The sequence below is a fragment of the Paenibacillus sp. CAA11 genome, assembly GCF_003060825.1.
Taxonomy (GTDB): domain Bacteria; phylum Bacillota; class Bacilli; order Paenibacillales; family Paenibacillaceae; genus Fontibacillus.
Genome location: NZ_CP028922.1, coordinates 2,790,076 through 2,847,746 on the forward strand (window position 1 = coordinate 2,790,076; position 57,671 = coordinate 2,847,746).

Consider the following 57,671-nt stretch of genomic DNA (forward strand, 5'->3'; position numbering starts at 1 on the left):
AAAAATGATGATGTGTTCAAGTGGGTTACCTCCTTTGTATGTTAAAATCATCAATATTGTTACCGCAGTTTCTTGGACTCATGCGAAATAAAAACAGGGAAAGCGAGGATAATCATTGCACATGAAAAAATGGCTCATTGTAGCAGCAACCAGCTTACTGCTGCTCAGCTCCTGCACCAAAGAAGAAGCAACTACCCCAGCGCCTGATCAAGCACAAACGGATCAAGCTGAACCTACAAAGACTGAGGGTGCTGAACCGCCGGCAAGCACAGGGACCCAGGCACAAGTACATACACCTGCTGAGCAAAGCGCGACCGGGGAGACCGCCAAACCTACTGAACCAAAGAATACAGCTGAGCTAAAATACAAAATGGATAAAGCCTATAATATTGTGCCCATCCAGGAAGGAAGCAGTAAAAAGGTCGTACTCTTAACCTTCGATGATGGCCCAAAGAAAAAGGAAATGATCAACGGTCTAATCGACGTGCTGGATAAGCACCATGCAAAGGCTATATTTTTTGTAAATGGCTACCGTGTTAAGGAGCATCCTGAGTTACTCAAGCTGATCCACGATCGGGGCCAAATTATCGGCAATCATAGCTGGGACCATATTGAGCTCAGAAAGCTTCCCGCTGCCAAGGTAAAAAAACAGATTGAGGATGTTCAGCAAATTGTTGAGGATACTATTGGAGAAGCGCCGGTGTTTTTCCGTCCTCCCTTCGGTACGGGGGGAGATATTGGACGCCAAGTCGCCAAGGAGAACGGTCTGTTATATATGACCTGGTCTAACGGTTCCCTTGACTGGACCATGAAATCAAAAGACCAGGACAATCCAACCAAGCTGATGAACAACGTGCTGGAGCAGCTCCATCCGGGAAGCAATATTCTCATGCATGAGCTTCCTTGGACCGTAGAGGGACTGGATTCGCTGCTATCTGCCTTAGAGAAAAAGGGCTACAGTTTTGTTGATCCGAATACGATTTCAATTAAAGATTCAGAATAAGCAAAGGGAGCAGCCGGGCTAATGCCCGGCTGCTCCCTCTCATCATGGTTTTATGATTTCAAATGCTTTAAGCCCCATGGCGATTCATGCATTCCCCACCATAGCAAAAGAACGGTTAATGCAATAAATAGGATTAACAGTGAATTAAAGAACCACTTCTGCACCCTATTCCTGCTGGATGGGAACAGTTCGGACCGCGATGGAAGGTCCTCTGTTAGTCCCGCCTCCAAATCCACCTCTTCCTCAAGTCGGCCTGACAGCTTCTTCTGCTGGCGTGATCGTGAACGGGAGGTACTGAGCCCGTTTCTCTGCTCCCTCAGGTTAACACCGTCCGTTTTCGACCTTCTGTTGACCTCTTTCTCTTTTGGTAATACCTCTATAGCCCCACTAGAGCCTGGCTCATTACCCGCTTTGCTGTCGGTATACGCCGCTCTTTTCTTAAGTTGTCTTCGACTCCCGGAGAGCCTTTCTACTCTGCTTAAGCGCTCGTTCATCTCTACCTCCGAAAACGGATCACTAGGCCCGAGACCAAATCAATCAGAAAATGACAAACAATCGGTGCCCATAGTGTGCCTGAATAAATGTAAATAAGTCCCAATCCGTAGCTACTGAGAAAAACCCATCCTGTCGGAATCCAGTGACGCAAGTACCTAATATGAATCACTGCGAACAAGATGCTTGTCCAGTATGGCCCGAAGGCATGCTGGATTGCTCCGCGAAACAACAGCTCCTCACACACCGCAACAACTGCGGCAATCGCTACAATGTGCCACACAGGCCTATTGCGAAAGAGCATTTCATTAATTCCACCGTCATCCATGCTTTTCTCGGAGATTACTTTAGAAACCAGCAGATCCGCCACAAACATGACCGCTGCCAGCCCGGCTCCCCATAGCAGAAAATTATAATTATCAGGGAAATAGAATAGCTTTAACGGGTTACGCCTTTGGAACAGAAAAATTATCATGCTGATAATAAATGTTAATCCTTGAGTCAGATACAGGTTGATTAACAACAGCTGATCATTTAATTGACCTGGCTCCACCCGTTGAATTTTAATTTTCATTTTCTTTTTCATGTATTGTCTGCCTGTCCTTTTTGTTTATATTTATTAAAGCACTCTAAAGTAAAATCATACCTCAAATAAGAGACCAGATTCAAGGCGCCTAAAGATGGGATCTTAGGCCTGAAACCTTGAAAATAATTGGCAGAAAATAAGCTTTTTACGCTATTGACACCTTTTACAGACCATGTTACATTATGAAAAATTACTTTTTGGATAAACACGTTGAAGGAGAAAAGTCGCCTTTGAGCTATCAGAGAGCCGGTGGTCGCTGTGAACCGGCAGCCTTAATTGCGAACTTTAGCACTCCGGAGTTGCTGTATTGAATGAAGTAGATACAGTCGGATGAATTCCGTTATCATTCTTGTCGAAAGACAGCTGAGGCCGCATCTGCAAGGATTCGGCGAAATAGGGTGGTACCACGAACAACTCTCGTCCCTTACTACGGCAGTAGTATGCGGACTAGAGTTTTTTTGTTATATCTGGGGATTTACTCATATATTGCCCTTGGATGCACACTTGTACTTTGACACATTAACCCAATGCATGAAAAAAGCATGACCTTAAAAATCGAGCCCATGCTTCCGATGTGTTTTGTCGTTGTTTCTCGGGAAGCTTATGCTATACAAACTTGAGCCCATGCTTCCGAAGTAGTTTTGTCGTTGCTGCTCAGGAAGCTTATGCTATACAAAACTTGAGGAGGATATATCATGTACAAAGTGTTAGTGTCGGATCCGATCAGTGATCTGGGAATTCAGCAGTTGGTAGACGCAGAGGATGTAGTTGTTGAGAAGAAGACCGGCCTTAGTGAGGCCGAGCTCATCGAGATCATCCCTCAGTATGATGCTCTGTTAGTTCGCAGCCAGACCAAGGTCACAGAGAACATTATGGCGGCCGGGGACCGGCTGAAGGTTATCGGCCGTGCAGGCGTTGGAGTCGATAATATTGACCTTGAGGCTGCGACCAAACGCGGCATCATCGTCATTAACGCCCCTGACGGCAATACGATTACAACTTGTGAGCACGCCTTTGCCATGATGATGGCCTTAGCTCGCCATATCCCTCAAGCTTATGCGAAGACCATTAATGGCACTTGGGATCGTAAATCCTTCCTAGGGGTAGAGCTTCGTAACAAGACGTTAGGCGTGCTTGGCATGGGCCGGATTGGCAGCGAAGTCGCCAAGCGCGCCAAAGCCTTCGGCATGAATATTTTGGGCTACGACCCTTTCCTTACGGCAGACCGTGCCGAGAAAATGGGAGTGACCCTGGCAACGGTTGATGAAATCGTGAGAAATGCGGATTTTATCACCGTTCATACGCCTCTGACGCCTGAAACCCGGCATATGATATCAGACCCCCAGTTTGCGGTGATGAAAAAGGGTATGCGGATTGTCAACTGTGCCCGCGGGGGAATTATTGACGAGAATGCCCTGATCACTGCGCTGGATGAAGGTATCGTGGCAGGCGCTGCATTTGACGTATTTGAGCAAGAGCCACCACAGCCGGACCATCCTTTCCTGCATCATCCTCAGATTATCGTTACGCCTCACTTAGGGGCTTCTACGATTGAAGCACAGGAGAATGTGGCGATCGACGTATCGGAGCAGGTGCTGCATATTTTGCGGGACGAACCGTTCAAGAATGCGGTAAATATGCCCCCAGTCGCCGTTAGCGTGATGAATAAACTGTCTCCCTATTTTACACTTGGCGAGAAGATTGGCTCATTGGCCGCGCAAATCAATCAGGAAACCGTTCAGGAAATCCTTGTGGAATATGCCGGCGATTTATCGGAAGTAGATACTCAGCCTCTAACCCGCTATATTTTAAAAGGAGTGCTGTCTCGTCACTTCGCAAATGACGTAAACATCGTCAACTCCCTCCACTTAGCCAAGGCTAGGGATGTAAAAGTGGTCGTCTCGCAAACCGCGGCAACCCATGGCTTCACAAATTCAATTACCGTGACTCTGAGAGCCTCTAATAAACACGAACACCGCATCGCGGGCACACTGCTCACCGGCTATGGCGAACGGATTGTCCAAATTGACCAATTCCCAATCGACATTGCACCTGAAGGCCACTTGCTCGTGATCTCCCATAATGACAAACCAGGAATCATTGGTCATGTGGGCACCCTGCTAGGTCAAAATGGTGTGAATATCGCTGCCATGCAGGTGGGTCGGAAGATCGTCGGAGGCGAAGCCATTATGGTGCTAACCGTAGACAAATCGGTTCCGGCAGAGGTTCTGACTCAACTCACACAGCTGCCTGAACTGAAAAGCGCTCAGGAAATAGCCATTTAATCATATGTGTAGATAAATGAAGCCCGGCAGAAATGCCGGGCTATTTAATATCCAAGATATAGAAATGTTCCACGATGAACAAGATTAATCTTGCGCATTCAACAAAAAAGCACCCTTTTGACAAAGGATGCTGTCAAGCTTCCTGGCTTTCGACAGGCAGCTCAATGATAAATACTGTGCCTACGCCCAGTTTACTCTCTGCCCGAATGGTTCCATGGTGGGCTTCCACAATATTCTTAACAATATATAGACCTAGCCCTGTTCCTACGGCTTCACCGCGCACTCTGGCTTTATCCGCCTTGTAAAATCTATCGAAAATGTAGGGCAAGTCCTCCGGAGGAATACCAACGCCGAGATCCCGTACAGCTATACGCGCCTTCTTTCCCTGAGAAGAGTCCACAAGAGAGCCTTCTATGCGAATTCCCCCTCCCTCATGGGTATGACGGAACGCATTATCCAGTAGATTTGTCAGCACTTGCTCCAGTCGATCTTCATTCGCCTGTTCCAGCACAAGTGAACCCTCTGCTATTTCCAGTCTCAATTCAATATTACGTTCTTTGGCGCGAACATTGAATTTCCGGTATACCCGCTCCATCAATTCTTTGACGTTAGTCAGGCGCATCTCCATCTTAGTATGGCCATCTTCCATGCGGGCCAGGTCAAGCAGGTCGTGCACCAATCTTCCCATACGAAGCGACTCATCGTAAATCACCTGCACCAGCTCGCGTGCTTCCTCTGGAGAAGAAGCCATGCCGTCGAGAATTGCTTCACTATAGCCCTGCATCATCGACAGCGGGGTTCGAATTTCATGGGATACATTAGCCACAAAATCTCTGCGCATCTTCTCCAGCTTGACTTCTTCAGTTACGTCCCGCAAGACCGCTACTGCCCCGCGGACATCCCCCTCAGACGATAACGGTGCCATGTGTACAGACCAGACTCCCTGCCTCACATGAACATTCATGCTCTGGTCCCCTTCTTGTTCCAATACTTTTGTAAACATCGGAACAAGAGGCTCAGGTATCGGGACATGATCACCCGATTTCTCTCTATCAGTCAAATCCCTGTCTTTTTTCCAAGAATGCAAAATACGGTCACCGGGCGGATTGGTCAGAATGACCGTACCGGAACGATCCAATGTAATCACCGCGTCATTCATGCTTCGCAGCACACTTGCCAAATGGTCCTTCTCATGATTCAAGCTGCGGATCGTGTCCTCCAATTCTTCAGCCATATGGTTGAAGCTGTTGGCCAGCACTCCAATCTCATCACTGGTTCTCAGTGACAGGCGCGTATCATAATTCCCTTTGCGGATAGAATCAGCAGCCTGTATTAATAGACGCATGGGCTGTGTAATTTTTGTAAACAGAAACAACGCAAAAAACGTAGTCAGGGCGAACCCCGCAACGGATACAAAGAAAAAGAACCTCGTGATGGCTTCAGAGTCAGTAAAGTTCGTATCAATATAAGGCAGGACCAAAAGCCCAAGTGTCAAGAGGACCGTGGCGACCAGTACGGTAATTGTCATCCAGAGCTTGCCGACGAGCGATCTCCAGAAGTTCACCTACTTGGCAACCTCCAGTTTATAGCCTACGCCCCATACCGTAGTGATCATGGCCGCAGACTCGGGCGATACCTTGTTCAATTTCTCCCGCAGCCGCTTTACATGCGTATCGACCGTGCGAAGATCACCGAAAAATTCATAATTCCAAACATCCTTGAGCAGCTCTTCTCTGGAAAACACCTTATCTGGTGAAACCGCCAAATAATGAAGCAATTCATATTCCTTCGGTGTCAGACTGACCTCCTGGCCCCCTGCAGTTACCCGGTGTGCATCATGCTCAATAATTAGGTGAGGGAACACGATATTATTGCTTGTCCCATTCTCCTTCGTTAAGTAAGCGGTAGCAGACGATCTACGGAGGATAGCTTTTACCCGGTAAATGACCTCACGCGGACTAAACGGCTTGACCACATAGTCATCCGCTCCCACTTCAAAGCCCTGAACACGATTGATTTCTTCTCCTTTAGCCGTCAGCATCAGCACCGGGGTAGATTTGACTTGTCTTAACCGATTGCAAACCTCTATGCCATCCATGCCAGGCAGCATGACGTCCAGGATCACCAGATCATATTCTCCGCCACCTGCCATTTTCAGTGCTGTCTCCCCGTCTTCTGCTTCATCAATCTCGAAGCCTTCCTTCTCCAAATACATCTTAAGCAGGCGGCGGATTCTTTCCTCATCGTCCACTACCAAAATTCGATTCACTTGCTCTGACATCTTAACAACCCCTTCATCATCTTCCCCGATTCCTGTTCTTTCCTCACCTGTCCTATTTTACTATTGCATAACACGGGAGTTCAAACGAAATCTGCAAAAAACAAGGCGGCTGCCCGGCCGCCCTATCTTAACTTCAACTACCAAGATCCTTTATCGCTTGCTGCGCTTCTCAGCAGTTTTGGCGCTTTGCTTCAAGCCTTCAATTTCAGCTTTGGTTAAATGACGGAATAAGCCGCGCTTCATAGTTCCAAGATACAAATCCCCGAAAGCAATGCGCTTCAAACGCTGAACAGGGTGGCCAATCGCTTCAAACATCCGACGGACCTGCCGATTTCTGCCTTCATGAATCGTAATCATAATCGTTGCTTCTTTATTGTCAGGATCAACGTCATGATACTCCACTTCAGCCGGGTGGGTCATCCCGTCATCAAGCATAATCCCTTTCTTCAGCTTATCCAAATCCGTGCCGTGAGGAACGCCTTTAACGGTAGCTAAATAAGTTTTGGGTACATGGTGCTTGGGATGAGTCAATAAATGGGCAAAATCTCCGTCATTCGTCAGGAGAAGCAGCCCTTCCGTGTCGTAATCAAGCCGTCCAACCGGATATACTCTTTCCCGAACTCCCTTCAAATAATCGGTGACAATCTTGCGGCCCTGTGGGTCCGTGGCGCTCGTGATCACGCCCTTCGGCTTATTCAGCAGAAGATAAACCTTCTTCTCTGCCCCGATATTTCGGCCCTCCACCGTAATGGAATCTACGGACGGATCCGCTTTGGTGCCTAGTACGGTAACCGTTTCACCGTTAACCTGGACTTTGCCGGCCAAAATAAGCTCCTCGCATTTGCGGCGCGAAGCTACTCCAGCTTGTGCCAGTATTTTCTGCAATCTCTCCATGAATTTAAGTCACCTCATCTTCATGATACCCATATGTCACATAAATCACAATACCATAACACGCAAAACGCCCTCGGAAGAGGGCGGAATTTGCTGTCGAAAGCTGCCTATCATTTCTTATTTTTGTTGGCTTTTAGGAATTAAACAAGAGCAGGCATACAGCGATAGCTGCAATGAAGCCTACAATATCTGAGAACAATCCAACCTTCAGTGCATATTTCCCATTTCGGATGCCCACGGCTCCAAAATAAACAGTTAGCACATACAGCGTAGTATCCGTGCTTCCTTGTATCGTAGAAGCGATACGCCCAATCATGGAGTCAGGGCCATAGGTCTTGATCAGATCAGTTGTAAATGCCAGTGAACCTGTCCCTGTCAAAGGTCTAAGAAATCCTAATGGAAGCACTTCTGCTGGAGCATGGAACCAATTCATAACAGGGGCAAGCAAGCCGACGAAGAAATCCATAGCTCCGGAAGCTCGAAAAACACTGATGGCAACCATCATCCCTACCAGATGAGGAATAATCCCGATGGCCGTAGAGAAGCCGTCCTTGGCCCCATCTACAAACGACTCATATACAGGAACTTTTCGCATCGACGCATAGAGTGGAATAAACGCAATCATGACGGGAACCGCCCAAGCGGAGATAAGATGAACCCAATTCAATTCAACTCACTCCCCATCTCCACAGTCTTATGACCTGTAGTTGGAGGTACAAACGGCTTTCTCCTGTCTCTAGATCTATACCATCTGTCGGCTAGAATGGCAGCCATTGTAGCAATGGCAGTGGCTAGCAAGGTGCTCCCAACAATCTCGGCAGGATTGGCGGAGTTGAAATTCAGCCTGATGGCAATTAAGGTGGTGGGAATTAAGGTGATGCTTGCGGTATTTAGAGCCAGCAGGGTGCACATGGCCGGAGATGCTGTGGTCTTATCTGGATTCAAGCGCTGCAGCTCCTGCATTGCCCGGATTCCCATAGGGGTCGCAGCATTGCCGAGTCCGAGCAAATTGGCACTCATATTTGACAGAATATAGCCCATGGCAGGGTCATTCTTCGGCACATCTGGGAACAGAAAAGAAACTACAGGACCAAGCAGCTTAGAGATTTTCCGAACAAGCCCGGCTTCCTCAGCAAGCCGCATAATGCCCATCCAGAATACAAGAACGCTAATAAGCCCGAAGCAAACGGTCACTCCAGTCTGCGCTCCCTCAAATGCTGCCTTTGTCACGACATTGATATCCCCTTTGAATGCGGCAAAACCAAAGCCGATCATCAGCATCCCCAGCCATATCTTGTTCACCATAGTTCCCGTTCTCCCCTCTACGGTCGTTCTATATATACACTTAGCCTGCCTGTTTCTTATCCGCGCCCGCTTCTGGCTTAAGCTTGATGGGAACATAGCCGATTGTTCTCCCTTGCAGCGTAAAGATCAATCTTGGCTTCGTTCCGAAGGAAGCGCCTCTCTGTCCTCCGCCCTCCACACGGCGGCTGACCTGATCAACCTCCGACTGTTTAAGCGGGAAGCGGTAAGCTTTGGCCGCCATATAACTTGTCCCCTCAATCTCCTGCTTGTCTTCCACCAATGTTCTTAACGGATAATGCTTAAAACCGTAATCCAAAAGCTGGCGGTGATCATTCCAGTCGTCTCCATCATTTAAAGTAACGGCGACCAGCTGCTGCTGATCACGGGTTGCCGAGCTGACAAGGCAGCGGCGGGCTATTTTTGTATAGCCTGTCTTTACGCCATCTGCCCCCTCATAAAACCGGAGCATTTTGTTTTTGTTCAGCCATTTATAGTCCCATGCATCGTTCGGATTGGGCACCGATTTGGAAGGAGTGCGAACAATCTCCCGAAATTTCGGATTATGCAGAGCATAAGCCGTTATGCGTGCGAGATCACTCGCTGTAGAATAATGATCCTTGGCATCCAAGCCGTGCGGATTCGCAAAATGGGTTCGCGTAAGCCCTAAGAACTTCGCCTTAGCATTCATCAAATGCACAAAGCCTTCCTCAGAACCCCCTACATGCTCGGCGATCGCAGTTGCCGCATCATTTCCTGAGCGCAGCATCAAGCCGTACAGCATATGTTCGAGCTTCATTTTTTCACCCAACTGTAAGTATATCGAGGATCCTTCTTTGGCATATGCGTTCTTTCCCACCTCGACAGACTCGTCCAGCTTACCGTGTTCGATGGCAACGATTGCCGTCATGATTTTGGTCAAACTGGCAATGGGCAGTATCCGATCTCCCTGATGCTCATACAGGAGCCGCCCTGATTCCACATCCATTAATGCGGCAGCCTGAGCATGTGTAGTTGGTTCAGTCTTATCAGCATCTGCCGGCTTCGCTTGAGCCGGACCAGATATCAGCAAAGCTGAGCATAAAGCGATGACCAGGATCCGGCAGGATAGCGTACGTGTGTTCATAACAATTCCTCCAAGCAGATCTAAGATGAATACTTGTCTTTAATTTATGCAAAAACCTTTAGAAGTATGTCCTACTTACAAGAGAGGTCAATCATTGGTCAACAACAAAACCCTTCCATAAAGCGGAAGGGTTCTGTCCTAGAAATGTTGTTAACCCTTAAGCAAAGGGTTGACCGCTGGATGATGAGTGGGAATGGGAAGAAGTGCTCGACTGTGCATTTTGGGAGTCTGAATTTGAGCCATTGTTACTCCCTTGTTGCCCCGGAAACATCGACTGCACTTTATCCACCATCGTAGGCACCGCATCGATCAGCTTCTCAAAAATATGCGTCTGGTTATCCAGAGGTACTATATTTACACCCTGCTGTCCCACAACGAGAAAAGCGATGGGATTGATGGATACACCGCCCCCGCTGCCGCCGCCAAACGGGCGGTATTTACCATCTACGCCGGTAATTGGCTCAGCATCAACATTAAAATCACTTCCGCCTGCTGCAAAACCAAAGCCTACACGGCTGATCGGAAGAATCGTGTTACCGCCCGCTGTCTCCACCGGTTCGCCCACGATGGTGTTCACATCAACCATGTCCTTGATGTTCTCCATTGCGGTCTGCATGAGCCCCTGTATCGGATGATCGTTCATGATTTCTTACCTCCTTTATACAGCAGTAATATCAAGCGTTATTACATTTCCCTGCTGTGTTCGATACTATTCACGAGCATGAAAGGGACTTTTATCTCCCAAACAGCACGGTCTTCCACTTCTTCATGCCGCCCTTGATCCGTACAATCCGAAGGGTAAGCCTGAGCAGTGTATACAGCATAAACCCGAGTCTCAATTGCCCAATGCATGTAAATTCCGTTCCAAATTGGGGCTCTACGCCAAAGCGCGGACGTATCATAAGCTTAGGTGGACGGGTCATATGAACCTTATAGGACAAATACCCTACCAGTACGGATTTCAATGCCCATAAGGATCCGCTAAGAATTGCCGTCTGATCAGCTTCTTTTAAAGCAAAAAAAGTAGCCCAATCCAGTCTTGTTACCTGCAGATGCTTGATGAAGTCACGATACCAGCCTTTAAAGTTAAATGTTGACTCTTTCATATCTTTATAAAGAGCAGCCCATGTCTGTAACCTCTCTACGCCGATGTGCTGCTCCGTCTCTTTACTTTGATCCTTAGCTATTCCTCCAGTCTGCTGGCTTTCTACTTGCAGTCCCTGTTTGAAATTATCGAATACGATCTTTGGCACTTCATAATGGTAATTGACCCAATTAAACAACAGGCCAATATCCAAAGTGATGGCTTCCTCTGCTCCATGCTTCCTAACCTGGACCTTTATCGTAATCCGCGACATTAGGAGAATCACGAACAGCAGCAGCAGCAATCCAACAATAATGCCGATCCCTATCCATACTCGCAAGACCCTACCCCCTTGATCCTTCAGTCCGTGTGCAGGCTCTGTTAGTATGGCTTCCTACATAGGAAAAAATCCACAAAAAAACATCCGTTCAAAATTGAACGGATGTTAGAATCAATCCACATCATCGATTGTTAGCTGCTGGCTTTGAAGCCGCTCAAACAGGTTCTGCGTCTCTTCTTCCAAAGCCTCGGCATCCTCAAACATCTCCGGATCAGGCAAATCCTTCAAGCTCGCAAGGCCAAAATAATCAAGAAAGGCTTTGGTTGTCCCATAAAGAATCGGCCTTCCGATCGCTTCAGCGCGACCCACCTCTTCAATCAAATCTTTATTCACCAGCGTATGGATAGCGCGCTCCGCTTTCACGCCTCGAATCTCCTCAATCTCCACACGCGTGATCGGCTGCCGGTAAGCAATAATCGATAGCGTCTCAAGCGCAGCCTGAGATAATGAGGATCTAGAAGGTGAATAGGCCAGCCGTTCAAAATAAGGAGCATGCTCCGGCAGCGTCGCCAACTGATAATTTCCCGCGATTTCTATAATTTGAAGCCCTCTTCCTTCCTTAGAGAATGACTGCTTCAAATCTTCAAGCGCATCCTTGATAACTTCAGGCCGCTGCTCAACAACCTCACTCAGCTGCTTTAAGCTCAGTCCTTCCTCTCCGGCCAGAAACAGCAGGCCTTCAATAATTGATTTCAATTTCTGAAAATCCATCCAGCTTTCCTTCCCCTCTCCATTCCATCACAATATCATCGAACAGCTTGTTCTGATAACAGACGATTCTCTTCATCTTCATCAGCTCCAAGATCGCCAGAAAGGTAACCACAATTTCATGCCGGTGCATCTCTTCATGGAGAAGCTTGGAGAACAGCATTCTTCCTCCTGGTCCCGTCATCTCAAGTGCAGAAACAACCTCCTGAATCCGATCCTTAACGGAAATTTCATCACGATGAATTCGGGCTACCGTGCTGCGCTTAGCCGCTTTACGTAAAGCCTTCTGAAATACGGCAATCAGATCAGCGGCATGCAGGCCTTCAACGGGATTCTGGTGAACCTCGGGCATATAGGGAGTCAGATCTTCAGGTTCCTTAGAGAATATAAGACTCCGTTCCCACTGCTTATCATGCAGCAGCTCGGCGATTCCTTTAAATTTCCGGTATTCGACCAGCTTGCGAATCAATTCATCCCGAGGATCTTCTTCTTCCTCCAAGGTATAATCAAATTCATCCTCCCACTCAATCACCGGTGGTTTAGGAAGAAGCTGCTTGCTCTTTATAGACAGCAGGGTCGCGGCCATGACCAGAAATTCACTAGTAATCTCAAGCTCGAGCTCCTGCATGCTGTTCAAGTAATCCAAGTATTGATCGGTAATTTCGCTGATGGAGATTTCATGGATATCTATTTCCGCCTTATCAATCAGATGCAGCAGAAGATCCAGCGGGCCTTCAAAGGTCTCCAGCTTATAAAGTACAGTCATGCTATTATGTGAACCTCCACCCGTAAAAAGAAAATGTAGCGCTCTTTGCAAAGAGCACTACATTAAATAAGCACTATTTTAACTGTTTCGTCAAGTTCGCCATCTCAATTGCCGCTGCAGCAGCATCCCAGCCTTTATTACCAGCTTTGGTTCCTGCCCGCTCGATCGCCTGTTCAATATTCTCTGTAGTCAGCACTCCAAAGATGGTTGGAACCCCAGTCTTGAGACCGATTGCTGCAACTCCTTTGGCAACCTCGTTGCATACGTAGTCATAATGCGAAGTTGATCCGCGAATAACGGTTCCTAAGGTAATCACTGCATCGTATTTCCCGCTCTCCGCAAGCTTCTGTGCCGCGAATGGAATTTCAAACGCTCCCGGTACCCAAGCAACATCAACTTCCTCATCTTGTACCCCGTGACGTTTTAAAGCATCTAGAGCCCCACCCAGCAGCTTGCTGGTAATAAATTCATTGAACCGCCCAACCACAATTGCATATTTTAAACCTTCTGATACTAAATTCCCTTCAAAAATGTTACCCATTCTCTCATCATCCCTTCATTAATATAATTACAGTTACTGGTTTGCTTCTTCGTTCTGTTCCATATCATCAAACTTCAGCAGATGTCCAAGCTTCGCCTGCTTGGTATGAAGATAACCCTTATTGTCAACGTTCTCTTTGATTTGAATCGGTACCCGTTCTACGACCTCAAGTCCGTAACCTTCAAGTCCCTTAATTTTACGGGGATTGTTCGTGAGCAGTCTGATCTGACGCACGCCTAAGTCCTTCAAAATCTGGGCTCCAATTCCGTACTCTCTTAAGTCGGCAGGAAAACCGAGCTTAAGGTTGGCTTCTACGGTATCGAGGCCTTCTTCCTGCAGCTTATAAGCCCGAAGCTTGTTGATCAGGCCAATTCCCCGACCCTCCTGACGCATATACAAGAGAACCCCGTTGCCGGCTTCCTCAATTTGACGAAGCGCCGCTTCAAACTGCGGACCGCAATCGCAGCGATGGGAGTGGAACACATCTCCGGTCAGACACTCGGAATGTACACGGACAAGAACCGGCTTCTGCGGGTCAATCTCTCCCTTCACCAGTGCAACATGCTCTTTCTGATCCACTTCATTGGTATAAGCAACTGCACGAAATTCGCCATAATCCGTAGGCATCCGAACTTCAACTTCCCGCTGAACCAGCTTTTCCTTGTCGTTGCGATAATGGATCAGATCCTTCACACTGATGATCTTGAGATCATGCTGCCTTGCAATCCCCATCAAATCAGGCAATCTTGCCATGGTTCCATCTTCCTTAATCACTTCACAGATGACACCGGCAGGGTACGCGCCGCACATGCGAGCAAGATCGACGGCCGCTTCCGTATGTCCTGCGCGGCGTAGAACTCCACCCTTTTTGGCGATCAGCGGGAACATATGGCCCGGGCGGCGGAAATCCTCAGGCTTGGCCTTAGGATCCATAATCCCCTTCACCGTAAGAGAACGCTCATAAGCAGATATGCCTGTGGTTGTATCTTTATAGTCAATGGATACGGTAAAGGCTGTTCCATGATAGTCCGTGTTATGAGCAACCATGGGCTTGAGATCCAGCTCTTCAGCACGCTCCTGCGTGATCGGCAAGCATACCAAACCCCGACCTTGCGTAATCATGAAATTGATGACCTCCGGAGTTGCCTTCTCGGCCAGGGCCACAAAGTCACCTTCATTCTCACGGTCTTCATCATCGACAACGATAATGACTTTTCCACGCATCAAATCGTAAATCGCTTCTTCAACACGGTCCAGTTGAATATCACTCATCATTCTCACTCCTTCATTATTGCTAGAACCGTTTCACAGCTTCATATCCATTCTTAGCCATTAAGCAAAGCCGTGCTCTGTAAGAAAGGACATATCCACTTTCGAGCTTCCCGGCTGTGATGTGCCTTGAGTCTGTCCAAACCGCATAAGGTGCTCAATGTATCTTCCCAGTACATCGCATTCCAGATTCACGGAATCTCCCTCCCGCTTATAAGCTAAGGCCGTTGCCTCAAGCGTATGGGGAATAATGGAGATGCTAAGCGAGGTCTCTGAGGTGTCCACCACGGTAAGACTAATCCCATCAACGGTTATGGAACCTTTGGGAATAATGTAGCGAAACATCTCCGGGTTATCTGGAGCAATGACGTGAACGACAGCATTTTGATCCCGACTTTTATTAAGTATAGTTCCCGTCCCATCAACATGGCCTTGAACAATATGCCCCCCGAACCGGCCATTAGCCGCCATAGCCCGTTCCAAATTCACACGGCTGCCGGGTCGCAGCTCCTTCAGGTTGGTATGCCGATAAGTCTGGGGCATCACATCCACCGCAAACGAATGATTATGATATGAGGTCACCGTCAGACAAACTCCATTCACTGAAATACTGTCCCCGATCTTCATATCTTCCATAACGACAGAAGCACGAATGTGAAGCACCATGGTTTCGCCTTCTTGGCGAATGGCCTGCATGGAACCGACTTCTTCGACTAATCCGGTAAACATCTATGCATCCCTCCATTCCGGCCTGCCTGTAATACATATATCTTCGCCTACCTGTTCAACTTTGACATCCGCCAAAGTCATTGCATCTGCCATGCGTTCATAGCCTTCGAAGGTGAAGCTGCCCGGTGCATTACCCCCGATGAGCTTAGGTGCCATGAAAAGTACAAGTTCGTCCACAAGCTTGGCCACAAGCAAGGAGCCACTCAGCTTCCCGCCGCCCTCGACGAGGACCGAGGAGATGCCAAGCTGTGCAAGCTGCTTCAGCCCATGCTTCAAGTCTACCTGAGGGCCATCCCCGCAAAGGAGGACCTTAGCTCCTGCCTCAGCGATCTCTGCCCGCCGCCTCTCTTCCGAGAGGCGGGTCGTCAGAATCAAGGTCTTCTCAGCATCTTCTTGAAGCACCTTGGACTTGATCGGGATTCGCAGCCTGGAATCCACTATAATTCGCACTGGTGAAATCCCAGGCACCTCAAGGCGGGTTGTCAGCATGGGATCATCAGCAATCACGGTCTCTATGCCAACCATGATCCCCATGTGGCGATGACGCATGATATGAACCCGCTGCCTTGCAGCTGTTCCAGTGATCCACTTGCTGTCCCCGGTTTTAGAGGCGATTTTGCCATCCAGAGTGCTAGCGGTCTTTACCGTTACATACGGCATGCCTGTCGTAATAAATTTGATGAAGCGCTTATTAAGTTCAAGCGCCCTTTCCCGAAGAACACCCGTTACCACCTCGATCCCCGCTTCGCGAAGCATGGCGATCCCCCGGCCGGCTACCAGCGGATTCGGGTCCTCGCAAGCTACCACCACCCTTGCCACCTTCTCCGCAATTAGCCGTTCGCTGCAGGGCGGAGTTGTTCCATAGTGACTGCAGGGTTCCAGGGACACATAAACCGTGCTGCCTTCAGCTTCGGCCCCGGCCATGTTCAAGGCATGCACTTCCGCATGCCCGCTGCCCCGTTTTAAATGGGCTCCCATTCCAATAACAGCCCCATTCTTAAAGACAACCGCCCCAACTACTGGATTAATCCCTGTTTGTCCTTGGGTTCTCTCCGCCATATCCAATGCCAGGGACATATAATATTCATCATTAATCAGCTGCATGTTATACTAAGCCTCCTCTCTTTCCCTACTTAGGATCTCTCCAAGGAGCATGTAAAAAGCCCCACCCGAGAGACCTCGGATGGGGCTGATGAGAGCTAGCTTTTGGATACGTCGAATAAAGCAGCGGTGCGCTCCATCATGGTGCCGAACCAGCAATTTCCTCTCATTTGCTCATCAAAGAACAGCATGAGAAAAAAGAGCTCTGCTCCTCATCATGTGAATAGCGTCACAAAACCACTACAAATAGAACATATGGCTGAATATTACAGCATTATGTCTCGTATCTCCTTCTCCCATCCAGACTATAACTGTCGGTCCCGGAATTGCACCGGCTCAGCCGCAGGATCTCTAAATAGAGAACCCCCGCGGGTCACGGACTAAGGTGCCTTAGGCACCATCACCGTCGGTAGGGAATTTCACCCTGCCCCGAAGGATATTTCGTATTATTCAATTGGATATCTGGCGATCTTACTTAAATATAAAGTAACAGATGTCAGAAATCTATAAATTCCAACCAGTTTCCCTACCGAAGCATCACCTAGGAGGGAATTCTAAGGTAACTCAAGATTGATGATAAGGGTACCATAAAAATAATTAAAAAACAATAACACACTTATGTGACATTGGCCGAATTTTTTATCTACAAGACATAAAACTAAACATTAAACATAATTAAAGAGAGGGATAAAACATTTACTCTCTACAATAATGGACAAACATTTAATTACAGCTTCGCAAACGTGATTAGATCTAAAATTTAATAGGTTTTTATAATTTGTTAAATTAAAATCCTCCAATTTGATCACTAAACTGTTGAAACATGATCGGATTATAATTAATTGATTGAACAGGTATATTTGCAGTAAACAAAAATCCACTTGCAATGACCAACATTACCATTTTTTTAAACATTGTTTAACCACACCTTTTCGATAAGATTTAAATACTCGGCTATTGTATCTGGAGCCGCATGAGCACGAAAATGCTCAAATAACCCTATACAGTTTATATAGTAGGTCTCATTATTTAATATATGATAAGCTGCCATTGCATACATCAATTGTTTAAAGCCATCATTGTAGTTGCCGCGATGTAAATAGTAATAAGCTAATTCATAACCTAACCGTGCAAATTGTTCAGGTATAACTTGCTTGGTATACATATCAGAGGATGACTGTCCCTGTTGAGTAAGCAAATTAATTTCAGACTCAAAGCGTTTTAGAATGTGAGTTACATCTAACTGAAATCGGTTAGCTGCAAGCATTACATTCAGTAACTTTGTAACCATCTCTATATCTACTTTGGATGTAGCAATGTATTCAGCATAGTCTTGTAACACATTTATGTCTCCAGATAATAACTTATTCACCATGATATTACCTTCAGCCCATTGTTGGAACAACTCAATCCAGTGCCGGGTTTCCTCGTCTGTTTCCTTCACCCAATCTAAATCAGCGTAAGAGTATGTATATTGTAAAGCCCGCTGATAATCACCATGAGCTTCACAGACACTTGCGCACAACAAGTCAGCATAGGCAATGTATCCAAATAGCGGACCCTTTGTCTTTTTCTCATTCTCACGAGTCCTTCTTTTCCGTTGGTGTTGTAAACTATTCTGAATTTCCGCCTTCGCTCTCATTCTTCTCGCCAATTCGTCAACCTTATCCCATTTACGCAAAGACCTGTACACGTTAGCCAAATCCTTCAAAGCATCGAGCTGATCTATTTCATCCAGACGTTCAACATAGACTTCAAATACTGTGGCTATCCTGAGATTTTGGCTCTGATTATCTCCAATCTTAATCGTAAATATACGATATTGACAGAGTGCCAAACGTTCAGAATGCTGGTATTTCTCTACTTCCGCCACATTCTCATAGATTAGTAATGCAGCGGCATGCCGCCCCTGTGCGAATAACGTCTCCGCGATACCAAACAGTCTGGGAGAATACAATGTATTGTCTATTATCTGTCCAAGTATACGACGTACTGAATCCAGCTTGTCCAGCTCAGCACAACGATACAACAATGGCTCGATGCGCCTCATATTGGGCGGATGGTCAATGATGTAATTTTCGATGTAAACATCGTAAAAGTAGCCTTCCGGTAAACCCATTGCTTCAGAGATTCGGTCAAGCTGATGTACAGAAATAGGGCGAAGCTGGTTTACCCAATTACTGAGCGTTCTTTGATGAACACCCGAACATTCCGCAAATTGTGCCAATAACATATCATTTTGTTCTAAATAATTCTCAAACTCGGTCAAAATCGTAGGTGTATGCTTCAAGTACAACCACCCCTTATCCAAAACCTCCATTTATTTGAAAATCACCCTCTATTATTCTCCAATATTAACCATATGTCAATTAAATTTGCAGCTCATTAGGAGATGACAGCTTGTCCTTACAATCTGTCCAAGCTCCATGTTCCAATTCACGGAATATCCCTTCCTCCATTCTCGTTGCGAGCCGCAGATACTTGTCTGCTAGCGGATGATCAACTCCAAAATAGTGGCCGATGCGTCCAGTAATTGAATCATCCTGATGCTCTGTGCTCCACGCGAACAGTTGTGTATACAAATCGCTCAGTTTCTCGTGGGTCTCCGGAACGAACCGCAGTGGGCACAGCGGTTGGCTCAGCCTAAGTTCAAGTAAATCATGTAATACCCATAGCTGGTGCTCTATGAGTTCTGCCCTCTCTTCCAAGTCTCGATTCTCAAGTTCCAGAGGAGTTGCCTCTTTAACATCGGATATAAGCTCATGGAAGGTCAATTTCACCATTTGCATGGCTATATAAGCCCACCAATGACTTCCGGTTCCTGTGCTGTACAATTCCCATCCCGGATTCCATAAAATCTGTTTCATACAATCCCGCTGATCTTCTCCGTAAGCAGCAATGCCAAGCAGAAGTCCGGCATTACAATCCGTAGAAGCCTCATCTCCCCAAGCTACCAGCCTCGGAACGATGTCGGGACCGCTGAATTTGCAGCAGAGAGCTGGTAAGAACTCGGAGAATAGAGGCTGCCCGTATGCCTTCTCCAGTTCATTCCTCAGCCGTTCCTGATGCTGCTTGCTAATAGGAAGATGCATCAGTCCAAGGCACGCGTCCTTGGATAAATGCCAATCATCTGTTTCAACACAGTTCATCATATAGTCCGTGTATTTCTCGTAACCCATATATCCCAATACATGTAAAATCTCGCTAGGCATATTAGGTTTCAGCTTATTTTGCTCAAAGCAACGGTGATCCATCTCCTCGGCAAGCTCCAAATCGCCGCATCTCATGACAGGACCGAGCAGCATCGTATACCTGTAATCCTCTGGCTGATTACAAAAAAGCTCGAATAGTGCCGCAGCATCTTCCTGTCCTCCATAAAGCGCAATAACCCGGCAATATGATTCCAATATTGCTGCCGGAGTCCGTATCTGGTTGCTGAGCAGCTGAATCAGCTGTTCCGTCTGTTGTAGCATCATATTCTCCTCTTTTCTAACTATAGGATGCAAAAAAGCAAGCTGCTTATATTTTACAATCCCTTTGGTACCTCTTCCAGACCAAAAAGAATAAACAGAATGTAGCAAATGGCGGTTAAGCGTTTAGGAAATTTCATGCTGGCCATCTCCTTTTTCATCAATTTACAACCTGATTTTTAAATATTTCAACCAAATGATCATTTCTTAGGTCCGAATAAATCCCTAGGCTTACGATCAACCTAAGTCGTAGCGCCTTGCATTAAGGTGCATTTAAATTAAGGAGGGATTCCATTCATGACAAAGCCAAAACCGGATAACCGGGCTGATAATGTAGAAAGGCTTCAGGAGAGCATCCAGAACACCCTTCAAAATTTGCATGAAGGCGAAGAGTATCTAGATGAGCATGCCGCTGAGCTGTCAGGCGAAGAACAGCGGCAGGTTGCTGCCAAGAACGAACGCCGGAGAGAGAGTATCGAGGGATTTCGCGAGGAAGTTAAGGACGAGGCCCGCGCTCGACGCAATAAATAACTTATAGAAAAGCCTCCCTTCCCCGTATGGGGAGAGGAGGCTTTTCTGCTTGCTAAAAGCTTATACTTCGTAAACTTCAACAGACTCCATCTTATCGCGTCCTTGGAATGCGTCCACATGCTCCATGCCTTTCAGCACTTTGCCAAACACAGTGTGCTGGCCATCAAGATGAGGCTGCGGCTGATAGCAGATGTAGAACTGGCTGCCGCCTGTGTTGCGTCCGGCATGCGCCATAGCCAGAGATCCGCGCTCATGCTTGTTAGGGTTAATCTCACAGTTGATGGTGTAGCCTGGACCGCCTGTTCCAGTGCCATTTGGGCAGCCGCCTTGTGCTACGAAGCCTGGGATCACCCGGTGGAATACCAGACCGTTGTAGAATCCGGAATTCGCCAATTTCTCAAAATTTGCGACCGTATTAGGTGCGTCCTTGTCGAACAGCTCAAGCAGCACTTCGCCGCCGTTAGCCAATTTAATTTTTGCTTGTTTTGCCATGTATCAAGCAGCCCCTTTCAATTTAGAATAAAACCTTGGCGGTATCCAGTGTACTATGAATTCCTTTCCAGTGCAAAAGGCTGCTTCTGAATCCGCTGCGGAATCAGATCATTCGCTACAATATCCGGCAGCGTCTCCCGCTTAACGACCAAGTCACTGCGTCCGTCTTTGACAAAGACTACAGCCGGCCGGCGGATCCGATTATAATTGCTCGCCATAGAATAGTTGTACGCCCCAGTGCAGGCAACAGCCAGCAGATCGCCGCTAACTACATGAGGGAGCTTGGTATCCCAAATCAGCATATCCCCGCTCTCACAGCACTTCCCTGCGATAGACACTGTCTCTTCAGCCTCCTCCAGAGCACGGTTAGCTAGAAGTGCTTCATATTTGGAATCATATAAAGCCGGCCGAGGATTATCGGTCATTCCTCCATCTACGGAAACATACTTGCGTACTCCCGGAATGTCCTTGCTTGTGCCGATCGTATACAGGGTTGTTCCTGCGTCTCCAACCAAGCTCCGACCAGGCTCCACCCAAATTTCAGGAAGCGTCTGATATACTCTGGTAAAATGCTTCTTAACGGCATCTGTTATTGCTGTAATATACTCGGATACCTCAAGCGGTGCATCCTCATCTGTATAGCGGATGCCAAATCCGCCTCCAAGATTGATTACTCGGAAGGTTGCCCCAAGCTCGTGCTTCACTTGCACGGCAAATGCCGATACGCGTTCGGCGGCAACCTGGAATCCGTCAACCTCAAAAATCTGTGAACCGATATGGGAATGCAGACCAAGCAGTACGAGATTCGGTTTATCCAGCGCTAACTGAACCGCTTCGTAGGCTGACCCATTACTGATATCAAACCCGAATTTGGAATCTGTCTGGCCTGTGGATATATATTCATGGGTGTGCGCTTCCACACCCGGCGTAACTCTAAGCAGAATATTTACCTGCGTCTTATTCTCTGCAGCTATGGCGTTTAGCAGATGCAGCTCGTCGAAGTTATCGACAACGAAGCAGCCGATCTGGGCGGAGATGGCCATCTGCAGTTCTTCCGGAGTCTTGTTATTGCCGTGGAAGTGAATGCGCTCCGGCGGAAAATCCGCCTGCAGCGCGGTGTAAAGTTCCCCTTCTGAGACAACATCAAGAGATAACCCCTCTTCTTCCACCAAACGGCACATTGCCATTGTGCAGAATGCCTTACTTGCATATGCAACTTGAAAGGAAAGACCGGACTTTTTAAAGGCTTCAATATATTCACGAGCGCGCTGTCTAATTAACGCTTCATCCATAACATAAAGCGGTGTTTCATATTGATTTCTGAGATCTACTGTGTCGCAGCCGCCAATTTCCAGATGGCCTTGCGCATTGATCGTGCTTGTACCGTGTAAATACATGCTGCAATCCTCCGATTTTTCCGAATTTAGAAACAGTATATCAGGGAATCCCTATCCAGAAAAATGGACTTTTGCGTATTTGATTTGTATTTTTTGCAGGACAAGCTATTTCAAAATTTAATTCTTCGGCAATCTCGAACGATCCCTTGGTTTGTTAAATGACGGGCGGTACCTGCTATACATGACCGGCATGCGGAATATGACACTCGCCATGGCCTTTGCATTAAATGGTATAAAAGGCCACAAATATGAGGAGTTGAACGAACGCCGCATGGTTAGCATGACAATGAACACAGTGACCCCCACAACAAAGCCTGGAATGCCAAATAAAGCCACAGCAACTAGGAGAACCAGTCGGACAAGCCTGTTCGCGAGCCCCAGCTCATAGCTTGGGGTAGCAAACATCCCGATCGCCGCCACAGCCATATATAGCACTACCTCATTGACAAAGAGGCCGGTCTTCACCGCAATGTCCCCGATTAGGATGGCTGCGATTAAGCCCATTGCAGAGGCCAGCGGTGTTGGCGTATGCACGGCGGCCATCCGCATAAGGTCCACCCCGAATTCAACTAGTAGGAATTGAGCGATCAGCGGTATCTTTGCTTGCGCCTGTGGCCCGATGAAAGTTAAGGAGGCTGGTTTTAATTCAGGATGGACTACAATAAGCAGCCAGAGCGGAAGCAAAAACAATGAAGCCAAAATCCCTGCGAAACGGATCCAACGCAAATAGGTACCCATGAACGCAGTTTGACGGTTCTCCTCAGCATGCTGACACAAATCAAAGAAGGTGGTCGGAAGAATCATGACACTTGGTGACGTATCCACAAACAGAACGATTCTCCCTTCGAGCATATGAGCTGCCACCGAATCCGGGCGTTCGGAATAGCGTACCAGCGGGTATGGATTCCATCCCTTATGAAGCAAAGTCTCCTCCAGCTGCTTATCTGCCAGCGGAATACCTTCAATATCGATCTTCGCAAGCCTCTCCTTAATATTGTTAACCTGCGCTTTATCCACAATATCATCGATATAGGCCACACATACATCCGTTAAGGTTCTTCGTCCTACTTTAGTCACTTCGAACTTTGCCCCAGGGTCTCTTAGGCGTCTTCTCACCAATGCCACATTCGTCATCAGTGTCTCCGTAAACCCATCTCGGGCACCACGTACTACCCGCTCAAGTGAAGGTTCTTCGGGGCCTCGCACTGGATAAGACCTGGTGTCCATTACAATACAGCGGTCTTCACCCTCAAGGAACAAGACACTCATACCACTTAACATTTTGGAAATGCAATCACTTAAAGTGCTGCTTGTCTCCACTTGAATATGAGGAATATATTCCATAATAAAGGCTTTAAGGGCCGATCCATCATAGGATTCTGGAGTCAAATACGTTAGCCGCTTGATAATCTCCTGAAGTATATTATCTTTCGCAAAGCCATTAATATAGAACAGGGCTGTTCTCTGACCGCCGAAAGTCATCTCCTTAAAGGTCACATCAAAGCTGTCACCAAGACCTACCACCTGCTCCAGCGTTTTCTTGGTTGTATCCAAGCTGCGGCTGATCAAATCGCTATGCTGCCAGTACTTAACAGACTCTTCAATGCTGTTAGAGGTTTCTTTCTCCTCCTTATCAGGGTTTACCCCAAAGCCGGCAACATGTTCTTGATCTCCCTCCTCATATGGCTCATGAAATCCTGGATCGAAGAACGGCAGTGGATTGTTATCGTTGTTCGCAGACTGGGACACCTCGTTGTCTGGCATTGTTTACTCCCTCCTTAATTTGAAAAACCTGCCTATATATCTACAGCATTAAGGCTGATATACAAACCAGTCGAACCATGAACCGGCTACCTTTCCAATCACCATAGCTATCAGAAGAAAGAACAGGTACTGCTGCATTCCCATTCTTTTCGCCAAAATAGGAAGTACGTTCAGCACCTCTGTTAAGGCAGCAGCGAGCAAGCCAATAAATATACCGGTTAAAAGCCCTACAAAACCGCTGATCAGCCAGGGGGCATGGAATTTGAGGTTCCAAAAATCAGCGACCGTTCCAAACAGCGATCCTGTGACCATCGCCCCCTCATACCAATGAACCCGATTGTAAGAGCGTGTAAGCTGGGCCAGGCGTGGGATGATGTCCAGCACGACAAACAGGGCAACCACACCGGCTCCCACCGCAATCCCTCCCGCAAGCCCCAAAAATGGAAGAACAAGCAAGGAAATAATGATGCTCACGGCTAGCTGCCCCCTTGTTCGCTCTTCTTGTGATGGATCTTCTTATATTCCTCGGTGATCACATAGTGGTCCAGGTTCTCTTGATAAAGGAACATCTCCACCTCTAAAGGGGTAGGCTCTTCATTCCATTTTTTGCGGAACAAATGGTTGAAGAAGACAATCATTCCAAGGCCGATTCCTATGGAATAGGCGCCTTGGAAGAGATACGGATGCTGATCCCTTTCTCCAGTGATCATTTCCACAATGCGAACCATGACCTCGGGCATACTCACATCCGCATGAAAGTTCATGATCGTCAGCATGGAGCCGAAGAAGAGAAGCAGCCAGACAACAATAAAAGCGGCAATAGAGGGACGACGCTCTTTGTCGTTAATCTCAACAAGCGTATGAGGCTCCCCTATATATTCCACAGAATATCTTGGGTACCGTTCACGAATCTTTCCGATCACCTGGAGCATATCAATCACCATACGGTTCCCGTCATGCTCCTTCGGCTTCTCAAGGACCATCTGCTTGAGCTCCCGTTCAGTTTCAGGCGGAGCTAGGAGCTGTGCAATATCGCCTAAACAAACAGCGCTCCCCTTCTGCAGACGAACATGTTTTCTCAGCCTGATGTATATCACCCGGGCGAGCCTGTCATCCATCCGCATCACCTCTTAACCAACCGAATTGTCCATAGTATGCCAGAGGCGGACTGCTTTTACTCTCTTTAGCCGCATAACAAAAAGACGCCTTCTTTACTTGAAGGAAGGCGTCTCTTCTCACTACTGTGCAATCTGATTCCGAATATTTTGCAAAATTTTCTTCTCCAGCCGCGAGACTTGGACCTGAGAGATCCCCAGTCGGATGGCCACCTCAGATTGGGTCTGATCCCGGTAATATCTTAAATAAACAATTAGCCTTTCCCTCTCCGTCAGCCCGCCCAAGGCCTCATGAAGGGCAAGCTTATCGAACCAGCGCTCCTGCGATTCATCCGCGATCTGATCCATCAGGGTAATCGGGTCTCCGTCGTTCTCAAAAACCGTCTCATGTATCGAAGTTGGCGGCTTGTTAGCCTCCTGAGCAAATACAACATCCTCCGGAGATACCCCAAGTTCATCTGCGACTTCTTTGATGGTAGGCTGACGCCCATAGCTCTTGGACAGCTCGTCCTTCTTTTTCCTAACTTTGTTCGCCATTTCCTTAAGAGAACGGCTGACCTTCAGAGTTCCATCGTCCCTTAGAAACCTTTGAATTTCACCAATGATCATCGGAACGGCATAAGTAGAGAATTTAACGTCATAGCTCAAGTCAAATTTATCAACAGATTTGAGCAATCCGATACACCCGATCTGGAACAAATCCTCCGGATCATATCCACGGTTCATAAAGCGCTGAACAACGGACCACACGAGCCTGATATTGCAGTTAACTAACGTATCTCTGGCAATGTGATCCCCGGACTGACTTAAGGCTATCAAACGTTTGACTTCCGCGTCATCCAAATATTCCCTTGAGGTTTGCTTCACATCGGCATCCATAGAACCAGCCCCTAATTATATAAAGCTTTCTTAGATTCAATCCTCTTCTTCATACGAACTGCTGTACCTTTCCCTAATTCACTGACAACTTCGAACTCATCCATAAAGTTCTCCATAATCGTAAAGCCCATGCCTGACCGCTCTAATTCAGGCTTTGAAGTATAGAGCGGCTGTTTGGCAAGCTCGAGATCCTCAATGCCATTACCATGATCTTCAATGGTTAGAGAGATTACATCCCCTTCGATTTCAGCTGAAATGATAATCTCCCCTTGGGGATCACTATCATAACCATGGATAATGCTGTTGGTTACAGCCTCCGAGACCACGGTTTTCAGATCCGTCAGCTCGTCCATCGTAGGGTCCAGCTGAGAGATGAACGCAGCGACGGTTACGCGTGCAAAGGATTCATTCTCAGATTTGGCAGCAAATTTAAGACACATAAAGTTACGGTCCTGTCCACTCATAAAGCAACCTCCAGTCCTTCAAGCGCCTCATGCTCATCGGCGTATACCGGCATGATCTTGAATAAACCCGACATTTCAAACAATCGGTAAACCGGTGCGGCAGCATGGCATACCACCATTTGACCGCCCCTTTGTTTAATCAGCTTATATCTTCCAAGAATCACACCAAGTCCAGAACTATCCATGAATTGGAGTGATTCGAGACTGAGTATCAGATGCCGGCAACGGCCCCTGGCAATCTCCTCATCAAGCTGCATTCTAACCGAGTCGGCCATATGGTGATCCAGTTCTCCATGTAGACGGACAATCAAAGTATCTCTGCGCTGTTCCATTTCTAGCTTCAAGTTCACTTTTGTTCACTCTCCTCCCTGACATGAACACACATTTCTACGAAGCTGGAAGGGAATCCTGCCCTCCGACAAAACTAGAAGAAAACTCCGATCAATCTACAAAAAATAGTTTGGACGTGGTCCGCTTAAACAGCTTCCACCAGCTTGCCTTGGCAATATCCTCCGTCGCCTTAAGCTCGAACTCATTCAGCACCTTGTCTCCCTGGTAGACCACAAGCTTACCGACCGGCTGTCCTGCTTTGACCGGTGCTGCCAAGATTTCAGGAACAACAACCTTATGGGTAATCCCCTCAGGCTCTAAGCCTTTTTTAACAAGGATGTTATATGAACGCTCAGCAGGCAGCTCCAGAACGGTCTTTTCCCCTTTGGCAATTTTGATCCGGCCGATAATTTCCCCACTTTTGAAAAGCGGCTGCATCGTATACTGTGAGAAAGCATAATCAAACATGGCCGATACTTCACTATTTCTCGTCTTCGTGTTGGGTTCTCCGAGAACGACTGCAATCAGACGAAGTCCATCCTTCTTGGCAGTCGCGGAAAGACAGAACTTTGCCTCCGAAGTGTACCCCGTCTTCAAGCCATCCGCACCGCTGTAGAACCTTACCAGCTTGTTGGTATTGACCAGCCAGAACGGCTTTTCGGTATCTTTGCGGAGGTAATCCTGATACGCACCGGTATACTTGGTGATGAACTCATGCTTGAGCAGCTCGCGGCTCATGAGGGCGATATCGTGGGCAGAAGAATAATGTCCCTCAACCGGCAGCCCGTTCGGATTGACAAAATGTGTATCCTTCATCCCAAGTTCCCGGGCCTTGGCATTCATCATCTTTACAAATTCCGCCTCCGAGCCTCCGATTTTCTCGGCCATAGCCACCGAGGCATCATTCCCGGACGCCATGGCAATTCCCTTGAGCATGTCATCGACAGTCATCTCTTCACCGGGCTCAAGGAAAATTTGCGACCCGCCCATCGAAGCGGCATACTCGCTTGTCCGCACTTTATCGGTTAGCTTGAGCGTACCCTTGTCCACCGCTTCAGCGGCCAGAAGCATGGTCATAATCTTCGTGATGCTTGCCGGCGGAAGCTTCTCATGACTTTTCTTCTCGAAAATGATTGTTCCCGTCTCCGCATCCAGCAAAATTGCAGATTTAGCTTGTTCTGCAAGTCCGGAAGCGGCAGGCTCCGCACCTTCGGCTTTCTGGGCCAAAGCCTGAGCAGATGGCGAAATTCCAGCAATCAGCAGCAGACCGGCCAATAAGGTGATAAACCTACGTTTCAAGAAAATTCCTCCCTTGTTCGACAATAGGACTCCATCATGCCATATGGCTCCAATTAGAGATTTGTTCATTCTGGTATCCCCGGCAATGAGCTCCCATTTACTCTATTCTGCTAACCTATTATTCGCCGAATAGCTGGAAATTATTCCATTCTCGTATAAAAAAGCAGCGGTCCGCTCAAAGGGAAGAGCAGACCGCTGCCTTTCATACAATCGAGTAGGAGGCTATTCATTAGATGAGTAGCCGACCTCTCACACCACCGTACGTACCGTTCGGTATACGGCGGTTCAACCGCATAAGTGCAATTTACGTAAACGCTCGTATTGCGCAGGAAAGTCATAATATCCTGCCTGTACGAGCTTTTTGTTTGTTATGGAACGAGACAACACTGGACTTCCGGCGATGCGCCAGTACCCGAGACGGGAATTGCCCCACTGGTAAGCCTGCCATTCCGGTATCCCCAGCTTCCGCAGGTTTTGTACTTTTGTTCGCGGCTTTTTCCACTGTTTCCAGATGTACATCCGCAGTCGTCTTCGCAACCATTCGCTCCAGCTTTGCAGGATCCGTTTCATGTCGGCCACATAGTAGTAACCAATCCATCCCCGAATGTAGACTTTTACCTTTTCCATGACTTGGCGAACATTTCTGCCCTGGCTGCGACTTGTGAGTTCTTTCAACTTCTTCTTCGCTTTTGCGAGGGATTGTCCATGGGCACGGATATACATGCCGTTCTTGTTCTTTCCCAGGGCAAAGCCGAGAAATTTGAAGTGCTTTCGAGCCACTACGCTACCGACCTTACTTTTCTGCGTATTGATCTGGAGTCTCAGTTTGGTCTCCAGGTACTTTCCGCAGGATTCCAGTAGCCGCACCGCTGCCCGTTTACTTTTGGCAAGCACCACAATATCGTCCGCATAGCGGATGACGTTCACTCCGCGGCCTTTCATCTCTTGGTCAAATTCGTTCAGGTAGATGTTCGCCAGAAGCGGCGACAGGGGGCCTCCCTGAGGGGAGCCTTCTTCTGTTTTGCAGTGCACCCCGTTCTCCATAACCCCACTTTTCAGGTATCTCTTAATCAGTTCGGTTACGCGTCTGTCCTGAATTTGTTTGCTCAAAAGATGCATAAGCAGCTCATGATTCAGCGTGTCGAAGTATTTGGAGAGGTCGATTTCTACTGCGTAGCCGTATCCCTGTTCTGCATAGTCTTTCACCTTGCGAATGGCCTGTTGTGCGCTCCGACCGGGGCGGTAGCCATAGCTTCCCTCCGAGAAGAGCGGCTCGAACAGGGGCTGGAGCTGCTGGGCGACTGCCTGCTGAATCACTCGGTCTACGACCGTGGGTATGCCAAGCTTCCGTACTCCGCTTCCATCTGCTTTGGGAATTTCCTTGCGCCGTACTGGGCTGGGCTTGTATCTGCCTTCCCGGATCTTTTGCAACAGCTCGTCTCTATGTTCCTGCAGCCAGGGTAGCGCGTCTTCTACGGTCATTCCGTCGATTCCTGGCGCTCCATGGTTGCGTTTGACCTGTTTGTAGGCTCTGTTCAGATTGTCTCTGTCCAGAATCTGCTCCAGCAGGTCTGTTGCACCGCCTCTTTCTTTACGTTCCCGAGTGCCGGCGCTCCGCACTCCCGCATGCTCTTCGCGTTCCACGCTATCCCTTTGCAGGTAGCCCTTTCGGTATTCTGCTTTCATCGCGTCAGCTCTCCTTTCGGTATGTACTCGAGACTTACGATTGTTCGGCCCTTCCCCGAAAAAAAAACCTTCCGGGTACTATGGCCTCTGCTGACTTCTCACAGCAAGCTTTACTCCGTCTTTCGGTTTTTTTTCCTACTTGTCGTCTGTGAGACCTCCCCGGGTAAGAGCGATAACCTTCCCCTCATCTATCTGCCACATTTACACCATGGGATTCGGGCAGTATTGGACTTTGCTTTGTAGTGCAAGCTCGTCCGTCCCATGATGCCTTCTATGTGATTTCTGTTCGTCAGACCGAGGGTTTGCCTCCGGCTTCCTTCAGATTCCGCCTCGCGGCGGACACCCTTGCCTTCAGCTAACAGTTCCTACTGCCAAGCCTGTAGCGGACTTTCACCGCCGAGTTATCGCCCATGCCGGGCGCACACCAAAAGAGCGTCCAGGTTCGGACGCTCTTCTAATTTACATTTGTGGAATAACAGACAATACTAGGCTTAGGAATTTCTCTCTGACCTTCTCTGTCGTCTCCATGACTTCATGATGTGACAAAGGCTGGTCCAGAATGCCTGCTGCCATGTTGCTGATACAGGAAATACCCAGCACCTCAAGACCGGCATGACTTGCCACAATCACTTCAGAGACGGTTGACATGCCAACCGCGTCAGCACCTAACGTCCGCAGCATCACAATTTCCGCAGGCGTCTCGTAGTTAGGCCCCAAAAGTCCTGCATACACGCCTTCTTGCAGCTGAACATCATTCTTCTCGGCAGCTTGTTTGGCGATGGCGCGTAGACGCGGGCTGTACGCTTGAGACATGTCTGGGAACCTAGGGCCAAAGGCAGGATCATTCGGCCCGATCAGCGGATTCTTACCTGTCAGATTCAAATGATCGGAGATCAGCATCAGATCTCCCGGTTGATAGCCTGTATTCACTCCGCCAGCCGCATTGGTGACAAGCAGCTTGCTTACTCCAAGCTCCTTCATAACCCGGACCGGAAATGCTGTTAATTCAGGGCCGTAGCCTTCATACATATGAAAGCGCCCCTTCATCAGCACAACCGTTCTTCCGCCGACCTTGCCGATCATAAGCTCCCCGGCATGACCTTCTACCGTAGACTGCGGAAAATGAGGAATATCGCCGTATGCAATCGTCGTCGGCTCCTCGATATGATCTGCCAGCACGCCCAAGCCGGAGCCAAGAATCAATCCAATCTCCGGTTCAGCGTTGCTTACGCTCCGTATATAGGCTGCAGCCTCTTGGACCATGCCTCGATTAAGTGTGTCCATCCTATTCTTCCTCTCCCTGTCTTATTTAAGCTCCTTAAGGAAGCTCTTCCCATGTTCTGTACCATGAACCCCAAAGTTCTCTGCAATCGTCGCGCCTAGATCGGAATACGTGGCCCGTATACCTAGCTGACCAGGGGTTAAAGAAGGTCCATATACGAGAAGAGGCACATATTCGCGAGTATGATCGGTTCCTGCATGAATCGGATCATTCCCGTGGTCTGCCGTAATAATCAGAAGATCGTCCTGTCCCGTTGCCGCCATCAGTTGCGGAAGCGCCCGGTCGAACACCTCCAGTGCGCCGGCATAGCCCTCCGGATCACGGCGATGTCCATATAAGGAATCAAAATCTACAAGGTTCGTAAACAGCAGCCCGCTGAAATCCTCCGGCATAAGACGCAGCGTTTCCTCAATACCATGCTCGTTGCTCTTAGTCGGATAGGATCGGTTAATCCCTTCTCCCGAGAAAATGTCGTTGATTTTGCCTACGGAGACAACCTCCCAGCCACCGTTCTTCAGTGCATTCAGTACCGTAGGCTCAGGAGGCTTCACCGCATAATCGTGACGGTTCGGTGTGCGCTTCCAGTTGCCTGGACTCCCTACAAAAGGACGGGCAATAACCCGGCCCACAGAATGTTCCGGTTCAAGGGTCAGACGGCGGGCAATTTCGCATGCCCGGTAGAGCTCGTCCAAAGGAACGACCTCCTCGTGAGCTGCGATTTGGAATACGCTGTCCGCAGACGTATAAACGATCAGCGCACCTGTACGCACATGCTCTTCTCCCAGCTCGTCCAAAATTTCCGTTCCAGAAGCCGGCTTGTTCCCAATCGTCTTGCGTCCGGTCTCCTGCTCGAACCGTGCCATTAGATCACGGGGAAATCCGTTTGGATAGGTTTGGAAAGGCGTATCAATCTTCAGTCCCATCAGCTCCCAGTGGCCTGTCATGGTGTCCTTGCCTGAGGATACCTCAGCCATCTTTCCATAGTAAGCTGCCGGCTGTGGGACTGGGTCCAGCGGTGGGATCGGCGCAATATTACCAAGACCAAGCTTTTGCATATTGGGCAGCTGTGTACCCTGCACACGTTCCAGAATATGTCCTAAGGTATGCGCACCTGTGTCCCCAAATTTAGGGGCATCTGGCAGTTCTCCAATGCCGACGCTGTCCAAAACAATGACAGTAATTTTACGAAAACGCGGGGATTGAGTTTGACTCATCTTCAAGCACTCCTTCGATGATTGATAATATAGTTATTCCAGATCTGGTCTAAGGACATCCTCATAGCAGCGAAGAATCAGACTTCTGCATTTTGGCCCGGGGATGGTGCTGATCATAAACGGACTTCAGGCTGGATTCAGTTTTCTGAATATAGACCTGTGTCGACGCAATCGCAGCATGGCCCATTAGCTCTTGAACTGATTTCAAATCAGCGCCGCTTCCCAGCATATGGACAGCAAAAGCCTGTCTTAAGGAATGAGGGGTGATCTCCGTTTGAAGACCCGCTTCCTTCCCATAACGCTTCATGATCTTCCAAAAGCCCTGCCTTGAGATTCTGCGCCCCTGACGGTTAACAAATAAGCTGGACTCCGCTTCCCCACAAAGGAGCGGTCTTCCTTCGCTGAGATATTTACGCAGCCATTCTGCAGTGATCTCACCAAAGGGAATGATTCTCTCTTTACCTGTAGAAACAGCACAGCGAATAAAGCGAAACCGCAGGTCCAGATCTTCTTCGTTCAGCATAATGATCTCCGAGACGCGAATGCCGGTAGCATAAAGCAGCTCAAGCATAGCCTTATCCCGCAGGCCGAGCGGTGTAGAGGGATCAGGGCTTTGCAGCAGCCGCTCGGATTCCTCAAGGCTTAGTGCCTTGGGCTGCGGCTTGCGCTCAGCCTTCGGAAGATCCATCAGCATAAAAGGATCCTGATCAATGAAGCGCTCCCTTAGAAGGTAACGAAAGAAAGCCTTCAAAGCCACAGACATTCGGGTAATGGTAGATGGCGCTCTTCCAAGCTTCTTAAGCTCCCCCAAATATAGAAGGAGGTGCGTGCGGTTAACCTCTCTAAGCTCATGAATCTCCCGAAATTCCAGAAACTCCATGAACGGTTTTAAATCCCTCCGATAAGAAGCTAAAGTCGACTCAGTTAGTCCTTTGCGATCCCGCAGGTCCGAGATGAAATCCGCTACCTTCTCTTCTCTCATGAACGATCGCCCCTTCCTTCTAGGCGACTCTTTATTCGCCTAAGCGATAAAACAGCTTCAGCCGATCTAACAGGCTTTCCTCGAGGCCTTGCTCGGCAGGGCTCCCCGCGGCCTTCACGGCAGAGCCCTCCGGATAACGGTACTTGTCTACTGAGGAGGTCCAATCCCCAAGCACACCGTATAATTTGGATAATACATAGACAAGAACTACAAAAATGATAAGGAAACGGAGAGCTCTGAGCCCTTTTCTGACGGAAATAACCATGGCCTACCTCTTTCTTTTACCCATTTTATGTTACAAAGCCTAGCCTAAGGCTTGATTGTAACCATTATATAAATCACGAGGTCAAATTATGTACAAGGTAAAAGGCAGGCTCATATTCATTCAAAAAAAGCTCTCGCCGGCATAAGCCGAGGAGAGCTTGCAGCAAGCCTGAGTTAGCTATTTCTTCCCGCCACCGTCGTTTTTCCCCTTACAGCGGTAGCAGATGCCATGGAAATCGAGCCGATGATCGAGAACCGAAAAGTTAAACTCCCGCTCCAAACGTTCTTCCAAAGGGCCGAGCCAGTCTTCACGAATTTCGTCCATCGCTCCGCACTGTACACAAATCAAGTGATGATGATGATGCTTCGACGTATCTGTTCGCAGATCATATCTAGCTACGCCATCACCAAAGTTGATCTTCTCAACAACATGCAGTTCACTCAGCAGCTCCAGCGTCCGATAGACGGTCGCCAGGCCAATTTCGGGCGCTTTATCTTTAACGAGCATGAACACATCCTCGGCACTTAAATGGTCGTCTTCATTCTCAAGCAAAACACGGACCGTGGCTTCCCGCTGGGGTGTCAGTTTATATCCATGGGATTGCAACTGCTGTTTAATTTTCTCAATCCGATCTTCCATATTCTCCCTCCCCCTAGGAAAAAAACCGAACCACATTTCTATATATAGTCACTTCTTTCATTATAGGGGGATATAATCAAAGAAGTCAAACATTTTGCTAGAGTGCTTATACAGCCGTCATCGGCTCCATCATAGGAGCCACCCAGGCCATCAGTACAGGGGATACCCAGGTTTCAAAGCAGGCAGCAGCAAGCAGCACGATGGATAAGGAGACAATCAGCCCGGTATAGGAAAGAAACGGCTCGGTCACATTACCAGGTCTATATAGCAGCACACGGCTTCGAATAATGCTTAAGGAAAATTTGATGGCGGCCACACTGCTAACCAGCAGTACGGGAATAATAATTAGATTGTGTGGCGCAACGGAGACGAGAGAGAAGAGCAGCCCCTTCCAAGTGAATTGCCCCACCATACATCCCACCGTGAAGCCGATTAAAACACCTTTGAGAAAATCCAGGATCAAAATTCCAGGAAGTCCGATGACAGACAAACCAAGAATCCAGATTAATCCGATCCATTTCAAATGAAGCAGAGCAATAGGCCAAAAGGAAACTTCAAATCCTCCACCAGTCTCGGGATGAACACTCAGGAAAAAGTCCCCCAAATAACGCGACAGCTCCTGCTGCTGCTCAAGCGTCAAGGCATTGACCATCAAAGCTCCAAACACGACCCCAGTCAACAGCAAAACAGCTACGAACGCATATAGCGGCGTCTGATCCTTCATCACCTGGCGGATTGTATGCAGCAAGCCTCTCTCCCCTTCCTTGTCCAATGGCTAAATCCAATATATGAACAAGTCTAGGGCTCTATTCCTTAACCATTATCCCTATTTATTCCCCAAGCACTTTCCCATAGGTTCCTCCGCCTCCGGAAGCTAAGTGGATCTCTCCGCTTCTTGCCTTAACGATCATAGTTGCAAGCTCTTGGCCTACAACAGCGCTAAGCTCCCGCTCCGTGACCTTGTGAAGGATATTCATCTCCGTTCCGTAAGCGGCTAGAAGCGCCTCCAGCTTCCGCTTACCCAGTCCTGGAATGAACTCCAATGGAACCTGCACATAATATGGCGGCCTTGACGGAGGTATGCACGGTTCAGTCCGGTCCGCGATAGAGCGGATCCGGTCCAGTACCCCCCTGACCAGCTTATGGCTTCCGCAATACGGACAGCGATCCACGGTATTGCCTTGCTCATCGACGATTTCCTGGCAATTCCCGCAAAAGGTGCGGTGGTATTTTCCCAGCCTAGGGCTAAGCCCATAATTTGCTGTAATTCGTCTGCCGTCACGCTGGGTCAGTGCAAGTAGCAGCTCATCAAAGCTCGGCTCTCTCAATAAAAGCTCATTATATTCACGGCCAATCTTCCCCAAGGAATGGGCATCGGAGTTTGTAAGCAGCGGATACCTGTCCAGCTCGCTGAGCCAGGAGGACATCTCCGTGTCAGCACTGAGCCCCAGCTCAAATCCGCTGATTAAATCCGGGTCCAGCACATCGCGCAAGTGGTCGGCTGCACTGCCGTAAATGCTCTTGTGAGGGGTAAAGATATGAGCAGGAATCACAATCCCGCCCCTCGCATAAACCTCCTCTTGAAGCGTTCTTGCTGGTGCATGCAGGCGCTGTGAGCTTAGACCGACATTCTTCATCCGTTTTGCAAGCCAGGAAGTAAACTCCGACATGATTTGTAAAGTTGGGAAGTATACAAGCAAATGAGCCGGCCCCTGTCCAGGCTCCCGGATCTCCAGCTCACATCCGAGAAGAATCGTTGTGTTGCCGTAAGCGATGCCCCCGCCGGGAACCTCACTCATTTCCCCGCGGTCCAAGCAGCTATGGATATCCTCTTGTACACCAGGGGAATGGCAGTCGATAATGCCGATTAAGCTGATGCCCTTTCGCTCAGCCGCCTCTTTGGCAATATTCGCAAAGGTTAAGTTACGGCTGCCGCTAATTTTTACAGGATCCCCTTTTTCTGTCCGGCCAATATGGATATGAAGGTCGGCATAACAGGTTGTTAGCATCTCGCTCATTGTCCGCCAGATTTCTGCCGGCTCTGCCATATATAAAAGGCCAGCACCGTTTTCGCATCCGAGATACGTCCTTCAGTAATGAAGTTCTTAGCTTCCTCTGCACTCACCTCATAAAGCTCCAGAAATTCATCCTCGTCCGGAGATGCTTCTCCAGAGGTCAGCTCTTCAGCCAAATAAAGATGAATGATCTCATCAGCAAACCCAGGGGAAGTATAGAAGGAATGCAGCAGCGTGATTTTACCAGCTCTATAACCCGTCTCTTCCTCCAGTTCGCGCTTTGCCGCTTCACTTGGCTCTTCCCCTTTCTCAAGCTTGCCAGCAGGAATCTCCAGTTCACATCTTCCCAACGCCTGGCGATACTGGTCCACCAAGAGAATTCGCCCTTCACGGACCGCAAGCACAGCTACTGCTCCGGGGTGTCTGATAATTTCGCGAGTTGCCGTTTCACCATTCGGAAGCTCCACCGTATCTATATGGAGAGACACAACTTTCCCTTCAAAAACAGAGCGAGTCGACAGCGTTTTTTCATTCAATGATTTAAAAGATTTCGTCATGGAATTTACCTCCGTATCTTGGTAATTCATACATTTTTCCTTACTCTATCATAACCTCTCTATGACTTGCATAAGTATTAACAATTCTATTGGGAGGTGAAACAAGCCATGAAATGCTATATTGTCGAAAAACAGTTAAGGCTCACAGGGAAGGCTTGGGAAATTCGCCACATCCTTCAGCTATGGACCGCACAAACAAGCAAATCGGTTCGATTCATCGACTGGATCCACAAACAATAACCTATTTTTGAGAAAGAACCAACGAATTTAAACTTATAATTAAAAAGATCCTGTCTTCATTTTTTTGCAAAAGCTTGGTATTCTTGTTGTGTCTCGGTAAATACAACTTAAAACCCAAGACTTTTGGATCATGCAGCAGCTCTTAATAAGGAGACTATGAGGATGAGTCATATTCCATTAGTACATACGTATTTAGCCGCTTATGATGAGGCCAGAAGTCTGTCTCTGGAGGGCATACGCCTGTTTAAGCTTGGAATGTACAGCCAGGCCGCCGAGCTTTTTTTGTATTTAGCCGACCCGTCGGCTGAAGCAGCTAATCAAGAGGGCACGTTCAAGTCCGTCGCAGCTGAAGCCTGGATGAATTACGGTTATGTGAAAAAACTCGAACATGATTATAAAGCAGCCAGTCAAGCGTTCAGAATCGCAGCACGCGCGAGACATTTGAGCAGAACGGCGATCTACGAATGGGCCCATTCACTGCATCTGTCGGGATCTCCTGATGAGCGTATCGCTGCTGAGCTGATTTCCGAATCGTCCAAAACAGAAAGTTATCTGCCCATGGATTGGATTCAGGAAATAATGTTTGAGCTGGGCGCTTATGATTTTGTAATTCGTGATCTTCACAGTCGGGGACTTCATCACCCATCATGGAATAGAATGAACATGTTATGTTTGATCCATACCGGGAAATTAACAGAAGCTTTAGAATCTCTCCATGTATCCAAGGACTTCACGCCTGACAGCTTGGCGAGATACGAACAGCTTCTGCACTGGTCTCTCGCGCCATCGCTCAGAGATTTCCCCGGAACCTTGTTCGAGCTCGATTCCTGGATGAGAAGCGCCGTGCAACTAGGGTTGCTCGGCTTAGCAGACAGACTGTCAGGGCCACCCGATTCGGAACTGCAGTCTCTGCTGACTGTTTATTTATACGACGAGGGATATATACGGCTCGCGAGACAGAGAATTCAGAAGCCTACCAAGTTCGATAAGTTCGCCGCAAGAAACCAGCAGAAGAGCACCTTGGGCAGGCAAAGACTAAACTTCATCTCAGCTGAGCTGCAGTATGACTCCGAAGATTACGCACAGGCAGAGCATCTGTTTCATTCATTGGCCGATGAAGCCCCCCGCCTTGCACAGCCACGATTCGGGGCCGCGGCCAGCCAGCTTCAGCAAATGCTGCTTATCCCCCGTTCCGGACAAGCCGTTAACGCGTCCTTTCTTCCAAGCCATGAGGATTTGCTTCAGTCGCTTCGAATTCTTACCGCATCCAAATGGCATACTGAGTGGACTCCCGCTCAGTCTAGAAATCAGATGAAAATGTAATGCATCATAATACAGGAAGAGCCCGCTTTGTGATCAAAGCGGGGCTCTTCGTATAAGCTTATCATGGCAAGCGTCAGCTTATGCCTTAGCGACTTGACGAATGATCTCAAGCACTAGAGAGGCTGCTGTTACGATATCGTCCGCTTTTATTTTCTCAGAGGTCGTATGGATGTTCTGATATCCCACAGCCAGGTTCACCGTTGGAATGCCGTGGCCATTAAATACATTCGCATCGCTGCCGCCGCCAGAAACAAAAGTCCGACCGGACAGTCCCAGGCTAGCAGCCGCTGATTTGGCCAGAATGACGACCGCATCCTCATCTCCATACCGATATGCAGGGTATACAATTCGGCTCTTTACTTCTCCGCGAGCACCATATTCCTGGCATACCGATTCTACTGCCTCTTTCATTTCTTGAATTTGCTTCTCTACCTTCTCCTGAACCACACTGCGTGCTTCAGCATACAGCTTAACAAAATCAGGAACAATGTTTGTCGCACCGCCGCCTTCAAATTTACCAATATTGGCTGTGGTCTCACTATCAATTCGTCCGAGATTCATTCGGGAGATCGCTTTGCCTGCAACTTGAATGGCACTGATGCCATCTTCAGGATTCACACCGGCATGCGCTGACTTGCCATGAATTTCAATTTCGAGCTTAGCCTGGGTAGGAGCGGCGATACAAATCGAACCCACCTCGCCATTAGAGTCAAGCGCATAGCCGAATTTAGCTTGTATATGCTTCGGATCCATCGCCCGTGCGCCAACCAGCCCAGATTCTTCGCCTACCGTAATCACAAATTGGATAGGGCCATGCTCAATTTGGTTCTCCTTGAGCACCCGGATCACTTCAAGCAGGGCTGACAGCCCAGCCTTATCGTCAGAGCCAAGAATCGTTGTTCCGTCACTGCGAATCCAACCGTCCTCTCCTAAGCTTGGCTTAATTCCCTTACCAGGGGTTACGGTATCCATATGGCAGGTGAAGAAAATCGGGTCAGCCTGCTCAGCATTACGGGCAGGAAGCGTAGCAATCAAATTCCCTGCTCCGTGTCCTGTAGCCGCTTGTGTATCATCCTCGATAACGTTTAGGCCCAGTTCGGTAAATTTACGCTTAAGCACATCTGCTATCTCACGTTCGTGCTTGGTCTCACTATCCACTTGTACAAGTTCAAAAAATAAATCAATAACGCGCTGCTTTTGGATCATTGGACTTCCCTCGCCTTTCCGTGTACGATAAAATCTGTAGAACCCAATTGTATGGGGTGTTCATTTGCCTATTATAACCAAAGGAGACTCGTTATGCCTAAGAAATGGATGAAAGTTTTTGTGTATGTCATGCTCGCCGCCATGATCGGCTCTGTACTTCTGATGGTATTTGATCCAGCTCTGTATCGTTAATCAACTTACTGCGACCAACTGGCTTCGTAAGGGAACACTTCTGTAAAGAACGGGACAAGCTCTTTGGCCACCTGTGCCACTTCATACGACTTGCCTGTACAATCCTCAAGAGACGTTACACCATATTCCGTAATTCCGCACGGAATAATTCCTTGAAACCCCTCATTCTGTATTCCCGATTTAATATTAAATGCGAAGCCGTGACTGGTCACAAAGCCGCGCCTTGCAGAGCCTCGGCTGCGGTTGAACTTCACGCCGATTGCGCAGATTTTAACATTTCCAACCCACACGCCAGTATACTCGGCCTTTCGGGTCCCTTCAATTCCTTGAGCAGCTAAGTAATTGATAATGACCTGCTCCAGACTGCGTAAATAACCGTGTAAATTAAGCCCCTTAGAACTATCGATCCATAATAGCGGATACCCCACCAATTGACCGGGTCCATGATATGTAATATCCCCGCCGCGATCGATCTGAAAAACCGAAATTCCCTTGCGGTCCAGCTCTTCTGGGCTTAATAGCAAATGCTCCGGATGCCGGTCTGATCCGATTGTATAAGTCGGAGGATGCTGAAGAAGCAGCAGGTGCTCCTGCTGCTCTTCATGATCAATCTCTTGGACCAGCTGCTTTTGGCGATCCCAAGCATCCCCATAATTGATGATCGGGTGATAACTTACCATTAAGGGTCTAGCCATGTTATGCGCCTCTTTCCTTAGATTGAAAGTATATGCATTAATAAACGGTTGTATCGAGCGAGTAGCTTTCCAGATTATCTTTGACACGCTGCATGAAGCGTCCGCAGATCACGCCGTCCAGGATACGGTGATCCAGCGACAGGCACATGTTAGCCATGGAGCGGATCGCCAGCATGTCGTTAATAACAACCGGCTTTTTCACAATGGATTCAAAGGTCAGAATAGCCGCTTGCGGATAGTTGATAATCGGCTGAGACAGAATAGAGCCAAAGGAGCCCGTATTGTTCACTGTAAACGTGCCGCCCTGCATATCATCGAGCTTTAATTTTCCTTCCCGTGTTTTGCGGGCAAGCTCATCTACCTCACGCGCCAATCCGGCAATATTCTTCTGGTCCGCCTTCTTAATGACAGGTGTGAGCACCGAATCCTCTGTGCCTACAGCAAGGGAGATATTAATATCCCGCTTGACAATAATCTTGTCCACTGCCCACACGGAGTTCATAATCGGATAATCCTTAATCGCATTTACCACGGCCTTCAGCAGGAAGGCGAGGTAGGTCAGGTTAATACCCTCTTTCTTATAAAACTCATCTTTGAGCTTATTGCGAAGCTGGACCAAATTGGTCACATCGACTTCAATCATCATCCAGCCATGAGGTATTTCTGACACGCTTTGACGCATTCGGGTAGCGATCGTATTGCGGACAGGAGTTACATCAATGAAATATTCCGATTGTCCGCCGCCCTCGACTTCGATCGTCGGTATTTTCGGTGTCTCTGTCAGGTGCAGACCGGAATGGCGTACCGGCTGCATAGCGGCGTTCGCCACGGTGGTCACCGGCGGCTGGACTGGAGCTGATGCAGGCTGTGCAGCTGCCGGCGTTACAGGCGTGCGAGCCGAGCCTTGTGAACCGCCCTGCTCTAGATAGGCGAGCACATCTTTGCGGGTAATTCTCCCGCCCATCCCAGAGCCTTTGACTTGTGTCAAGTCAATGTTATGCTCAGCGGCCAGCGTCTGCACAGCAGGCGAATAGCGGCTGCGTTGTGAGCTATCGCCGCTCGTTGAATTGTTAACAGGGGTGCTGGCAGCTGGTGCACTACTTACATTAGAAGGTTGTTCAACTGTCTCGCCAGCCGCCGACTCCGTTTCAATTCTGCAGATGATGCCGCCAACTTCTACGGTCTGTCCCTCTTCTGCCAGTAACTCGCCCATAATTCCATCAAGAGTGGAAGGGATTTCTGCATTCACCTTATCCGTAATGACTTCACAAATCGGCTCATATTGCTCTACACGGTCACCAGGCTTTTTCAGCCACTTACCTATCGTCGCGGACACCAATGATTCTGCCAACTGGGGCATGACGACGTCCGTCATTGTTTTGTTTGAGGACATTATTCAACAACTCCTATCCTGAAGCAAAAGCGCTGTCCCTTTTCTTCTAGACCGAAATTGGATTAGCGCGTTTGCTGCTTTAGGTTTCATTCGACAAAACGAATGCCAAAATTAATACAATGCCAATTCCAGCATAGCTTCTTTGACTTTGTCCTTACTCAGCAGGAAGAACTTCTCCATCGGCGGACTAATCGGCATGGCCGGCACATCGGGACCGCATAGTCTGCGAATCGGCGCATCCAGATCAAAAAGGCACTCCTCGGAGATGATCGCCGACACCTCAGCGCCAACACCGCCGGTCTTGTTATCTTCATGAATGATAAGCACCTTACCTGTACGGCGTACCGCCTGGATGATCGCATCCCGATCGAGCGGCTGCAAGGTGCGCAGGTCAAGGATATGAGCCTGGATACCATGCTCCTTAGCCAGCTCTTCAGCCGCTTGCATCGCGAAGTGAAGAGGCAGACTATAGCCGATCACAGTAATATCATCGCCTTCCCGCAGCAGGTTAGCTTTACCTAGCGGAACGACGTAGTCGTCAAGTGGCACATCTTCTTTGATTAACTTATAACACTTCTTATTCTCGAAGAAGAGGACAGGATCAGGATCACGTATGGCTGCTTTAAGCAGCCCTTTAGCATCATAAGCAGAATAAGGAGCTACGATTTTAAGTCCTGGGGTGCCGAAAAATATAGACTCCGGACACTGCGAGTGATACAGGCCGCCAAAAATCCCGCCGCCAATAGGAGCCCTAACGACCACTGGACAGCTCCAGTCATTATTGGAACGGTAACGGATCTTGGCCGCTTCGCTGATAATCTGATTTGTAGCAGGGAGCATAAAGTCAGAGTACTGCATTTCGGCAATCGGGCGCATTCCATACATCGCTGCCCCGATCGCTACACCGGCAATAGCAGACTCCGAAAGAGGGGTATCCATAACTCTCTGCTCACCAAATTGCTCCTGAAGCCCCTTCGTGGTTGTAAACACGCCGCCTTTCAGCCCCACGTCTTCTCCCAAGACAAAAACTCGGCTATCCTTCTCCATCTCTTCCTTCATGGCTAGGCGGATGGCATCAATGTACTCCATAACCGGCATTTAGTTCCCCTCCCCTTCTGGATCGGCATATACATGCAGCAGGGTATCCTCCGGCTTAGGGAACGGCGCCTTATCTGCATAATCAATCGCTTCCTTCAGCTGCTGGTTAAACTGCTGAATCAGCTGTTCATTCTCTTCCTCGCTCCAAAGTCCGCAGTCCATCAAATACTGCTTCATTTTCGGAACTCCGTCCTTCTTCCAATTAGCGTCTACTTCTTCCTTGGTTCGATATGCCAAATCGTTGTCTGAAGTGGAGTGAGGTGATAAACGATACATCATCGCCTCGATCAAGGTTGGACCTTCGCCTCGCACTGCACGTTCTCTGGCCTCTTTCACCACACGGTATACCTCAAGGGCATCGTTACCATCCACACGGATTCCGGGAAAGCCATAGCCAAGCGCACGATCGCTAACCTTACCGGCAAGCTGCTTGTGCACCGGTACGGAGATTGCGTACTGGTTATTCTCACACATAATGATGACAGGAAGCTTATGCACCCCGGCAAAATTCGCTCCTTCGTGAAAATCCCCCTGGTTGCTGGAGCCTTCGCCAAAGGTCACAAAGGATACGATATCCTTGTTCTCCATCTTGGCTGCCAAGGCTACACCTACCGCATGAGGAACCTGGGTCGTTACAGGGCTTGAGCTAGTGACGATTCTCAGGCGTTTGCTTCCGAAGTGCCCGGGCATTTGGCGTCCGCCGCTGTTAGGATCTTCCGCCTTAGCAAAGGCGGATAGCATCAGCTCAGTTAAGCTCATACCCGCAGCCAATACGAAGCCGTAATCCCGGTAATAGGGCAGGAAATAATCCCGCTCTCGGTCAAGCGCGAAGGCGGCGGCCACTTGAGCGGCCTCCTGACCAATCCCCGAGACGTGAAAGTTGATTTTGCCTGCGCGCTGCAGCAGCAAATTCCGTTCGTCGAATTTGCGGGCGAGCAGCATATATTTGTACATCTCAACGACTTCCCTATCGGAAAGTCCAAGCTGCTCATGTTTGCGTTCTTGCTTTACTGAAGAATTTGCATTCATAGGAAGTTCCTCCTACTTCAAATTGTGGAACGTTACTTAGTTCGCACCCAATAATTGCCTCATCTTAAAACCAGGTACTAAAAATGGGCCTGAATCTATTATAGTTCCTTTTTCAGCAAAAAGAAAATATTGCTTCACACATGAAGTGTCCGCGTCCAAAAAATCGTTTAAATTCCTAAGGACATTCCATCAACCGCTAGGGCAGCTTCTCCCAATATTTCCGCCAGTGTAGGATGAGCATGTACTGTCCGTCCAATTTCCCAAGGCGTTGCATCAAGCACTTGAGCAAGGGCAGCTTCCCCGATCAGGTCTGTCACATGCGGTCCGATCATATGCACACCCAGCAAATCGCCGCTATTCGCATCGGATACAATCTTCACGAAGCCATCCTTCTCACCATATACAAGGGCTTTGCCGATGGCGGAGAATGGGAACTTGCCGACCTTAACATCGTAACCTTTTTCCTTGGCTGCTTTTTCCGTATAACCTACCGATGCCACTTCAGGGCGAGTATATACACACCGCGGAATATGGATGCTGTTCATAGAATAGGGTTCTGCTGCACCAGATAGGTGCTCTGCCGCTACGACTCCCTCGTGACTCGCAACATGAGCCAGCTGCAATCCTCCGACGCAATCTCCAATCGCATAAATATGCGGCTCCGTTGTCTGCATATGTTCGTTCACTCGGATATACCCGTCTTTCAATGCGATATCTGTATTCTCTAGTCCGATATTCTCCACATTACCTTGCCGCCCGATCGACAGGAGCAGCTGGTTTGCTTCAAGCTGAAGGCTCTCTTCTCCCTTATGTGCGTTTATACTCACTTGCTCTCCAGCGGTTTGAATGCTGCTAGGATCGATCTTTGTTCCGGTTAATACCCGAATTCCCCGTTTAACGAGCAGCCGCTGAAGCTCACGCGCCACATCATCATCTTCCGCGGGAAGCAGCTGAGACGCCGCTTCAACGATCGTCACCTCTACCCCAAAATCATGCAGCAGGGATGCCCACTCTACCCCGATAACCCCTCCGCCGACTATCAGCATGGACTTAGGAAGCTGCGTGAGTTCCAAAGCCTCATCGCTGCTAAGGATATATTTGCCATCAGGAACTAGGCCCGGAAGAGTCCGCGGCCGCGAACCTGTTGCTATAATAAGATGACTTGGAACAATCGTCTCCATCTCACCGTCAGGCAGCTCTACAGCAACTGCTCCGCTCTTTGGAGAGAAGATAGAAGGGCCGGTAACTCTGCCTCTTCCTTGAATTACACGAATTTTATGCTTGCGCATCAAATACTGTACCCCGCTGTGCAATTGATCCACTATAGCCTGCTTGCGCTGCTGTACCTTTGGGAACACCAGGGTCACTCCCTGAGTTTCTATTCCGTAGCTCTCGCTTTCCTTCATCTGCGCATACAGCTCTGCGCTTCGTAGCAGGCTCTTGCTCGGAATGCAGCCTCGATGCAAACAGGTTCCACCCAGCTTGTCCTGTTCAATTACGACCACATCTTTCCCCAGCTGAGCGGCTCTGATCGCAGCCACATATCCCCCGGTTCCTCCACCTAATACTGCAACATCACATGTTATCGTCATCTTTCCATCCCTCACCAACGTATACTTAATCCTATGACTATATTGTACCTTGTAATTTCAGCAATACAACCTCAGCCCTACAAAGGCTTGGGTTATTCATACAAGGCATCCCGCAGCTTGCTGGACATCTTAGGCTGTTGTGAAGATGCTCGCAGCAAAGCCTTTCTCAAACGGGAATTTTCCGCTCTTAAATCGTGAATCTCCTGAAGCATGTCACGAATCACTGTTTGCATATGTTCATCCAATTTGGAAATTTCAGATTCTGTCATATATTCGGAAATTTCACTTGTTTTTTCGTTTCCCATTACTTTCTCGGCTCCTTTTTAATGCATTCATAAAAATTTTACCATGTTTTATTGCGCAAAACTGTATGACATTATTGTTTTATAGAATCCAGAACTATATAATCTAGCAATACCACTTAATGAATGGAGACTCGACAAAGATGAACATGCTGGAAGTTCTTATACTTGCTGTCCCCTATATCAAGCGCGTCGTGAATGACGATATTATGATCGGGATTACCGATCTGGACAAGTTTCTATACTACGAAAGATCCGAGAAGATCGACTTCGGAATTAAGCCGGGCGACCCTATTCCTCTAGAAGATCAGAACCTTCGCGCCGCTTTAAGAGGAGAATACAGCAGTGCCGAGCTGCCTGTTGAGGTATATGGTATCCCTATTACAGCTATCGGAATGCCTATTCGTGACGCTGAGGGAAATATTATTGGTGCCCTTGCTACAGCCAAAAGCTATGAGCAGCAGCAGCAGCTTGAACAGTTCATGCAATCCATGCAGGACATTACAGGTCGTCTGGTAGATATGGTTCAGACCGTGGCAGCCCACTCCGAAGAGCTTTCAGCAACTAGTGAGCATGTTCTGGAGAATTCCAGACATACTACCCATAACTCGGGTCAAATCTCTAAGACCATAAACATCATCCGCGATATCTCCAATCAGACAGGACTATTAGGACTCAATGCAGCGATTGAAGCAGCCCATGCCGGTGATCGTGGTGCCGGATTTGGGGTCGTTGCCAAGGAAGTGCGCAAACTGTCCGAGGAAGCCAAGAACGCAACCCTGCAAGTCTCTGAAACCCTTGGAGCCATTCAAAATTCTATAGTGCAAATGGAGTCTGACTTCACACAAATCGCTGCTTCTTCTGAAGAGCAGGCCGAGTTAGTTACAGAATTCATGAATCTGATCGAGCAATTGAATGATACCAGCGATCAAATGAATGCTTTTGTTCAAAAGTTCATTCACCAGGGGACATAATATTTTCTTTATTGCTATAGGAGGAAAAAATGAAATACCAAGTTCTGCTTCGTTTTCTTTTGGCTATCGGTTTTTTCACCCTAGCCCCATTTCTGTATAAGTTCCCATTACTAGTTACTATTGACTCAGCAATAGGTATTTATCTTATAGTCACCGGCGCTTCTAAACTGATGCGGCCCGGTGAACATAAGAAGAAGGATCAATGATTCCAGATTAAACATATTTCTCACAAAAGAAACGTCGTGCTCTTCGCACGACGTTTCTCTATAAGTCTAACTTACTGTTGTTTCACGTTCTACATAATATTTGTTCGTCATGAGATAGGCAGGACCCTTGCTAGTCTCTACCCTACCCTTCTTACTGTCCAAAAAGACGATCTCGTTGCACTTGGTGCAATACCACTTCGTCCGTTTGAAAGGAGACTCTGTTACATAGGATGTACCGCATTTGCATTCCACTTTAATTAAAATTTGCTCGGACTTCTTGTAGGCATCAGAAAGCTCGTTCATCCCTGATTGAGGCTGTACCGGAGATAACGTCTCCTGATAATTCGAATACTTGTTATGTACCTTAAAGTCGGCAACTAGCTCTGGATTAAGGCCAAAAAATTCCTTGCCGATTTCGGTGACAAACTTGGATCCGTCTTTATAGCAGTCCATCCATGTCCGAATTTGGTCATTGGACAAAGGTACTGTACCCTTAATACCGCTGTTCAAGGTGTACGTCATGATGTATAGCGTATCGTTGTGTTTATTAGAGTACATTGCAAACCTCCTTTATTCAACAGCTAATGTACTACAAACTCCATTCGAAATCAAAGTTACTAAGGAATCATTTGTTAATAAGCACCAGTTCTTTAGTCTTGTATGTGAGATACAAATTTGGATTTGAAGAGGCAAGACAATATTATATATATTGTGTGCATTTAGAAGGGGATTCATGCAGCTTTCCATTTATTTCTGAGGATATGCCTCGCAGCTATGATTGAGGTTTATAAAATTTAAATTAAAAACCGCTTCCTATTAGATATGATCAACCTAATAAACAAGCGGTCCAAACATGTTTAATCATGACTCTATTTCAGTTTTTAAACTCACTGCTCCTTACCCTTTCAAGAGACCTTATGCTCGATTCTCAGCTTGTCCGCGACCATCGCGATGAATTCGCTGTTGGTTGGCTTGGACTTGCTGATGTTGATGGTGTAGCCAAACAAATGGCTGATGGAATCAATGTTACCGCGGGTCCATGCTACTTCAATCGCATGACGGATCGCACGTTCTACGCGGGAAGGTGTCGTCTTGAATTTTTCGGCAATGGCAGGATACAACGTCTTGGTAATGGCCCCTAAAATTTCGATGTTGTTATACACCATGGTAATCGCCTCACGCAAATATTGGTAGCCCTTAATATGAGCCGGAACACCAATTTCATGGATAATCGACGTAATATTTGCATCCAAGTTCTTACCCTTAGCGATTGGGACAACATTGGACTTAACCAAGGATGAGAGCGGAGCACTGCCCGTAACATGACTTTGCACACCAACGAGCTGCCGAATCCGGCTCGCCAGAACATCCATGTCAAACGGCTTTAGAATATAGTAGGAAGCTCCAAGCTGCACGGCGCGTTGAGTAATGTTCTCCTGGCCAAAGGCCGTCAACATAATGATTTTTGGCTGCGTCGGCAAGTGAAGATCACGCAGTCTTTCCAATACGCCAAGACCGTCAAGATGCGGCATAATGATGTCTAGAATGAGTACGTCCGGTACTTTACCTGCATTTTCGATGGTTTGAAGCACTTCTTCCCCATTATACGCAATACCTGAGACAACCATGTCGTCCTGCTCGGAAATATATTCCGCCAGTAAACTCGTGAATTCACGATTATCATCCGCCAACAAAATCTCAATCTTTTGCAATGGTTGCTTCCTCCTTAGAATGTGTAAAAATACGAAAGGTTCTCACCCTTATAGAATACCTTTTCGACATGAGGAAGTAAATTCCTTCTGTCGAAAATTATTTTTATTTATTTTTTTCTTAAACTGGTCTATAATAGTTAATTTAATTACATTAATCTATCTATTTCGACAAAAAAATCTTAAGGCGTTATCCCGCCTTAAGATTTTGATTTGGGTTTACCATAATCCCTGCGTCCCGCAGCATCCATTCAATAAAGCATCCATACCCCGATTTAGGATCATTTACAAACACGTGGGTTACAGCTCCGATAAGCTTGCCGTTCTGCAGAATCGGGCTTCCGCTCATCCCTTGAACGATACCGCCTGTCTTCTCAATCAGCTTTGGGTCCGTAATTCGGATAACCAGCCCTTTAGTCTCTGGTTCATTCTGTTTCATGGCATGTACGATTTCCACTTTAAACCGTTCCACTCGCTGATCATTTACCACGGTTAAAATCTCAGCAGGACCTTCTTTAACTTCTTCTGCAAAGGCAATCGGGATTGGCTCATTGTAAAAACTGTGTTCCGGACTTGTATCCATTTTACCGAAAATTCCAAACCTGGTGTTCCGTTCGATATTGCCCAGCACTTTGCCTTCCTTCACAAAGTGTGCTCTCTTCTCTCCAGGTTCCCCACTCTCACTTTTCGAGATCGAGGTTACACTGGATTGAACCACCTGCCCGCTTCCCACAACAATGGGGGTTTGCGTGCTCATATCCGTAATGACATGCCCCAAAGCGCCATAAACCCCTTGGTCCGGCGCATAAAAGGTCAATGTTCCAACCCCTGCTGCAGAATCCCTGATATACAGTCCCAACCGATACTGCTTATCCTTGGCATCATAGCCGGGCGATAGCTCGGTATGACCTACTTTATCCCCGCGCCGATACGTGATCTTCAAAGGCTTATGGCTAGATCCTGCTTGTTCAACAATTCGAGTTACTTCCTTGGTATCCTTTAGCTTCACTCCATTGAGGTGGGTAATCCAATCTCCAAGCTCCAGGCCAGCCTTCTCCCCTGGCGAGACTTTCTCTCCCGCTTCATTGCTAACCTGATGGTGTCCTACTACCAGGATGCCATCTGATTTGACCTTAACCCCAATGGTCTGCCCTCCCGGTATTACCTTAAGATCTGGAATAACATGCAGCTTTACTGTTTTGTAAGGCACTCGTCCAAAAAGTTTAACATGAAGGGCTGCATCTCCGGTTGTTAAGGAATGCAATTGCAGTGGTTTCCCAGGCTCCATTTTCGCTTCGAGGCCCTGCGATCCATTCATGCTCACAACGCCAGGCCGATCCAAAGAGGCTTCGGCTGGAACAGCCAAACGAATTTGAGTTCCCTGCCCCTCGAACAGACGCAGTTCATTGGGTACCAGTGGATAATGATCGGCGGCCGCAGAAGTCCCCAGATAACAAAAGAAGAACACAAGTAAAAGACCGAGGAATCTTGTCTTGAGGTTACGGTTCAATGGCTGTCACGCTCCCTTTGCTTCTTTCGCTTGACGAAAAAGGTGGTCGCCAATTGCGTACCTATAAGATACCCTCGGTCAGTTCTTTTATGACTGTTAATCATTACTCCGCAACCAGAATGGATTCCTTTTGCCTTCTGGCCAAATTAAGCATCTCCTGGGCGTGATGGCGAGTCTTCTCGGTAACCTCCACCCCGCCCAGCATTCGGGCAAGCTCCATAACACGGCCTTCTTCGGACAACGGCTCTACCCGTGTCATGGTTCTTTCTCCTTCAACGACCTTCTCAATCAAGAACTGTCCATCCGCCATACAAGCCACTTGAGGAAGGTGAGTAATGGAGAACACTTGGCAGTTTGCTGACAGCTTGTATAATTTCTCTGCAATTGATTGTGCAGCACGCCCGCTCACGCCTGTATCCACTTCGTCGAAGATGAGAACCGGCACTTGGTCGTGTCTAGCAAAGATACTCTTTAAGGCCAGCATCATTCTTGAAAGTTCACCGCCGGAAGCGATTTTGCTGAGCGGACGAAGCGGCTCACCAGGATTCGGGGATATCAAGAACTCAGCTGTATCCATCCCATGACGAGTGAGCCGGACTCTTCTTCCTTTCCATTCAACGCCTGAAGGGTCGTCCATTGGATGCAGATCCACTTTTAGTGAAGTGCGCTGCATCTGCAAATCACGCAGTTCTCCCTCGATTTGTGCGGCAAGATCAGCTGCGCATTGCCGTCGTTCATGGCTAAGTGCTTCAGCCTTTGTTAGCAGCTCTTCAAGCAGAGTCTCTCTCTGCTTGCCTAAACGTTCAAGAACCTCATCCTTATTCTCCAGCGTATCCGTCTCCTGGCGGATTTTCTCATAGTAGTCCAAGATCCCCTCAATACTGTCCCCATATTTGCGTCTGAGTGAGGAGAGAATGTCAAGACGGTCTTCAACCTCCTGAAGACGTCCAGGATTAAATTCAATGCCTTCACGATAGTCACGCAGAGCAAAAGTAGCATCCTCTAATTGGTAGTAGGCGGATTGCAGCTGTTCCAGAATGGGAGCCACCTTCTTCGGGTCCACATCACTGATATCTTCAAGCCGGGAAATCGCTTTGGCGATTGTCTCAAGCCCACGATCGCCGTACAGCAGATCGTAGGCTCCGGAGACCGAATCCATCATCTTCTCGCTATGGGATAGCTTTACCTTCTCTTCTGAAAGCAATTCATCTTCGCCTATTTTTAGTGAGGCGGCAGCAATTTCTTCTAGTTGAAAGCGATATAAATCAAGCATTTGAAAGGCTTTCTGACTCGCGTTCCTCAGTTCATTCCACTCTTTATCGACTTTTGTGAACGCCTTATAGGTTTCCAGATAGCTTTGCTTAAGAGGAAGGATGGACATCGCACCGTATGCATCCAGAAGATCCAAGTGGCGCTCCGGACGCAGGAGGGTCTGATGCTCATGCTGCCCGTGCAAGTTGATCAGCCGCTCTCCAACTTCTCTAAGCATCGATAAATTAACGAGCTGTCCATTAATACGGGATACGCTCTTCCCCTGCATGCTGATCTCTCTGCGTATAATTAGATGCTCTGAAGGGCTGGCATCAATCCCGATGCCGCTGAGCGCTTGCCAGCAGGGATGAGCTTCAGGTAAATCAAAGGAGGCCTCCATCTCCGCTTTATCGCATCCATAACGAATTAAATCAGCGGACCCCCTTGCCCCCGCAAGCAGCCCAAGAGCATCAATAATAATAGATTTACCGGCTCCGGTCTCCCCTGTCAGAACATGAAATCCCCGGTCAAACGTAATGTCAACACTTTCGACAACCGCCAGGTTTCTTATGGATAAATGGACTAACACAAGGCAGTTCCTCCCGCTACGAAATAAATCCCATGATTTGATTCACGATATTTACACTGTTATCTTCTGTACGGCAAATGAGGAGAATCGTATCATCCCCGCAGATGGTTCCCATAATTTCAGACCATTCCATGTTATCAAGCAGTACGGCTACAGCGTTGGCTGTACCTGGCAGACACTTGATAACTACAAGATTTCCCGTGTAATCAATATGGACAAAGTTATCTACCAGCGCCCGCTTTAACTTCTGTACCGGATTATACCGCTGATCCGTTGGCATGGAGTACTTATACCTTCCATCGTCCATCGGGACCTTGATCAGCAGCAGCTCCTTAATATCGCGGGATACGGTTGCTTGTGTAACCTGAAAGCCAGCTGCTCTCAAGGCTTCAACCAGCTCATCCTGGGTTTCAATTTCCTGGTGTGTAATAATTTCACGAATCTTAATGTGACGTTGACCTTTCATACATGCCTCCACTTGGCGCCCTTGCTTAAAAAATGGCGCTATTCATCTTCTTCCGGAATGAAATGAATTTGTTTAATCTCCCGTTGATCTGTATCAATATATAACACTCCTGCACAGTTAGGATAAATCAGCAAATAAGGAAGCAGTGCATCTCGCACCCCACTGCCTGTCCATTCAAACTTCCAACGGGACCGGGCGGTCTTTACCAGATAATATTCCCCATCCAATCGGGCAACATAATCGATAAACAGGCGGCTGTGCATGATTTCCTGATCCACTTCGAAGGCAAGCGGAACTTTCAATTTGCCGCTGATGACTTCATACCCCGCACCTTGCAACAGTTCAACTTCAGGTGTAATCTCATAGTCGTCATTCACTTCAAAAGCTGTGCCTGGCTTAAAGGGAGCCGGCTTGCGCAGCCAGCGTACAACTGCTCGGTAAAGCAATAGGATGCATACCAGACTAATCAGTAGCATTAACCACTTGTCAGCTGCTCCGCTCAAAGCTCATCACCTCACCCTGATACTTCGACAATCAGGGACCAACTCCTGCTATATCTACACCTTTGGAATCGGTGCAAAGTGAATTCACCCTTATTATACCCGAACAAAAGTTCGTAAATCAATTATGAAATCGAGTAGGAGGCTATTCATTAGATGAGTAGCCGACCTCTCACACCACCGTACGTACCGTTCGGTATACGGCGGTTCAACCGCATAAGTGCAATTTACGTAAACGCTCGTATTGCGCAGGAAAGTCATAATATCCTGCCTGTACGAGCTTTTTGTTTGTTATGGAACGAGACAACACTGGACTTCCGGCGATGCGCCAGTACCCGAGACGGGAATTGCCCCACTGGTAAGCCTGCCATTCCGGTATCCCCAGCTTCCGCAGGTTTTGTACTTTTGTTCGCGGCTTTTTCCACTGTTTCCAGATGTACATCCGCAGTCGTCTTCGCAACCATTCGCTCCAGCTTTGCAGGATCCGTTTCATGTCGGCCACATAGTAGTAACCAATCCATCCCCGAATGTAGACTTTTACCTTTTCCATGACTTGGCGAACATTTCTGCCCTGGCTGCGACTTGTGAGTTCTTTCAACTTCTTCTTCGCTTTTGCGAGGGATTGTCCATGGGCACGGATATACATGCCGTTCTTGTTCTTTCCCAGGGCAAAGCCGAGAAATTTGAAGTGCTTTCGAGCCACTACGCTACCGACCTTACTTTTCTGCGTATTGATCTGGAGTCTCAGTTTGGTCTCCAGGTACTTTCCGCAGGATTCCAGTAGCCGCACCGCTGCCCGTTTGCTTTTGGCAAGCACCACAATATCGTCCGCATAGCGGATGACGTTCACTCCGCGGCCTTTCATCTCTTGGTCAAATTCGTTCAGGTAGATGTTCGCCAGAAGCGGCGACAGGGGGCCTCCCTGAGGGGAGCCTTCTTCTGTTTTGCAGTGCACCCCGTTCTCCATAACCCCACTTTTCAGGTATCTCTTAATCAGTTCGGTTACGCGTCTGTCCTGAATTTGTTTGCGCAAAAGATGCATAAGCAGCTCATGATTCAGCGTGTCGAAGTATTTGGAGAGGTCGATTTCTACTGCGTAGCCGTATCCCTGTTCTGCATAGTCTTTCACCTTGCGAATGGCCTGTTGTGCGCTCCGACCGGGGCGGTAGCCATAGCTTCCCTCCGAGAAGAGCGGCTCGAACAGGGGCTGGAGCTGCTGGGCGACTGCCTGCTGAATCACTCGGTCTACGACCGTGGGTATGCCAAGCTTCCGTACTCCGCTTCCATCTGCTTTGGGAATTTCCTTGCGCCGTACTGGGCTGGGCTTGTATCTGCCTTCCCGGATCTTTTGCAACAGCTCGTCTCTATGTTCCTGCAGCCAGGGTAGCGCGTCTTCTACGGTCATTCCGTCGATTCCTGGCGCTCCATGGTTGCGTTTGACCTGTTTGTAGGCTCTGTTCAGATTGTCTCTGTCCAGAATCTGCTCCAGCAGGTCTGTTGCACCGCCTCTTTCTTTACGTTCCCGAGTACCGGCGCTCCGCACTCCCGCATGCTCTTCGCGTTCCACGCTATCCCTTTGCAGGTAGCCCTTTCGGTATTCTGCTTTCATCGCGTCAGCTCTCCTTTCGGTATGTACTCGAGACTTACGATTGTTCGGCCCTTCCCCGAAAAAAAAACCTTCCGGGTACTATGGCCTCTGCTGACTTCTCACAGCAAGCTTTACTCCGTCTTTCGGTTTTTTTTTTCCTACTTGTCGTCTGTGAGACCTCCCCGGGTAAGAGCGATAACCTTCCCCTCATCTATCTGCCACATTTACACCATGGGATTCGGGCAGTATTGGACTTTGCTTTGTAGTGCAAGCTCGTCCGTCCCATGATGCCTTCTATGTGATTTCTGTTCGTCAGACCGAGGGTTTGCCTCCGGCTTCCTTCAGATTCCGCCTCGCGGCGGACACCCTTGCCTTCAGCTAACAGTTCCTACTGCCAAGCCTGTAGCGGACTTTCACCGCCGAGTTATCGCCCATGCCGGGCGCACAATAAACAAGGCCTCCCTGGAAATCAAATATTTCCGGGAAGCCTTGCCGATGACTGCCCCATAAGGCAGCTAACTGAATTATCCGCGAAATGTATCTCCAGCCTCCTCGACAATCTGCCGAGCCAGCTGTGACAGCCTTTGCGGGTCGGAAGTAAACTGCGCGTTATCTTCTAGACGAAAATGAGCCAGAAATTCAATATTCCCTTCCCCGCCGGTAATTGGTGAGAATGTTAAGCCTTGGATACTGAAACCAAGCTCCTCCGCATAGCCCAGGATCGATTCAAGAACCTCCTGGTGCACATGGGGATCCCGCACAACCCCCGACTTTCCAACCTTCTCTCTACCTGCTTCGAATTGAGGCTTGATCAGGGCTGCTACATCAGCCGGACGTTTAAGAAGTGCTTTGAGAGGTGGCAGAATGATCTTAAGCGAAATAAAGGAGACATCAATACTCGCAAAGTCAGGAGCGGGTCCGTCCAAATCCTCAGGGGTCATGTAGCGAAAATTGGTCCGCTCCTTCACATTCACCCTCTCATCATTGCGCAGTGACCAATCCAGCTGGTTATAGCCTACATCAATGGCATATACGTAAGAAGCACCGTGCTGCAGTGCACAATCCGTAAAGCCACCCGTAGAGGAACCGATATCCAGCATCGTTCGTCCATTCAAATCTATGCCGAACTGTTTGAGCGCCTTCTCCAGCTTTAGTCCACCACGGCTCACATACGGGTGTACGGAACCTTTTACTTTCAGCTGGGCTTCCCTCGGCACCTTGGTGCCCGCCTTCTCGACCCGGCCATGCTCATCATACACTAGGCCGGCCATAATAGCCGCTTTAGCTTTCTCCCGGCTTTCAAAAAATCCCTGCTCCACCAGCAGGACATCTATACGTTCTTTGAGACCTGACATGTATTCACCTTTTAATTGGGAGCAGACATCAAGATGGCAGCGTTCTTTTGCCAAGTCCAAATTGGTGCTCTGTCCGCATATTCTGTATTTCAGCTGCAACTGACTCGGCGGTTAGGCCGACTTCCTGACGCTGCTCCTTAATGCTTCCGTGTTCAATAAAGCGGTCAGGGATTCCCATCAGCCGGATATTAAGCCCGGTAATTCCATGCTGCGCATAGAACTCCAGTACGGCACTTCCTAAGCTTCCGGCCTCACTGGCTTCTTCGAGAACAATCATACGGTTGTGAACACGAGCCAGCTCCAGTAGCATAGACTCGTCCAGCGGCTTCAAAAAGCGTGCATTCACAACAGAGCACTTCACTCCGTTCTGCTTGAGAAGATCTGCAGCTTCCTCGGCAACCTGAACCATCGGGCCGACAGCAATAATAGCCGTGCTCTCGCCCTCACGAAGCATTTCCCAGCTGCCGATCGGTATAGGTAGAAGAACCTCATCAAGCGGCACGCCCAAGCCGTTAATCCGGGGGTACCTGTAGGCAATCGGACCTTCATCATAATCCAAGGCCGTCTTCATCATCCGGCGCAGCTCGTTCTCATCTTTCGGCATCATGAGCACAATATTTGGAATATGTCGCATGAATGCAATATCATATACCCCTTGGTGCGTCTCCCCATCCGCACCTACAAATCCAGCACGGTCGATGGCAAATATCACATTGGCATTATGTCTGCAAATATCATGCACTATTTGGTCGTAAGCTCGCTGCATGAAGGTCGAATACACGGCATAGACCGGTTTTAGCCCCTCCATCGCCAGAGCGGCGCACATGGTAGCCGCGTGCTGTTCAGCAATACCCACATCAATCATCCGGTCTGGAAAACGCTCCGCGAACGGAATTAAGCCCGATCCGCCAGGCATTGCAGGCGTCACGGCGATAATCCGCTCGTCTTGTTCGGCAAGCTCAATCAAGGTTTTCCCGAACACTTCTGTGTACATTGGATTACCCACCGCTTTGAGCACCTGTCCAGATTCGATCTTATAGGGAGTAATCCCATGCCATTTATAAGCGTCAGCCTCGGCAGGTTTGTAGCCCTTCCCCTTTGTTGTTAAAACATGAACCAACACGGGGCCGTTGACATTATCCGCTTGCTTGAACGAATCTACAAGACTGGATAAATTATGGCCATCTACCGGCCCTAAATAGGTAAAGCCGAGCTCTTCAAACAAAATGCCCGGAACCATCATATATTTCAAGCTGTCTTTAAAACGCTCCGCCGTCTTGGCAAGCTTTCCGCCAATCGCCGGAATTTTCTTCAGAAGCTGTTCCACTTCATCCTTAGCCCGCAAATACGTTTTGTCTGAACGGATCTTGCTTAAATAGTTGTGCATGGCTCCGACATTGGGGGCAATGGACATCTCATTGTCATTCAGAATAACCATCAGCTTCTTCTGCTCATGGCCAATATGATTCAGCGCCTCAAACGCCATACCGCCGGTCAGGGCCCCATCACCGATCACAGCAACAACCTTGTTCGAGCCGCCCTTCAGATCGCGGGCCAAAGCCATG

60 protein-coding genes, 1 riboswitch and 1 other annotated feature (2 of these 62 only partly in view) are annotated in these 57,671 nt (G+C 48.2%); of the genes, 7 read left to right on the plus strand and 53 right to left on the minus strand.

Annotated features, from left to right (window positions below; translation table 11 throughout):
* Positions 1-20 carry the start of a hypothetical protein gene (locus DCC85_RS12930; RefSeq protein WP_108465969.1) on the minus strand. Its footprint begins 343 nt before the window's first position, so the window shows 20 of its 363 coding nt (coding positions 1-20); its start codon is at positions 18-20; its stop codon lies beyond the left edge, outside the window.
* Between the two features lie 101 nt (positions 21-121).
* Here DCC85_RS12930 and DCC85_RS12935 point away from each other — a divergent pair, with 101 nt between their 5' ends.
* Positions 122-1,003: a polysaccharide deacetylase family protein gene (locus DCC85_RS12935; protein WP_108465970.1), complete on the plus strand. Its 882-nt coding sequence runs from the start codon at positions 122-124 to the stop codon at positions 1,001-1,003.
* A gap of 50 nt (positions 1,004-1,053) precedes the next feature.
* Here the strand turns inward: DCC85_RS12935 and DCC85_RS12940 are convergent, their stop codons facing one another.
* Positions 1,054-1,497 (minus strand): hypothetical protein, encoded by a 444-nt coding sequence (locus DCC85_RS12940; RefSeq protein ID WP_108465971.1) that lies wholly within the window; start codon positions 1,495-1,497, stop codon positions 1,054-1,056.
* A gap of 2 nt (positions 1,498-1,499) precedes the next feature.
* The gene (locus DCC85_RS12945) at positions 1,500-2,081 is read right to left on the minus strand and encodes a CPBP family intramembrane glutamic endopeptidase (protein ID WP_108465972.1); all 582 of its coding nucleotides are present in this window, start codon (positions 2,079-2,081) and stop codon (positions 1,500-1,502) included.
* 201 nt (positions 2,082-2,282) lie between these two features.
* Positions 2,283-2,509 (plus strand) — a binding site (T-box leader).
* 267 nt (positions 2,510-2,776) lie between these two features.
* On the opposite strand from DCC85_RS12945, the gene serA reads away from it, so the two are divergent.
* Positions 2,777-4,366 carry a phosphoglycerate dehydrogenase gene (gene serA / locus DCC85_RS12950; RefSeq protein WP_108465973.1) on the plus strand — a complete coding sequence of 530 codons (1,590 nt, stop codon included), beginning with the start codon at positions 2,777-2,779 and terminating at the stop codon, positions 4,364-4,366.
* Positions 4,367-4,499: 133 nt separating this feature from the next.
* Here serA and DCC85_RS12955 read toward each other — a convergent pair whose 3' ends face one another.
* The 16 genes from DCC85_RS12955 to DCC85_RS13030 all read right to left on the minus strand — a co-directional run bounded on the left by DCC85_RS12955 (position 4,500) and on the right by DCC85_RS13030 (position 19,983).
* Positions 4,500-5,930, minus strand: a complete 1,431-nt coding sequence (locus DCC85_RS12955) for a HAMP domain-containing sensor histidine kinase (protein WP_108465974.1) — start codon at positions 5,928-5,930, stop codon at positions 4,500-4,502.
* Positions 5,931-6,647 carry a response regulator transcription factor gene (locus DCC85_RS12960; RefSeq protein ID WP_108465975.1) on the minus strand — a complete coding sequence of 239 codons (717 nt, stop codon included), beginning with the start codon at positions 6,645-6,647 and terminating at the stop codon, positions 5,931-5,933. It abuts the gene before it with no gap.
* Between the two features lie 150 nt (positions 6,648-6,797).
* Positions 6,798-7,541, minus strand: coding sequence for a pseudouridine synthase (locus DCC85_RS12965; protein WP_108465976.1), 744 nt, complete (start codon positions 7,539-7,541; stop codon positions 6,798-6,800).
* 133 nt (positions 7,542-7,674) lie between these two features.
* On the minus strand, positions 7,675-8,166 hold the full coding sequence (locus DCC85_RS12970) for a spore maturation protein (RefSeq protein WP_108467854.1): 492 nt from the start codon (positions 8,164-8,166) through the stop codon (positions 7,675-7,677).
* A gap of 38 nt (positions 8,167-8,204) precedes the next feature.
* Positions 8,205-8,846, minus strand: a complete 642-nt coding sequence (locus tag DCC85_RS12975; RefSeq protein ID WP_108465977.1) for a nucleoside recognition domain-containing protein — start codon at positions 8,844-8,846, stop codon at positions 8,205-8,207.
* Between the two features lie 40 nt (positions 8,847-8,886).
* Positions 8,887-9,969 (minus strand): D-alanyl-D-alanine carboxypeptidase family protein, encoded by a 1,083-nt coding sequence (locus tag DCC85_RS12980; protein WP_108465978.1) that lies wholly within the window; start codon positions 9,967-9,969, stop codon positions 8,887-8,889.
* A 157-nt stretch (positions 9,970-10,126) separates the two neighbouring features.
* Entirely contained in the window at positions 10,127-10,612 is a 486-nt protein-coding gene (gene ytfJ, locus DCC85_RS12985) for a GerW family sporulation protein (protein WP_108465979.1), read from the minus strand.
* 91 nt (positions 10,613-10,703) lie between these two features.
* The gene (locus DCC85_RS12990; protein WP_108465980.1) at positions 10,704-11,393 is read right to left on the minus strand and encodes a DUF2953 domain-containing protein; all 690 of its coding nucleotides are present in this window, start codon (positions 11,391-11,393) and stop codon (positions 10,704-10,706) included.
* Positions 11,394-11,504: 111 nt separating this feature from the next.
* A complete protein-coding gene (gene scpB / locus DCC85_RS12995; RefSeq protein WP_108465981.1) occupies positions 11,505-12,104 on the minus strand; it encodes an SMC-Scp complex subunit ScpB in 600 nt (199 codons plus the stop codon).
* Positions 12,073-12,867 carry a segregation and condensation protein A gene (locus DCC85_RS13000; protein ID WP_108465982.1) on the minus strand — a complete coding sequence of 265 codons (795 nt, stop codon included), beginning with the start codon at positions 12,865-12,867 and terminating at the stop codon, positions 12,073-12,075. The genes scpB and DCC85_RS13000 overlap by 32 nt, the downstream gene beginning before the upstream one ends.
* Positions 12,868-12,940: 73 nt before the next feature.
* Positions 12,941-13,408 (minus strand): 6,7-dimethyl-8-ribityllumazine synthase, encoded by a 468-nt coding sequence (ribH, locus tag DCC85_RS13005; protein ID WP_108465983.1) that lies wholly within the window; start codon positions 13,406-13,408, stop codon positions 12,941-12,943.
* Positions 13,409-13,441: 33 nt separating this feature from the next.
* Positions 13,442-14,680: a bifunctional 3,4-dihydroxy-2-butanone-4-phosphate synthase/GTP cyclohydrolase II gene (locus tag DCC85_RS13010; protein WP_108465984.1), complete on the minus strand. Its 1,239-nt coding sequence runs from the start codon at positions 14,678-14,680 to the stop codon at positions 13,442-13,444.
* A gap of 60 nt (positions 14,681-14,740) precedes the next feature.
* Positions 14,741-15,406, minus strand: coding sequence for a riboflavin synthase (locus DCC85_RS13015; RefSeq protein ID WP_108465985.1), 666 nt, complete (start codon positions 15,404-15,406; stop codon positions 14,741-14,743).
* Positions 15,407-16,510: a bifunctional diaminohydroxyphosphoribosylaminopyrimidine deaminase/5-amino-6-(5-phosphoribosylamino)uracil reductase RibD gene (gene ribD, locus DCC85_RS13020; protein ID WP_108465986.1), complete on the minus strand. Its 1,104-nt coding sequence runs from the start codon at positions 16,508-16,510 to the stop codon at positions 15,407-15,409.
* Between the two features lie 281 nt (positions 16,511-16,791).
* Positions 16,792-16,948, minus strand: a riboswitch (FMN riboswitch).
* A gap of 466 nt (positions 16,949-17,414) precedes the next feature.
* A complete protein-coding gene (locus DCC85_RS13025; protein ID WP_108467855.1) occupies positions 17,415-18,797 on the minus strand; it encodes a helix-turn-helix domain-containing protein in 1,383 nt (460 codons plus the stop codon).
* Between the two features lie 79 nt (positions 18,798-18,876).
* Positions 18,877-19,983, minus strand: a complete 1,107-nt coding sequence (locus DCC85_RS13030) for a hypothetical protein (RefSeq protein ID WP_159081875.1) — start codon at positions 19,981-19,983, stop codon at positions 18,877-18,879.
* A gap of 291 nt (positions 19,984-20,274) precedes the next feature.
* Here DCC85_RS13030 and tlp point away from each other — a divergent pair, with 291 nt between their 5' ends.
* On the plus strand, positions 20,275-20,508 hold the full coding sequence (gene tlp, locus DCC85_RS13035; protein WP_108465988.1) for a small acid-soluble spore protein Tlp: 234 nt from the start codon (positions 20,275-20,277) through the stop codon (positions 20,506-20,508).
* A gap of 60 nt (positions 20,509-20,568) precedes the next feature.
* On the opposite strand, the gene DCC85_RS13040 is transcribed toward tlp, so the two are convergent.
* From DCC85_RS13040 to DCC85_RS13125, 18 genes are all read right to left on the minus strand, one after another.
* Positions 20,569-21,000, minus strand: a complete 432-nt coding sequence (locus tag DCC85_RS13040; protein ID WP_108465989.1) for a peptidylprolyl isomerase — start codon at positions 20,998-21,000, stop codon at positions 20,569-20,571.
* Between the two features lie 53 nt (positions 21,001-21,053).
* The gene (gene lysA, locus DCC85_RS13045; protein ID WP_108465990.1) at positions 21,054-22,397 is read right to left on the minus strand and encodes a diaminopimelate decarboxylase; all 1,344 of its coding nucleotides are present in this window, start codon (positions 22,395-22,397) and stop codon (positions 21,054-21,056) included.
* A 117-nt stretch (positions 22,398-22,514) separates the two neighbouring features.
* Positions 22,515-24,161, minus strand: coding sequence for a spore germination protein (locus DCC85_RS13050; protein WP_108465991.1), 1,647 nt, complete (start codon positions 24,159-24,161; stop codon positions 22,515-22,517).
* A 48-nt stretch (positions 24,162-24,209) separates the two neighbouring features.
* On the minus strand, positions 24,210-24,629 hold the full coding sequence (locus tag DCC85_RS13055) for a stage V sporulation protein AB (RefSeq protein WP_108467856.1): 420 nt from the start codon (positions 24,627-24,629) through the stop codon (positions 24,210-24,212).
* A gap of 8 nt (positions 24,630-24,637) precedes the next feature.
* Positions 24,638-25,279 carry a stage V sporulation protein AA gene (locus DCC85_RS13060; protein WP_108465992.1) on the minus strand — a complete coding sequence of 214 codons (642 nt, stop codon included), beginning with the start codon at positions 25,277-25,279 and terminating at the stop codon, positions 24,638-24,640.
* A gap of 120 nt (positions 25,280-25,399) precedes the next feature.
* Complete coding sequence (gene sigF, locus DCC85_RS13065; RefSeq protein WP_108465993.1) at positions 25,400-26,155, minus strand: RNA polymerase sporulation sigma factor SigF; 756 nt, start codon at positions 26,153-26,155, stop codon at positions 25,400-25,402.
* 11 nt (positions 26,156-26,166) lie between these two features.
* Positions 26,167-26,619, minus strand: coding sequence for an anti-sigma F factor (gene spoIIAB, locus DCC85_RS13070; protein ID WP_108465994.1), 453 nt, complete (start codon positions 26,617-26,619; stop codon positions 26,167-26,169).
* Positions 26,616-26,969 carry an anti-sigma F factor antagonist gene (gene spoIIAA, locus DCC85_RS13075; RefSeq protein ID WP_108465995.1) on the minus strand — a complete coding sequence of 118 codons (354 nt, stop codon included), beginning with the start codon at positions 26,967-26,969 and terminating at the stop codon, positions 26,616-26,618. The genes spoIIAB and spoIIAA overlap by 4 nt, the downstream gene beginning before the upstream one ends.
* A gap of 91 nt (positions 26,970-27,060) precedes the next feature.
* Positions 27,061-28,248, minus strand: a complete 1,188-nt coding sequence (locus tag DCC85_RS13080; protein ID WP_199909918.1) for a D-alanyl-D-alanine carboxypeptidase family protein — start codon at positions 28,246-28,248, stop codon at positions 27,061-27,063.
* A gap of 285 nt (positions 28,249-28,533) precedes the next feature.
* Positions 28,534-29,934 (minus strand): group II intron reverse transcriptase/maturase, encoded by a 1,401-nt coding sequence (gene ltrA, locus DCC85_RS13085; RefSeq protein ID WP_108465045.1) that lies wholly within the window; start codon positions 29,932-29,934, stop codon positions 28,534-28,536.
* A gap of 459 nt (positions 29,935-30,393) precedes the next feature.
* The gene (locus tag DCC85_RS13090) at positions 30,394-31,218 is read right to left on the minus strand and encodes a purine-nucleoside phosphorylase (RefSeq protein ID WP_108465997.1); all 825 of its coding nucleotides are present in this window, start codon (positions 31,216-31,218) and stop codon (positions 30,394-30,396) included.
* A gap of 21 nt (positions 31,219-31,239) precedes the next feature.
* Positions 31,240-32,430, minus strand: coding sequence for a phosphopentomutase (deoB, locus tag DCC85_RS13095; protein ID WP_108465998.1), 1,191 nt, complete (start codon positions 32,428-32,430; stop codon positions 31,240-31,242).
* Positions 32,431-32,491: 61 nt separating this feature from the next.
* Positions 32,492-33,412, minus strand: a complete 921-nt coding sequence (locus tag DCC85_RS13100) for a site-specific tyrosine recombinase (protein WP_108465999.1) — start codon at positions 33,410-33,412, stop codon at positions 32,492-32,494.
* A 31-nt stretch (positions 33,413-33,443) separates the two neighbouring features.
* Entirely contained in the window at positions 33,444-33,677 is a 234-nt protein-coding gene (locus DCC85_RS13105; protein ID WP_108466000.1) for a DUF4227 family protein, read from the minus strand.
* 177 nt (positions 33,678-33,854) lie between these two features.
* Complete coding sequence (gene fur / locus DCC85_RS13110) at positions 33,855-34,316, minus strand: ferric iron uptake transcriptional regulator (protein WP_108466001.1); 462 nt, start codon at positions 34,314-34,316, stop codon at positions 33,855-33,857.
* Between the two features lie 106 nt (positions 34,317-34,422).
* Positions 34,423-35,061, minus strand: coding sequence for a stage II sporulation protein M (gene spoIIM, locus DCC85_RS13115; protein WP_442789543.1), 639 nt, complete (start codon positions 35,059-35,061; stop codon positions 34,423-34,425).
* A gap of 85 nt (positions 35,062-35,146) precedes the next feature.
* On the minus strand, positions 35,147-36,334 hold the full coding sequence (locus tag DCC85_RS13120; protein WP_234414163.1) for an endonuclease Q family protein: 1,188 nt from the start codon (positions 36,332-36,334) through the stop codon (positions 35,147-35,149).
* On the minus strand, positions 36,331-36,888 hold the full coding sequence (locus DCC85_RS13125; RefSeq protein ID WP_234414164.1) for an NUDIX domain-containing protein: 558 nt from the start codon (positions 36,886-36,888) through the stop codon (positions 36,331-36,333). The genes DCC85_RS13120 and DCC85_RS13125 overlap by 4 nt, the downstream gene beginning before the upstream one ends.
* Before the next feature lie 108 nt (positions 36,889-36,996).
* Here DCC85_RS13125 and mciZ point away from each other — a divergent pair, with 108 nt between their 5' ends.
* Positions 36,997-37,128, plus strand: a complete 132-nt coding sequence (gene mciZ / locus DCC85_RS13130) for a Z-ring formation inhibitor MciZ (RefSeq protein WP_108466003.1) — start codon at positions 36,997-36,999, stop codon at positions 37,126-37,128.
* A 162-nt stretch (positions 37,129-37,290) separates the two neighbouring features.
* Positions 37,291-38,451 carry a hypothetical protein gene (locus DCC85_RS13135; protein WP_108466004.1) on the plus strand — a complete coding sequence of 387 codons (1,161 nt, stop codon included), beginning with the start codon at positions 37,291-37,293 and terminating at the stop codon, positions 38,449-38,451.
* Between the two features lie 78 nt (positions 38,452-38,529).
* Here DCC85_RS13135 and DCC85_RS13140 read toward each other — a convergent pair whose 3' ends face one another.
* Positions 38,530-39,657: a M20/M25/M40 family metallo-hydrolase gene (locus DCC85_RS13140; RefSeq protein ID WP_108466005.1), complete on the minus strand. Its 1,128-nt coding sequence runs from the start codon at positions 39,655-39,657 to the stop codon at positions 38,530-38,532.
* Between the two features lie 93 nt (positions 39,658-39,750).
* Here DCC85_RS13140 and prli42 point away from each other — a divergent pair, with 93 nt between their 5' ends.
* The gene (gene prli42, locus DCC85_RS13145; RefSeq protein WP_108466006.1) at positions 39,751-39,849 is read left to right on the plus strand and encodes a stressosome-associated protein Prli42; all 99 of its coding nucleotides are present in this window, start codon (positions 39,751-39,753) and stop codon (positions 39,847-39,849) included.
* 5 nt (positions 39,850-39,854) lie between these two features.
* Here the strand turns inward: prli42 and lipB are convergent, their stop codons facing one another.
* The 6 genes from lipB to DCC85_RS13175 all read right to left on the minus strand — a co-directional run bounded on the left by lipB (position 39,855) and on the right by DCC85_RS13175 (position 45,961).
* Positions 39,855-40,544: a lipoyl(octanoyl) transferase LipB gene (lipB, locus tag DCC85_RS13150; RefSeq protein WP_108466007.1), complete on the minus strand. Its 690-nt coding sequence runs from the start codon at positions 40,542-40,544 to the stop codon at positions 39,855-39,857.
* A 37-nt stretch (positions 40,545-40,581) separates the two neighbouring features.
* Entirely contained in the window at positions 40,582-41,937 is a 1,356-nt protein-coding gene (locus DCC85_RS13155) for a dihydrolipoamide acetyltransferase family protein (protein ID WP_108466008.1), read from the minus strand.
* 111 nt (positions 41,938-42,048) lie between these two features.
* Positions 42,049-43,035: an alpha-ketoacid dehydrogenase subunit beta gene (locus DCC85_RS13160; RefSeq protein ID WP_108466009.1), complete on the minus strand. Its 987-nt coding sequence runs from the start codon at positions 43,033-43,035 to the stop codon at positions 42,049-42,051.
* The gene (locus DCC85_RS13165) at positions 43,036-44,064 is read right to left on the minus strand and encodes a thiamine pyrophosphate-dependent dehydrogenase E1 component subunit alpha (RefSeq protein WP_108466010.1); all 1,029 of its coding nucleotides are present in this window, start codon (positions 44,062-44,064) and stop codon (positions 43,036-43,038) included.
* Between the two features lie 167 nt (positions 44,065-44,231).
* Positions 44,232-45,656 (minus strand): dihydrolipoyl dehydrogenase, encoded by a 1,425-nt coding sequence (gene lpdA, locus DCC85_RS13170; RefSeq protein ID WP_108466011.1) that lies wholly within the window; start codon positions 45,654-45,656, stop codon positions 44,232-44,234.
* 92 nt (positions 45,657-45,748) lie between these two features.
* Positions 45,749-45,961 carry a hypothetical protein gene (locus tag DCC85_RS13175; protein ID WP_108466012.1) on the minus strand — a complete coding sequence of 71 codons (213 nt, stop codon included), beginning with the start codon at positions 45,959-45,961 and terminating at the stop codon, positions 45,749-45,751.
* A 140-nt stretch (positions 45,962-46,101) separates the two neighbouring features.
* Between DCC85_RS13175 and DCC85_RS23665 the strand changes: the two genes are divergently transcribed.
* Positions 46,102-46,932: a methyl-accepting chemotaxis protein gene (locus DCC85_RS23665; RefSeq protein WP_108466013.1), complete on the plus strand. Its 831-nt coding sequence runs from the start codon at positions 46,102-46,104 to the stop codon at positions 46,930-46,932.
* A gap of 272 nt (positions 46,933-47,204) precedes the next feature.
* Here DCC85_RS23665 and DCC85_RS13185 read toward each other — a convergent pair whose 3' ends face one another.
* The 9 genes from DCC85_RS13185 to dxs form a co-directional block, all read right to left on the minus strand.
* A complete protein-coding gene (locus DCC85_RS13185; protein WP_108466014.1) occupies positions 47,205-47,696 on the minus strand; it encodes a hypothetical protein in 492 nt (163 codons plus the stop codon).
* 347 nt (positions 47,697-48,043) lie between these two features.
* On the minus strand, positions 48,044-48,850 hold the full coding sequence (gene spo0A / locus DCC85_RS13190; RefSeq protein ID WP_108466015.1) for a sporulation transcription factor Spo0A: 807 nt from the start codon (positions 48,848-48,850) through the stop codon (positions 48,044-48,046).
* Positions 48,851-49,037: 187 nt separating this feature from the next.
* The gene (gene spoIVB, locus DCC85_RS13195; RefSeq protein WP_108466016.1) at positions 49,038-50,357 is read right to left on the minus strand and encodes a SpoIVB peptidase; all 1,320 of its coding nucleotides are present in this window, start codon (positions 50,355-50,357) and stop codon (positions 49,038-49,040) included.
* A gap of 103 nt (positions 50,358-50,460) precedes the next feature.
* Entirely contained in the window at positions 50,461-52,197 is a 1,737-nt protein-coding gene (gene recN / locus DCC85_RS13200) for a DNA repair protein RecN (RefSeq protein ID WP_108466017.1), read from the minus strand.
* 16 nt (positions 52,198-52,213) lie between these two features.
* Positions 52,214-52,663, minus strand: a complete 450-nt coding sequence (gene ahrC / locus DCC85_RS13205; protein ID WP_108466018.1) for a transcriptional regulator AhrC/ArgR — start codon at positions 52,661-52,663, stop codon at positions 52,214-52,216.
* A 38-nt stretch (positions 52,664-52,701) separates the two neighbouring features.
* Positions 52,702-53,166 carry a hypothetical protein gene (locus DCC85_RS13210; protein WP_234414165.1) on the minus strand — a complete coding sequence of 155 codons (465 nt, stop codon included), beginning with the start codon at positions 53,164-53,166 and terminating at the stop codon, positions 52,702-52,704.
* A 205-nt stretch (positions 53,167-53,371) separates the two neighbouring features.
* A complete protein-coding gene (gene ltrA / locus DCC85_RS13215; protein WP_108463800.1) occupies positions 53,372-54,772 on the minus strand; it encodes a group II intron reverse transcriptase/maturase in 1,401 nt (466 codons plus the stop codon).
* 503 nt (positions 54,773-55,275) lie between these two features.
* The gene (locus tag DCC85_RS13220) at positions 55,276-56,106 is read right to left on the minus strand and encodes a TlyA family RNA methyltransferase (RefSeq protein ID WP_108466019.1); all 831 of its coding nucleotides are present in this window, start codon (positions 56,104-56,106) and stop codon (positions 55,276-55,278) included.
* A 28-nt stretch (positions 56,107-56,134) separates the two neighbouring features.
* On the minus strand, positions 56,135-57,671 hold the 3' portion of the coding sequence (gene dxs, locus DCC85_RS13225; protein ID WP_108466020.1) for a 1-deoxy-D-xylulose-5-phosphate synthase. The gene runs 371 nt beyond the window's last position; 1,537 of the gene's 1,908 nt are visible here — the last part of the coding sequence; its start codon lies off the right edge, out of view; the stop codon is at positions 56,135-56,137.

Coding starts and splice junctions, on each gene's coding strand:
- DCC85_RS13160 (WP_108466009.1), bottom strand. CDS start 43,035: ATGCCGGTTATGGAGTACATTGATGCCATCCGCCTAGCCATGAAGGAA.
- DCC85_RS13060 (WP_108465992.1), bottom strand. CDS start 25,279: ATGGATGACAGGCTCGCCCGGGTGATATACATCAGGCTGAGAAAACAT.
- ribH (WP_108465983.1), bottom strand. CDS start 13,408: ATGGGTAACATTTTTGAAGGGAATTTAGTATCAGAAGGTTTAAAATAT.
- ytfJ (WP_108465979.1), bottom strand. CDS start 10,612: ATGAACGATCATCCGATACAGGGGCTCATGCAGACCGCAATGGAGAAC.
- ltrA (WP_108465045.1), bottom strand. CDS start 29,934: ATGAAAGCAGAATACCGAAAGGGCTACCTGCAAAGGGATAGCGTGGAA.
- DCC85_RS12975 (WP_108465977.1), bottom strand. CDS start 8,846: ATGGTGAACAAGATATGGCTGGGGATGCTGATGATCGGCTTTGGTTTT.
- DCC85_RS13120 (WP_234414163.1), bottom strand. CDS start 36,334: ATGAGCGAGATGCTAACAACCTGTTATGCCGACCTTCATATCCATATT.
- DCC85_RS13040 (WP_108465989.1), bottom strand. CDS start 21,000: ATGGCAAAACAAGCAAAAATTAAATTGGCTAACGGCGGCGAAGTGCTG.
- DCC85_RS13140 (WP_108466005.1), bottom strand. CDS start 39,657: ATGATCCAAAAGCAGCGCGTTATTGATTTATTTTTTGAACTTGTACAA.
- lpdA (WP_108466011.1), bottom strand. CDS start 45,656: ATGACGATAACATGTGATGTTGCAGTATTAGGTGGAGGAACCGGGGGA.
- spoIIAB (WP_108465994.1), bottom strand. CDS start 26,619: ATGAGTGGACAGGACCGTAACTTTATGTGTCTTAAATTTGCTGCCAAA.
- DCC85_RS13100 (WP_108465999.1), bottom strand. CDS start 33,412: ATGAGAGAAGAGAAGGTAGCGGATTTCATCTCGGACCTGCGGGATCGC.
- DCC85_RS23665 (WP_108466013.1), top strand. CDS start 46,102: ATGAACATGCTGGAAGTTCTTATACTTGCTGTCCCCTATATCAAGCGC.
- DCC85_RS13050 (WP_108465991.1), bottom strand. CDS start 24,161: ATGCCAGACAACGAGGTGTCCCAGTCTGCGAACAACGATAACAATCCA.
- DCC85_RS12940 (WP_108465971.1), bottom strand. CDS start 1,497: ATGAACGAGCGCTTAAGCAGAGTAGAAAGGCTCTCCGGGAGTCGAAGA.
- DCC85_RS12965 (WP_108465976.1), bottom strand. CDS start 7,541: ATGGAGAGATTGCAGAAAATACTGGCACAAGCTGGAGTAGCTTCGCGC.
- DCC85_RS13155 (WP_108466008.1), bottom strand. CDS start 41,937: ATGTCCTCAAACAAAACAATGACGGACGTCGTCATGCCCCAGTTGGCA.
- DCC85_RS12970 (WP_108467854.1), bottom strand. CDS start 8,166: ATGATTGCGTTTATTCCACTCTATGCGTCGATGCGAAAAGTTCCTGTA.
- fur (WP_108466001.1), bottom strand. CDS start 34,316: ATGGAAGATCGGATTGAGAAAATTAAACAGCAGTTGCAATCCCATGGA.
- tlp (WP_108465988.1), top strand. CDS start 20,275: ATGACAAAGCCAAAACCGGATAACCGGGCTGATAATGTAGAAAGGCTT.
- DCC85_RS13185 (WP_108466014.1), bottom strand. CDS start 47,696: ATGTACTCTAATAAACACAACGATACGCTATACATCATGACGTACACC.
- lysA (WP_108465990.1), bottom strand. CDS start 22,397: ATGTATTTACACGGTACAAGCACGATCAATGCGCAAGGCCATCTGGAA.
- DCC85_RS13015 (WP_108465985.1), bottom strand. CDS start 15,406: ATGTTTACCGGATTAGTCGAAGAAGTCGGTTCCATGCAGGCCATTCGC.
- DCC85_RS12960 (WP_108465975.1), bottom strand. CDS start 6,647: ATGTCAGAGCAAGTGAATCGAATTTTGGTAGTGGACGATGAGGAAAGA.
- DCC85_RS13165 (WP_108466010.1), bottom strand. CDS start 44,064: ATGAATGCAAATTCTTCAGTAAAGCAAGAACGCAAACATGAGCAGCTT.
- DCC85_RS13135 (WP_108466004.1), top strand. CDS start 37,291: ATGAGTCATATTCCATTAGTACATACGTATTTAGCCGCTTATGATGAG.
- lipB (WP_108466007.1), bottom strand. CDS start 40,544: ATGGCTAGACCCTTAATGGTAAGTTATCACCCGATCATCAATTATGGG.
- DCC85_RS13105 (WP_108466000.1), bottom strand. CDS start 33,677: ATGGTTATTTCCGTCAGAAAAGGGCTCAGAGCTCTCCGTTTCCTTATC.
- serA (WP_108465973.1), top strand. CDS start 2,777: ATGTACAAAGTGTTAGTGTCGGATCCGATCAGTGATCTGGGAATTCAG.
- DCC85_RS13090 (WP_108465997.1), bottom strand. CDS start 31,218: ATGGACACACTTAATCGAGGCATGGTCCAAGAGGCTGCAGCCTATATA.
- ltrA (WP_108463800.1), bottom strand. CDS start 54,772: ATGAAAGCAGAATACCGAAAGGGCTACCTGCAAAGGGATAGCGTGGAA.
- deoB (WP_108465998.1), bottom strand. CDS start 32,430: ATGAGTCAAACTCAATCCCCGCGTTTTCGTAAAATTACTGTCATTGTT.
- ahrC (WP_108466018.1), bottom strand. CDS start 52,663: ATGAAAGGTCAACGTCACATTAAGATTCGTGAAATTATTACACACCAG.
- DCC85_RS13030 (WP_159081875.1), bottom strand. CDS start 19,983: ATGATGCTACAACAGACGGAACAGCTGATTCAGCTGCTCAGCAACCAG.
- DCC85_RS12980 (WP_108465978.1), bottom strand. CDS start 9,969: ATGAACACACGTACGCTATCCTGCCGGATCCTGGTCATCGCTTTATGC.
- DCC85_RS13175 (WP_108466012.1), bottom strand. CDS start 45,961: ATGGGAAACGAAAAAACAAGTGAAATTTCCGAATATATGACAGAATCT.
- DCC85_RS13125 (WP_234414164.1), bottom strand. CDS start 36,888: ATGACGAAATCTTTTAAATCATTGAATGAAAAAACGCTGTCGACTCGC.
- mciZ (WP_108466003.1), top strand. CDS start 36,997: ATGAAATGCTATATTGTCGAAAAACAGTTAAGGCTCACAGGGAAGGCT.
- scpB (WP_108465981.1), bottom strand. CDS start 12,104: ATGGATTTTCAGAAATTGAAATCAATTATTGAAGGCCTGCTGTTTCTG.
- prli42 (WP_108466006.1), top strand. CDS start 39,751: ATGCCTAAGAAATGGATGAAAGTTTTTGTGTATGTCATGCTCGCCGCC.
- DCC85_RS13010 (WP_108465984.1), bottom strand. CDS start 14,680: ATGAGTGATATTCAACTGGACCGTGTTGAAGAAGCGATTTACGATTTG.
- sigF (WP_108465993.1), bottom strand. CDS start 26,155: ATGGATGCCGATGTGAAGCAAACCTCAAGGGAATATTTGGATGACGCG.
- DCC85_RS12935 (WP_108465970.1), top strand. CDS start 122: ATGAAAAAATGGCTCATTGTAGCAGCAACCAGCTTACTGCTGCTCAGC.
- DCC85_RS13000 (WP_108465982.1), bottom strand. CDS start 12,867: ATGACTGTACTTTATAAGCTGGAGACCTTTGAAGGCCCGCTGGATCTT.
- DCC85_RS13220 (WP_108466019.1), bottom strand. CDS start 56,106: ATGTCAGGTCTCAAAGAACGTATAGATGTCCTGCTGGTGGAGCAGGGA.
- ribD (WP_108465986.1), bottom strand. CDS start 16,510: ATGCAGCTGATTAATGATGAATATTATATGTCCCTGGCATTGGATATG.
- DCC85_RS12945 (WP_108465972.1), bottom strand. CDS start 2,081: ATGAAAAAGAAAATGAAAATTAAAATTCAACGGGTGGAGCCAGGTCAA.